This is a genomic window from Pseudomonas sp. StFLB209 (assembly GCF_000829415.1).
GTDB lineage: Bacteria > Pseudomonadota > Gammaproteobacteria > Pseudomonadales > Pseudomonadaceae > Aquipseudomonas.
On sequence record NZ_AP014637.1, the window covers coordinates 1,588,275 to 1,644,740 of the forward strand.

Annotated in this window: 54 protein-coding genes and 1 pseudogene (2 of these 55 running past the window's edge); 24 read left to right on the top strand and 31 right to left on the bottom strand. The window is 61.3% G+C overall.

The annotated features are described in order from the left end of the window. From PSCI_RS07385 to trxA, 5 genes are all read right to left on the bottom strand, one after another. Positions 1-207 carry the 5' end (the start) of a gamma-glutamylcyclotransferase gene (locus PSCI_RS07385; RefSeq protein ID WP_045484797.1) on the bottom strand. Its footprint begins 459 nt before the window's first position, so the window shows 207 of its 666 coding nt (coding positions 1-207); its start codon is at positions 205-207; the stop codon falls past the left edge of the window. A gap of 274 nt (positions 208-481) precedes the next feature. Beyond that, positions 482-1,447 (bottom strand): CDP-6-deoxy-delta-3,4-glucoseen reductase, encoded by a 966-nt coding sequence (locus tag PSCI_RS07390; protein ID WP_045484800.1) that lies wholly within the window; start codon positions 1,445-1,447, stop codon positions 482-484. Next, entirely contained in the window at positions 1,447-2,913 is a 1,467-nt protein-coding gene (gene ubiD / locus PSCI_RS07395) for a 4-hydroxy-3-polyprenylbenzoate decarboxylase (protein ID WP_045484803.1), read from the bottom strand. The genes PSCI_RS07390 and ubiD overlap by 1 nt, the downstream gene beginning before the upstream one ends. A gap of 114 nt (positions 2,914-3,027) precedes the next feature. Continuing rightward, positions 3,028-4,287 (bottom strand): transcription termination factor Rho, encoded by a 1,260-nt coding sequence (gene rho / locus PSCI_RS07400; RefSeq protein WP_045484805.1) that lies wholly within the window; start codon positions 4,285-4,287, stop codon positions 3,028-3,030. Between the two features lie 233 nt (positions 4,288-4,520). Next, complete coding sequence (trxA, locus tag PSCI_RS07405; RefSeq protein ID WP_045484807.1) at positions 4,521-4,847, bottom strand: thioredoxin TrxA; 327 nt, start codon at positions 4,845-4,847, stop codon at positions 4,521-4,523. Positions 4,848-5,168: 321 nt separating this feature from the next. Between trxA and ppx the strand changes: the two genes are divergently transcribed. Next, positions 5,169-6,671 carry an exopolyphosphatase gene (gene ppx / locus PSCI_RS07410; protein ID WP_045484809.1) on the top strand — a complete coding sequence of 501 codons (1,503 nt, stop codon included), beginning with the start codon at positions 5,169-5,171 and terminating at the stop codon, positions 6,669-6,671. Here the strand turns inward: ppx and ppk1 are convergent. Next, positions 6,658-8,868: a polyphosphate kinase 1 gene (gene ppk1, locus PSCI_RS07415; RefSeq protein WP_045484811.1), complete on the bottom strand. Its 2,211-nt coding sequence runs from the start codon at positions 8,866-8,868 to the stop codon at positions 6,658-6,660. The two genes, ppx and ppk1, sit on opposite strands and share 14 nt — an antisense overlap. A 20-nt stretch (positions 8,869-8,888) precedes the next feature. Continuing rightward, on the bottom strand, positions 8,889-9,899 hold the full coding sequence (hemB, locus tag PSCI_RS07420; RefSeq protein WP_045484813.1) for a porphobilinogen synthase: 1,011 nt from the start codon (positions 9,897-9,899) through the stop codon (positions 8,889-8,891). Between the two features lie 232 nt (positions 9,900-10,131). Here hemB and PSCI_RS07425 point away from each other — a divergent pair, with 232 nt between their 5' ends. Together PSCI_RS07425 and elbB are read left to right on the top strand one after the other, a co-directional pair. Further along, entirely contained in the window at positions 10,132-10,758 is a 627-nt protein-coding gene (locus PSCI_RS07425) for a DedA family protein (RefSeq protein ID WP_045484815.1), read from the top strand. 151 nt (positions 10,759-10,909) lie between these two features. Beyond that, entirely contained in the window at positions 10,910-11,584 is a 675-nt protein-coding gene (gene elbB, locus PSCI_RS07430) for an isoprenoid biosynthesis glyoxalase ElbB (RefSeq protein ID WP_045484817.1), read from the top strand. Between the two features lie 6 nt (positions 11,585-11,590). Here the strand turns inward: elbB and PSCI_RS07435 are convergent, their stop codons facing one another. Continuing rightward, positions 11,591-13,480 (bottom strand): cytochrome c/FTR1 family iron permease, encoded by a 1,890-nt coding sequence (locus PSCI_RS07435; protein ID WP_045484819.1) that lies wholly within the window; start codon positions 13,478-13,480, stop codon positions 11,591-11,593. 402 nt (positions 13,481-13,882) lie between these two features. On the opposite strand from PSCI_RS07435, the gene PSCI_RS07440 reads away from it, so the two are divergent. Genes PSCI_RS07440 through PSCI_RS07455 form a run of 4 tightly spaced genes read left to right on the top strand, consistent with a single transcriptional unit; the run spans position 13,883 to position 17,073 of the window. Further along, positions 13,883-15,283, top strand: coding sequence for a COG3014 family protein (locus PSCI_RS07440; protein ID WP_045484821.1), 1,401 nt, complete (start codon positions 13,883-13,885; stop codon positions 15,281-15,283). 21 nt (positions 15,284-15,304) lie between these two features. Then, the gene (locus tag PSCI_RS07445; protein WP_045484823.1) at positions 15,305-15,676 is read left to right on the top strand and encodes a YcfL family protein; all 372 of its coding nucleotides are present in this window, start codon (positions 15,305-15,307) and stop codon (positions 15,674-15,676) included. Positions 15,677-15,726: 50 nt separating this feature from the next. Beyond that, positions 15,727-16,317 carry a penicillin-binding protein activator LpoB gene (gene lpoB, locus PSCI_RS07450; RefSeq protein WP_045484825.1) on the top strand — a complete coding sequence of 197 codons (591 nt, stop codon included), beginning with the start codon at positions 15,727-15,729 and terminating at the stop codon, positions 16,315-16,317. 3 nt (positions 16,318-16,320) lie between these two features. Beyond that, positions 16,321-17,073, top strand: a complete 753-nt coding sequence (locus PSCI_RS07455; protein WP_045484827.1) for a hypothetical protein — start codon at positions 16,321-16,323, stop codon at positions 17,071-17,073. 408 nt (positions 17,074-17,481) lie between these two features. Here PSCI_RS07455 and PSCI_RS07460 read toward each other — a convergent pair whose 3' ends face one another. From PSCI_RS07460 to PSCI_RS07470, 3 genes are all read right to left on the bottom strand, one after another. Further along, a complete protein-coding gene (locus tag PSCI_RS07460; protein ID WP_045484829.1) occupies positions 17,482-18,114 on the bottom strand; it encodes a LysE family transporter in 633 nt (210 codons plus the stop codon). Between the two features lie 209 nt (positions 18,115-18,323). Further along, positions 18,324-19,775: a sulfatase-like hydrolase/transferase gene (locus tag PSCI_RS07465; RefSeq protein WP_045484831.1), complete on the bottom strand. Its 1,452-nt coding sequence runs from the start codon at positions 19,773-19,775 to the stop codon at positions 18,324-18,326. After that, positions 19,775-21,973, bottom strand: coding sequence for a TonB-dependent receptor (locus PSCI_RS07470; protein WP_045484833.1), 2,199 nt, complete (start codon positions 21,971-21,973; stop codon positions 19,775-19,777). Before PSCI_RS07470 ends, PSCI_RS07465 begins: the two co-directional genes overlap by 1 nt. A gap of 203 nt (positions 21,974-22,176) precedes the next feature. Between PSCI_RS07470 and PSCI_RS07475 the strand changes: the two genes are divergently transcribed. Beyond that, positions 22,177-23,124 carry a LysR family transcriptional regulator gene (locus tag PSCI_RS07475; RefSeq protein WP_052483362.1) on the top strand — a complete coding sequence of 316 codons (948 nt, stop codon included), beginning with the start codon at positions 22,177-22,179 and terminating at the stop codon, positions 23,122-23,124. Here the strand turns inward: PSCI_RS07475 and PSCI_RS07480 are convergent. The 4 genes from PSCI_RS07480 to PSCI_RS07495 form a co-directional block, all read right to left on the bottom strand. Beyond that, positions 23,094-24,158: an ABC transporter substrate-binding protein gene (locus PSCI_RS07480; RefSeq protein ID WP_045484835.1), complete on the bottom strand. Its 1,065-nt coding sequence runs from the start codon at positions 24,156-24,158 to the stop codon at positions 23,094-23,096. The genes PSCI_RS07475 and PSCI_RS07480 overlap by 31 nt on opposite strands. Continuing rightward, entirely contained in the window at positions 24,155-25,036 is an 882-nt protein-coding gene (locus PSCI_RS07485) for a TauD/TfdA family dioxygenase (RefSeq protein WP_045484837.1), read from the bottom strand. The genes PSCI_RS07480 and PSCI_RS07485 overlap by 4 nt, the downstream gene beginning before the upstream one ends. Positions 25,037-25,154: 118 nt before the next feature. Further along, positions 25,155-25,748, bottom strand: coding sequence for a mechanosensitive ion channel family protein (locus PSCI_RS07490; RefSeq protein ID WP_045484839.1), 594 nt, complete (start codon positions 25,746-25,748; stop codon positions 25,155-25,157). Between the two features lie 14 nt (positions 25,749-25,762). Then, a complete protein-coding gene (locus tag PSCI_RS07495; protein ID WP_045493984.1) occupies positions 25,763-27,673 on the bottom strand; it encodes an ATP-binding cassette domain-containing protein in 1,911 nt (636 codons plus the stop codon). 46 nt (positions 27,674-27,719) lie between these two features. On the opposite strand from PSCI_RS07495, the gene PSCI_RS07500 reads away from it, so the two are divergent. After that, entirely contained in the window at positions 27,720-28,214 is a 495-nt protein-coding gene (locus PSCI_RS07500; RefSeq protein ID WP_045484840.1) for a TIGR02444 family protein, read from the top strand. On the opposite strand, the gene PSCI_RS07505 is transcribed toward PSCI_RS07500, so the two are convergent. Continuing rightward, a complete protein-coding gene (locus PSCI_RS07505) occupies positions 28,192-29,178 on the bottom strand; it encodes an AlgP family protein (RefSeq protein WP_045484841.1) in 987 nt (328 codons plus the stop codon). The two genes, PSCI_RS07500 and PSCI_RS07505, sit on opposite strands and share 23 nt — an antisense overlap. A gap of 222 nt (positions 29,179-29,400) precedes the next feature. On the opposite strand from PSCI_RS07505, the gene PSCI_RS07515 reads away from it, so the two are divergent. Beyond that, positions 29,401-30,075, top strand: a complete 675-nt coding sequence (locus tag PSCI_RS07515) for an FKBP-type peptidyl-prolyl cis-trans isomerase (RefSeq protein ID WP_045484843.1) — start codon at positions 29,401-29,403, stop codon at positions 30,073-30,075. A gap of 96 nt (positions 30,076-30,171) precedes the next feature. Here PSCI_RS07515 and PSCI_RS28995 read toward each other — a convergent pair. Further along, positions 30,172-30,362, bottom strand: a pseudogene (locus PSCI_RS28995) (transposase); the annotation flags it as partial. Positions 30,363-30,396: 34 nt separating this feature from the next. Here PSCI_RS28995 and PSCI_RS07520 point away from each other — a divergent pair. Next, the gene (locus tag PSCI_RS07520; RefSeq protein ID WP_084709886.1) at positions 30,397-31,467 is read left to right on the top strand and encodes an RNA-guided endonuclease InsQ/TnpB family protein; all 1,071 of its coding nucleotides are present in this window, start codon (positions 30,397-30,399) and stop codon (positions 31,465-31,467) included. A gap of 43 nt (positions 31,468-31,510) precedes the next feature. Here the strand turns inward: PSCI_RS07520 and PSCI_RS07525 are convergent, their stop codons facing one another. The 8 genes from PSCI_RS07525 to PSCI_RS07560 all read right to left on the bottom strand — a co-directional run bounded on the left by PSCI_RS07525 (position 31,511) and on the right by PSCI_RS07560 (position 39,124). Continuing rightward, positions 31,511-31,972 (bottom strand): Rsd/AlgQ family anti-sigma factor, encoded by a 462-nt coding sequence (locus tag PSCI_RS07525; protein WP_045484844.1) that lies wholly within the window; start codon positions 31,970-31,972, stop codon positions 31,511-31,513. Positions 31,973-32,138: 166 nt separating this feature from the next. Then, positions 32,139-32,678, bottom strand: coding sequence for a disulfide bond formation protein B (locus tag PSCI_RS07530; protein WP_045484845.1), 540 nt, complete (start codon positions 32,676-32,678; stop codon positions 32,139-32,141). Positions 32,679-32,917: 239 nt separating this feature from the next. Further along, entirely contained in the window at positions 32,918-34,162 is a 1,245-nt protein-coding gene (locus tag PSCI_RS07535) for a heme biosynthesis protein HemY (protein ID WP_045484847.1), read from the bottom strand. Then, positions 34,159-35,271: a uroporphyrinogen-III C-methyltransferase gene (locus PSCI_RS29740; RefSeq protein ID WP_045484849.1), complete on the bottom strand. Its 1,113-nt coding sequence runs from the start codon at positions 35,269-35,271 to the stop codon at positions 34,159-34,161. The genes PSCI_RS07535 and PSCI_RS29740 overlap by 4 nt, the downstream gene beginning before the upstream one ends. 48 nt (positions 35,272-35,319) lie before the next feature. Then, complete coding sequence (locus PSCI_RS29745; RefSeq protein ID WP_045484852.1) at positions 35,320-36,099, bottom strand: uroporphyrinogen-III synthase; 780 nt, start codon at positions 36,097-36,099, stop codon at positions 35,320-35,322. Then, positions 36,099-37,037: a hydroxymethylbilane synthase gene (hemC, locus tag PSCI_RS07550; protein WP_045484855.1), complete on the bottom strand. Its 939-nt coding sequence runs from the start codon at positions 37,035-37,037 to the stop codon at positions 36,099-36,101. The genes PSCI_RS29745 and hemC overlap by 1 nt, the downstream gene beginning before the upstream one ends. Before the next feature lie 258 nt (positions 37,038-37,295). Further along, on the bottom strand, positions 37,296-38,042 hold the full coding sequence (locus PSCI_RS07555; protein ID WP_045484858.1) for a LytR/AlgR family response regulator transcription factor: 747 nt from the start codon (positions 38,040-38,042) through the stop codon (positions 37,296-37,298). Then, positions 38,039-39,124, bottom strand: a complete 1,086-nt coding sequence (locus PSCI_RS07560; protein ID WP_045493990.1) for a sensor histidine kinase — start codon at positions 39,122-39,124, stop codon at positions 38,039-38,041. The genes PSCI_RS07555 and PSCI_RS07560 overlap by 4 nt, the downstream gene beginning before the upstream one ends. Positions 39,125-39,238: 114 nt before the next feature. Between PSCI_RS07560 and argH the strand changes: the two genes are divergently transcribed. The 4 genes from argH (at position 39,239) to PSCI_RS07580 (ending at position 44,378) form a co-directional block, all read left to right on the top strand. Beyond that, entirely contained in the window at positions 39,239-40,633 is a 1,395-nt protein-coding gene (argH, locus tag PSCI_RS07565; protein WP_045484861.1) for an argininosuccinate lyase, read from the top strand. 80 nt (positions 40,634-40,713) lie between these two features. Further along, positions 40,714-41,004 carry a hypothetical protein gene (locus PSCI_RS07570; RefSeq protein WP_045484864.1) on the top strand — a complete coding sequence of 97 codons (291 nt, stop codon included), beginning with the start codon at positions 40,714-40,716 and terminating at the stop codon, positions 41,002-41,004. 104 nt (positions 41,005-41,108) lie between these two features. Beyond that, positions 41,109-41,357, top strand: coding sequence for a TIGR02647 family protein (locus PSCI_RS07575; RefSeq protein WP_045484866.1), 249 nt, complete (start codon positions 41,109-41,111; stop codon positions 41,355-41,357). Positions 41,358-41,537: 180 nt separating this feature from the next. Further along, entirely contained in the window at positions 41,538-44,378 is a 2,841-nt protein-coding gene (locus PSCI_RS07580) for a class I adenylate cyclase (RefSeq protein ID WP_045484868.1), read from the top strand. Here the strand turns inward: PSCI_RS07580 and PSCI_RS07585 are convergent. Both PSCI_RS07585 and cyaY read right to left on the bottom strand, forming a co-directional pair. Continuing rightward, positions 44,369-44,593 carry a DUF1289 domain-containing protein gene (locus PSCI_RS07585; RefSeq protein WP_045493993.1) on the bottom strand — a complete coding sequence of 75 codons (225 nt, stop codon included), beginning with the start codon at positions 44,591-44,593 and terminating at the stop codon, positions 44,369-44,371. The genes PSCI_RS07580 and PSCI_RS07585 overlap by 10 nt on opposite strands. Before the next feature lie 2 nt (positions 44,594-44,595). Further along, positions 44,596-44,928 (bottom strand): iron donor protein CyaY, encoded by a 333-nt coding sequence (gene cyaY / locus PSCI_RS07590; RefSeq protein ID WP_045484869.1) that lies wholly within the window; start codon positions 44,926-44,928, stop codon positions 44,596-44,598. A gap of 236 nt (positions 44,929-45,164) precedes the next feature. On the opposite strand from cyaY, the gene lptM reads away from it, so the two are divergent. The 6 genes from lptM to PSCI_RS07620 are packed head-to-tail and all read left to right on the top strand — an operon-like array spanning position 45,165 to position 49,734. Next, entirely contained in the window at positions 45,165-45,311 is a 147-nt protein-coding gene (gene lptM / locus PSCI_RS28480) for an LPS translocon maturation chaperone LptM (protein ID WP_045484871.1), read from the top strand. 9 nt (positions 45,312-45,320) lie between these two features. Beyond that, positions 45,321-46,568, top strand: coding sequence for a diaminopimelate decarboxylase (gene lysA / locus PSCI_RS07600; RefSeq protein WP_045484873.1), 1,248 nt, complete (start codon positions 45,321-45,323; stop codon positions 46,566-46,568). Between the two features lie 3 nt (positions 46,569-46,571). Continuing rightward, positions 46,572-47,402: a diaminopimelate epimerase gene (gene dapF, locus PSCI_RS07605; RefSeq protein WP_045484874.1), complete on the top strand. Its 831-nt coding sequence runs from the start codon at positions 46,572-46,574 to the stop codon at positions 47,400-47,402. 13 nt (positions 47,403-47,415) lie between these two features. After that, positions 47,416-48,147: a DUF484 family protein gene (locus PSCI_RS07610; protein ID WP_045484875.1), complete on the top strand. Its 732-nt coding sequence runs from the start codon at positions 47,416-47,418 to the stop codon at positions 48,145-48,147. Positions 48,148-48,149: 2 nt separating this feature from the next. Further along, the gene (xerC, locus tag PSCI_RS07615) at positions 48,150-49,049 is read left to right on the top strand and encodes a tyrosine recombinase XerC (protein ID WP_045484876.1); all 900 of its coding nucleotides are present in this window, start codon (positions 48,150-48,152) and stop codon (positions 49,047-49,049) included. Beyond that, the gene (locus tag PSCI_RS07620; protein ID WP_045484877.1) at positions 49,042-49,734 is read left to right on the top strand and encodes an HAD family hydrolase; all 693 of its coding nucleotides are present in this window, start codon (positions 49,042-49,044) and stop codon (positions 49,732-49,734) included. Before xerC ends, PSCI_RS07620 begins: the two co-directional genes overlap by 8 nt. Before the next feature lie 170 nt (positions 49,735-49,904). Here the strand turns inward: PSCI_RS07620 and sutA are convergent, their stop codons facing one another. The 4 genes from sutA to glnK form a co-directional block, all read right to left on the bottom strand. Further along, a complete protein-coding gene (gene sutA / locus PSCI_RS07625) occupies positions 49,905-50,237 on the bottom strand; it encodes a transcriptional regulator SutA (RefSeq protein WP_045484878.1) in 333 nt (110 codons plus the stop codon). Positions 50,238-50,332: 95 nt separating this feature from the next. Next, positions 50,333-50,758 carry a secondary thiamine-phosphate synthase enzyme YjbQ gene (locus PSCI_RS07630; RefSeq protein WP_045493996.1) on the bottom strand — a complete coding sequence of 142 codons (426 nt, stop codon included), beginning with the start codon at positions 50,756-50,758 and terminating at the stop codon, positions 50,333-50,335. 233 nt (positions 50,759-50,991) lie between these two features. After that, positions 50,992-52,329 carry an ammonium transporter gene (locus PSCI_RS07635; protein WP_045484880.1) on the bottom strand — a complete coding sequence of 446 codons (1,338 nt, stop codon included), beginning with the start codon at positions 52,327-52,329 and terminating at the stop codon, positions 50,992-50,994. A 35-nt stretch (positions 52,330-52,364) separates the two neighbouring features. Next, positions 52,365-52,703, bottom strand: coding sequence for a P-II family nitrogen regulator (glnK, locus tag PSCI_RS07640; protein WP_002555808.1), 339 nt, complete (start codon positions 52,701-52,703; stop codon positions 52,365-52,367). A gap of 421 nt (positions 52,704-53,124) precedes the next feature. Between glnK and PSCI_RS07645 the strand changes: the two genes are divergently transcribed. The 3 genes from PSCI_RS07645 to PSCI_RS07655 form a co-directional block, all read left to right on the top strand. After that, positions 53,125-53,388, top strand: coding sequence for an accessory factor UbiK family protein (locus tag PSCI_RS07645; protein ID WP_045493999.1), 264 nt, complete (start codon positions 53,125-53,127; stop codon positions 53,386-53,388). A gap of 494 nt (positions 53,389-53,882) precedes the next feature. Further along, positions 53,883-55,526: a malate dehydrogenase (quinone) gene (gene mqo, locus PSCI_RS07650; RefSeq protein WP_045484883.1), complete on the top strand. Its 1,644-nt coding sequence runs from the start codon at positions 53,883-53,885 to the stop codon at positions 55,524-55,526. Positions 55,527-56,120: 594 nt separating this feature from the next. Next, positions 56,121-56,466, top strand: the 5' end (the start) of a protein-coding gene (locus tag PSCI_RS07655; RefSeq protein WP_045484886.1) for a pectate lyase family protein. Its footprint extends 794 nt past the window's final position; only the first 346 of its 1,140 coding nucleotides appear in the window; the start codon lies at positions 56,121-56,123; its stop codon lies off the right edge, out of view.

Sequence of the window (56,466 nt, forward strand, 5' to 3'; positions counted from 1 at the left end):
CTCCACGGTAGAGCATTCCGGACGCCAGATCAGCGAGCCATAAGCGAACAGCCAGACCGGCCCGCCCTGGTGCTGTTGCAGCGTGGCGTGCATCGAGGCCAGCAGTTGCTCGTGGGTCAACTGCGGACCGAGGTCAATAACAGGAGGGTAAGTCAGCCCCAGACCGTCGTGTACGGCTGCGGCGAGATCGTTGATTGGATTGCCCATGTATCCCCCTGGCGGGGTCAGCGCCAGTCATGGCCGGCCTTGCAGTGCGATGAAACGCTTTCTCCAGGCCTGCCGATCGTGCAAAAGCGAGTACCAAACGAATAAGGCGGCCAGCGATGAAACGATTCTGGCCACCGCTTCATACTGGCACGAAGCAATTTTTAATCCAACCGCACGAAGCTGCAAAACAGGTCTAAATACACCGCAAACCAAGAACTTTTAGGAATAACAGATCCTGCACTCGTCATATGCCGCACGCCACAGCCTGGCGCCGTCAGCGTGGCGCGTAGGCAAACACATCGGCGCGCATGTGATGTGCATCCATGCCCGCTTCAACCAGCGCATCAAGGGTTGCATAAACCATTGCCGGTGAGCCGCTGGCATACACATAAACACCTGAGAGGTCGGCAATGTCTTCGCGAACAGCCTCGTGCAGCAGCCCGCAGCGCCCGTCCCAGCCACACAGGTCGCTAACCACCTTGTGCAGATGCAGGTTGGGCAGGCTCTGCCACTGCTCCCAATGCTCGATACCGTAGAAGTCCTCCGGACGGCGCACCCCCCAGTACAAATGCACCGGATGCTTGAAGCCGTTAGCCCGACAATGCTCGATCAGACTATGCATCTGCGCCATCCCGGTACCGGCGGCGATCAGCACCAGCGGGCCATCGGGCAGCTCGGCCAGATGGGTGTCACCCAATGGCAGCTCGACACGGGCGATGCCGTCACGCTGCAATTGCTCAAGCAATGCCCGGGCGCCCGCCTCACGGACCAGCACATGCAATTGCAGGTCGCGGCCGCTGTGCGGTGCACTGGCCAGCGAGAACGCCGACTTGCCGCCGCCGTCACGTTCGAGCATCAGGTACTGCCCGGCGTGATAGCGCGGCAGTTTGCCCGCCGGCGTGCGCAGGCCGATACGCCAGACATCGCCACCGACCGCCACGCACTCGCTGACCTGGCAGGCCAGCTTGCGCACCGGCAGTTCGCCCAAGGCCAGCACGCCGTCCCACAACACGATGCAGTCTTCCAGCGGCTCGGCCACACAGGTGTAGATCTCGCCGTGGTCGTGCTCCATGCCCGCCTGCGCGACCCGGCCTTCGACCAGCAGGGCTTCGCAGACATGACAGTTACCGTTGCGGCAACTGTTCGGGCATTCATAGCCCAGCCGCTGGGCCGCCGCCAGAATGGCCTCGCCGGGCAAGGTATCGAGAACGGCGCCCGAAGGCTGCAAGGTTACGCGCATCAATCTATTCCCAGCTGATTCCAGATCTCGTCCACACGGCGTGTGACCGCCTCATCCTTGACGATAACCCGGCCCCACTCGCGACTGGTTTCACCCGGCCATTTGTGCGTGGCATCCAGGCCCATCTTCGAGCCCAGGCCCGACACCGGCGAGGCGAAGTCCAGGTAATCGATCGGCGTGTTGTCGATCATCACCGTGTCGCGCTTGGGGTCCATGCGCGTTGTGATGGCCCAGATGACGTCGTTCCAGTCCCGCGCATTGATATCGTCGTCGGTCACGATAACGAACTTGGTGTACATGAACTGTCGCAGGAACGACCAGACACCCAGCATCACGCGCTTGGCATGGCCGGGGTACTGCTTCTTCATGGTCACCACCGCCATGCGGTAAGAGCAGCCTTCAGGCGGTAGATAGAAGTCAGTGATCTCCGGGAACTGCTTTTGCAAGATCGGCACGAATACTTCATTGAGCGCCACCCCGAGAATCGCCGGCTCATCCGGTGGCCGGCCAGTGTAGGTGCTGTGGTAGATCGGCTTTTGCCGATGGGTAATGCGCTCGACGGTGAACACCGGGAAACTGTCGACTTCGTTGTAGTAACCGGTGTGATCGCCATACGGGCCTTCGTCGGCCATCTCGCCGGGATGAATCACCCCTTCCAGAACGATTTCGGCAGTGGCCGGCACTTGCAGGTCGTTGCCCCGGCACTTGATCAGCTCAGTGCGACTGTCGCGCAGCAGACCGGCGAACGCGTACTCGGACAGGCTGTCCGGTACTGGCGTGACCGCGCCGAGAATGGTGGCCGGGTCTGCACCCAGAGCCACCGATACCGGGAACGGCTTGCCGGGGTTCTTCGCGCACCATTCCTTGAAGTCCAGCGCGCCGCCGCGATGGCTGAGCCAGCGCATGATGACCTTGTTGCGGCCGATCACCTGCTGGCGATAGATGCCCAGGTTCTGGCGCTCTTTGTTCGGCCCGCGAGTGACGGTCAGGCCCCAAGTGATCAGCGGCGCGACATCGCCCGGCCAGCAGGTCTGCACCGGCAGCATGCCAAGATCCACGTCATCACCTTCAATGACCACTTCCTGGCAAGGCGCATCCTTGACCACCTTGGGCGCCATGGCGATGACTTTCTTGAAGATCGGCAGCTTGGACCAGGCGTCCTTGAGACCCTTGGGCGGCTCGGGCTCTTTAAGGAAGGCCAGCAGTTTGCCGATCTCGCGCAGCTCGTCAGTGGACGATGCGCCCATGCCCATGGCGACCCGCTGCGGGGTGCCGAACAGGTTGCCCAATACCGGAATGTCGAACCCGGCGGGCTTTTCGAAGAGCAGGGCCGGGCCCTTGGCTCGCAGGGTGCGATCACAGATCTCGGTCATTTCCAGTACGGGGGAAATGGGCATCTGGATGCGTTTCAACTCTCCGCGCTGCTCAAGCTGCTGCACGAAGTCCCTTAGATCCTTGAATTTCATTGACCCGGCCACTTTTACAAAGAGGTGCACATCGTACCTGCTCTGTGCAGACGCGCCAGCGTGCAGGCAAAAAAAATGGCGCCGCGAGGGCGCCATTTTCGATGAGACTGTCCGTTACTTGCGTTTCATGGACAGGAAGAACTCATCGTTGGTCTTGGTCGTCTTGAGCTTGTCGGTCAAGAACTCGATGGCGGCGATTTCGTCCATCGGGTGCAGCAGCTTGCGCAGAATCCACATGCGTTGCAGTTCGTCGTCGGCGGTCAGCAACTCTTCACGGCGGGTGCCGGAACGGTTGATATTGATGGCCGGGAAGACGCGCTTCTCGGCGATCCGACGGTCCAGGGGCAGTTCCATGTTGCCAGTACCCTTGAACTCTTCGTAGATGACTTCGTCCATCTTCGAACCGGTTTCGATCAACGCAGTCGCGATGATGGTCAGCGAACCGCCTTCTTCGATGTTACGCGCAGCACCGAAGAAACGCTTCGGCTTCTCCAGGGCGTGAGCATCGACACCGCCGGTCAGGACCTTGCCGGAGCTCGGGATCACGGTGTTGTAGGCGCGCGCCAGACGGGTGATGGAGTCGAGCAGGATGACCACATCCTTTTTGTGCTCGACCAGCCGCTTGGCCTTCTCGATCACCATCTCGGCAACCTGCACGTGACGGGTCGGCGGCTCGTCGAAGGTCGAAGCGACGACTTCGCCGCGCACGGTGCGCTGCATTTCGGTCACTTCTTCCGGACGCTCGTCGATCAACAACACGATCAGGTGGCATTCAGGGTTGTTGCGGGTGATATTGGCCGCAATGTTCTGCAGCATGATGGTCTTGCCCGCTTTTGGCGGAGCGACGATCAGGCCACGCTGACCTTTACCGATGGGTGCGCACAGGTCGATGACCCGGCCGGTCAGGTCTTCGGTGGAACCGTTACCGGCTTCCATTTTCAGGCGCTTGTTCGGGAACAGGGGGGTCAGGTTCTCGAACAGGATCTTGTTCTTGGCGTTTTCCGGGCGGTCGAAGTTGATCGAGTCAACCTTGAGCAGGGCGAAATAACGCTCGCCTTCCTTTGGAGGGCGGATCTTGCCGACAATAGTGTCGCCGGTACGCAGGTTGAAGCGGCGAATCTGGCTTGGCGAGACGTAGATATCGTCCGGGCCGGCCAGATAGGAAGCATCTGCGGAACGCAGGAAACCGAAGCCGTCCTGGAGGATCTCCAGCACACCATCACCGGAGATTTCTTCGCCGCTCTTTGCGTGCTTCTTGAGCAGGGCGAAAATCACATCCTGCTTGCGCGAACGGGCCATATTTTCTATGCCCATCTGTTCGGCCATTTCGAGCAGATCGGTAATCGGCTTTTGCTTGAGTTCAGTCAGGTTCATATGGGAATGAAGTAATCGTATATGAGGGGAAATTAAGCCTCTGGCTTAATGAGACCGCGCCGCAGAGATGGCGAAAGGATCGCGTACTGAATCGAAAGGAGAGCGTCGGCGACGGCTTGCAGGGGGCAACGGAGAAACCGTTGCGGAGCCGAATGTAACATCTGGATTTTCAGGCGTCTAGTGCGCGCCCTGAAAAAAACCCCGCATTTAGCGGGGTCTTGAACAGCCCGGCCTTACAGGTGGGCGTCGAGGAAAGCCGCCAGTTGCGACTTCGACAGGGCGCCAACTTTAGTGGCTTCAACGTTGCCGTTCTTGAACAGCATCAGGGTCGGGATACCACGTACACCGTGCTTGCCAGGGGTATCGGCGTTTTCGTCGATGTTCAGCTTGGCGATGGTCAGCCGGCCTTCATAGGTCGAAGCGATGTCGTCCAGAACCGGAGCGATCATCTTGCAAGGGCCGCACCATTCTGCCCAGTAATCAACCAGCACGGGGCCCTGAGCCTGAAGAACTACTTCTTCGAAGGTGGCGTCAGTGACGTGTTTGATCAGGTCGCTCATGGAATTCTCCGGGTTGCTAGGCTAAAAACGTCGTTCATCATAGCGGGCCTGCTGGCATTCAGGAAGTAATCGATCATTGACTCTGTCTATGATGGCGCATCACTGTGGTTATAGCTCAGCACCTGAGCGCAAGCGCACTGAACGGATATCCGGCCACTCAGCCTTGTAAGGGCAACGATTCATGCGGCTTTTGCGGGCCTGACAATTGGACCGGTGACCGGCTTTTTCAGCACGCCATGACGCCGCACCGTACAGCTTCGCGTTGGCGTGCGCCATGGTTCGTGGCAGGATGTTGCGGTCATTGACCGGAATCTCCTGACCATGCCTCACACCAAAGCCAAGAATCTTTCTCTGATCGCTGCCATCGACCTGGGCTCAAACAGCTTCCATATGGTGGTGGCCAAGACCAATCAGGGCGATATCCGTATTCTTGAGCGGCTGGGCGAGAAGGTACAGCTGGCGGCCGGCATTAATGAAGAGCGGCAACTGACCGAAGAGTCGATGCAGCGCGGCCTGGACTGCCTCAAGCGCTTTGCGCAACTGATCAACGGTCTGCCACTGGGCGCGGTCCGGATTGTCGGCACCAACGCTCTGCGTGAAGCCCGCAACCGCAATGAATTCATTCATCGCGCCGAAGCCATTCTCGGCCACCCCGTAGAAGTGATTTCCGGCCGCGAAGAAGCGCGCCTCATTTATCTGGGCGTCTCGCACACCCTGGCCGACACTCCCGGCAAGCGCCTGGTGGCCGATATCGGCGGCGGCAGCACCGAATTCATCATTGGCCAGCGCTTCGAGCCATTGCTGCGCGAGAGCCTGCAGATGGGCTGCGTCAGCTTCACCCAGCGTTATTTCCGCGATGGCAAGATCACCCCGGCGCGCTATGCCCAAGCCTACACCGCAGCTCGTCTGGAGTTGATGAGCATCGAGCAGGGCCTGCACCGCCTGAAATGGGACGAGGCCATCGGCTCCTCAGGCACCATTCGCGCCATCGGCGCGGTACTGAAGGCCAATGGGCATGGTTCCGGCGAGGTCAACGCTGAAGGTCTGGCCTGGCTCAAGCGCCGCTTGTTCAAACTGGGCGATATCGAAAAAATCGACTTCGAAGGCATCAAGCCCGATCGTCTGGCGATCTTCCCCGCCGGGCTGTCCATTCTTGAGGCGATCTTCGATGCCCTGGAACTGCAGCGCATGGATCACTGCGAGGGCGCGCTGCGTGAAGGCGTGCTCTACGACCTGCTGGGCCGCCATCATCACGAAGACGTCCGCGAACGCACCCTCAATTCCCTGATGGAGCGCTATCACGTCGACATGGAGCAGGCTGCACGGGTCGAGCGCAAGGCACTGATGGCGCTGGAACAGGTCGCCGCAGCCTGGGACCTGGAAGACGAAAGCTACGCCGAGCTGCTGAGCTGGGGCGCCAAGGTGCATGAAGTGGGGCTGGATATCGCCCACTATCATTACCATAAGCATGGCGCCTACCTGATCGAGCACTCCGACCTGGCAGGTTTCTCCCATGAAGACCAACAGAAGCTGGCCCTGCTGGTACGCGGCCATCGCCGCAACATCCCCAAGGACAAGTTCGCTGAATTCGGTGATGAAGGCATCAAGCTGATTCGCCTGTGCGTGCTGCTGCGCTTCGCCATCCTGTTCCACCACATCCGTGGCACTCAGGAAATGCCGCAGGTGGTGCTGCGCGCCGACGGTCCGAACCTCGACGCGCAGTTCCCGGATGGCTGGCTGGAAAACAACCAGCTGACCCAGGCCGACTTCGCGCTGGAAGCGGAGTGGCTGACCCGGGTCGGGATCGTCTTCAGCTCACGCTGATGATCGGCTTGCTCAGGCGCTCCAGCAGGGTCGCCTGGGCACTGCGGGCATTCTGGTTGCCGGTCGGGCTGGTACGGATGTAACGGCCGTCGGACTGCAGAATCCAGCTATGGGTGTTATCGGTCAGATACAGCTCCAGCTCTTTCTTGACCCGCAGGATCAACTTCTTGCTGTCCACCGGGAAGCAGGTCTCGACGCGCTTGTCGAGGTTACGCTCCATCCAGTCGGCACTGGACAGGAACATCTGCTCATCACCGCCATTGAGGAAGTAATAGACCCGGGTGTGCTCCAGGAAGCGACCGATGATCGAGCGTACCTGAATATTGTGCGACACCCCCGCAATGCCCGGTCGCAGGCAGCACATGCCGCGCACCACCAGATCGATCTTCACCCCGGCCTGGCTGGCCTTGTACAACGCGCGGATGACTTTCGGGTCGGTCAGCGAGTTGAACTTGGCAATGATATGCGCCGGCTTGCCTTCCGCGGCAAACTGGGTTTCCCGGGCAATCATGTCCAGGATGCCCTTCTTGAGGGTGAACGGCGCATGCAGCAGCTTCTTCATGCGCAGGATCTTGCCCATGCCGATCAACTGGCTGAATAGCTTGGACACGTCTTCGCACAGCGCATCATCGGACGTCAGCATGCTGTAGTCGGTGTACAGCCGCGCGTTGCCGGCATGGTAGTTACCGGTGCCCATGTGCGCGTAACGCACGATGTCGCCGTTCTCGCGGCGCAGGATCAGCATCATCTTGGAGTGGGTCTTGAAGCCGACCACACCATAGATCACTACCGCACCTGCCGCTTGCAGGCGGCTGGCCAGTTGCAGGTTCGACTCTTCGTCAAAACGCGCCCGCAGCTCAATGACCGCCGTGACTTCCTTGCCGTTGCGCGCCGCATCCACCAGCGCATCGACGATCTCGGAGTTGGCACCACTGCGGTACAGGGTCTGGCGCACAGCCAGCACATGCGGGTCTTTGGCGGCCTGGCGCAGCAGGTCGACAACCGGCGTGAAGGACTCGAACGGGTGCAACAGCAGAATGTCCTGCTTGCGGATCACGCTGAACAGGTTTTCGCTGTTCTGCAGCAATTTGGGAATCGCCGGGGTGAACGGCGGGTATTGCAGCTCTGGATGACTGTCCAGACCGGTAATGCTGAACAGGCGCGTCAGGTTGACCGGGCCGTTGACCTGATACAGCTCCGACTCGTTCAGGCTGAACTGCTTGAGCAGGTAGTCTGACAGGTGTTTCGGGCAGGTATCGGCCACCTCCAGGCGTACCGCGTCACCGTAACGACGCGAGAACAGCTCGCCGCGCAGGGCACGGGCCAGGTCTTCGACGTCCTCGGAATCGAGCGCCAGGTCGGCGTTACGGGTCAACCGGAACTGATAGCAGCCCTTGACCTTCATGCCCTGGAACAGGTCATCGGCGTGCGCATGGATCATCGACGACAGGAACACGAAGTTGTCGCCAGGCCCACCGACCTCTTCCGGAACCTTGATGACCCGTGGCAACAAGCGCGGTGCCGGGATGATCGCCAGACCCGAATCGCGACCGAAGGCGTCGACGCCTTCAAGCTCAACGATGAAGTTCAGGCTCTTGTTGACCAGCAGCGGGAACGGGTGGGTCGGGTCCAGGCCGATCGGGGTGATGATCGGTGCGATTTCATCACGGAAATAGCGGCGCACCCAGGTCTTGAGCTTGACCGTCCAGTAACGGCGACGAATGAAGCGCACCTGATGTTTTTCAAGCTCCGGCAACAGGATGTCGTTGAGGATCGCGTACTGGCGATCCACCTGCTCGTGGACCTGCTCACTGATACGCGCCAGCGCCTGGTGCGGCTGCAAACCATCGGCGCCGGCCAGCTCACGGGCAAAATTGATCTGTTTCTTGAGGCCCGCCACGCGAATCTCGAAGAACTCATCCAGGTTGCTGGAAAAAATCAGCAGGAACTTCAGCCGCTCCAGCAGCGGATAGGACTCATCCAGCGCCTGCTCCAGCACCCGGATGTTGAACTGCAATTGGGCCAGTTCACGGTGGATGTACAGGCTGCTGTCGTCCAGGTTGGTAACGACAACTGCAGGGGCCGCGGTAACAGGGGTCTCGACGACCTGCTCAAGCTCAATGGCAGGCTCAACCACAGGTGTAGCCTCCTGAACACTGACTTCTACGGTGGCTTGGGTGAGTCCTTCGGTATTCATGAACGTTCCTGTGAGGGAGGCTATTGCCCTTTTAAAAGTTGAGCGGCACGCACGGCAAAGTAAGTCAGGATACCGTCGGCACCGGCACGTTTAAACGCGGTGAGCGATTCGAGAATCACGCCCTCGCTCAGCCAGCCATTCTGGATCGCAGCCATGTGCATCGCGTATTCGCCGCTGACCTGATAAACAAAAGTCGGAACCTTGAACTCGTCCTTGACCCGGTAAAGGATGTCCAGATACGGCATGCCCGGTTTGACCATCACCATGTCGGCACCTTCCGCCAGATCGGCAGCCACTTCATGCAGCGCCTCATGGCTGTTGGCCGGGTCCATCTGGTAAGAGGCCTTATTGGCCTTGCCCAGATTGGATGCCGAACCGACCGCATCGCGGAACGGACCATAATAGGCACTGGCGTACTTGGCCGAGTAAGCCATGATCCGCACATTGACATGCCCGGCCAGCTCCAGCGCTTCACGGATTGCCTGGATCCGGCCATCCATCATGTCGGACGGGGCAACCACCTGAGCGCCGGCAGCGGCATGCGACAGCGCCTGTTTCACCAGTGCATCAACGGTAATGTCGTTCTGCACATAGCCCTCGTCATCGAGGATGCCGTCCTGACCATGGGTGGTGAAAGGATCCAGTGCCACATCGGTGATGACGCCCAACTCCGGAAACCGGTCACGCAGGGCGCGGGTGGCGCGCTGGGCGATACCGTCGGGGTTCCACGCCTCGGCAGCGTCGAGGGACTTTTTCTCGGCCGGGGTAACCGGAAACAGAGCCAGCGCAGGAATACCCAGCTCCACCCAGTGTTCGGCTTGCTTGAGCAGCAGGTCAATCGACAACCGCTCGACACCCGGCATCGAAGCCACTGACTCACGACGGTTTTCACCGTCGAGGACAAACACCGGAAGAATCAGGTCGTCGACGGTCAGGACGTTTTCACGTACCAGCCGTCGGGAAAAATCGTCGCGCCGGTTACGACGCAGGCGAGTGAGGGGGAACAGGCGGTTTGCGGGGGTAAAACTCACGGCAATACTCCTGAGCCCGCATACGCGGGCAAGCGCGACAGTTATAAGCCGCCATTATGACCAAAGTGTGACAATTTAAGTGCAGTCTGCGACCCGAGGCCGCAGCAGAGCCTCTGGCGCGATTTTCAGCGCTGTGGTTGTAACATTCTTTAACGCTGCGACGCACATGGGTGCTTTCCAGTTTCTCCTGCGCGAGTTAGGCTGCGGTCCTCATTTCGCCAGCATCCAGACAATGCTCCAGAATTTTCTAAACGACTTCGGCTATCTGGCCCTGTTCATCGGCACCTTCTTTGAAGGCGAGACCATTCTGGTGCTTGCCGGATTCCTGGCGTTCCGTGGATACATGGACCTTAACATGGTCATGCTGGTCGCGTTTTGCGGCAGCTATGCAGGCGACCAGCTCTGGTACTTCATGGGGCGCCGGCACGGCCGCAAGCTGCTGGCCCGCAAACCGCGCTGGCAGGCGATGGGCGACCGGGCGTTGCGCCTGGTGCGCAAGCACCCCGACCTCTGGGTGCTGAGCTTCCGCTTCGTCTACGGCCTGCGCACCGTGATGCCGGTGGCTATCGGCCTGTCCGGCTATCCGCCGGCGCGCTACCTGATCCTCAACGGCATCGGGGCAGCAGTCTGGGCCGTGGCCCTGGCCTCGGCGTCCTACCACTTCGGCTCGGTCATGGAAGGCCTGCTGGGCAATATCAAGAAGTACGAGCTGTGGGTCCTCGGCGGTCTGCTGGTGATCGGTCTGGCACTCTGGGCGCGCCGCCGCTTCAAGAGCGCCCGCCTGGCCCGGGAAGAGAAACTCGCTGCCGTCTCCGCCAGCGAAGCGCCTCTGGATCCGGCCGACAAGAAAGCCGACTGACCCCGCACCCGGTCCGGGCACCCAGTGCCCGGACTGCATTGAACATCCCGCTCCTGCTACGATCCGATCTTTTGCATGCCCGCTGATTTTCAGCGCGGCAGGCACAGGCATACCCGGCGCCCGACCGGGTTCATGATGGAGAGTGTTCGACATGCACAAAAAAGTAGCCGTTATCCTGTCTGGCTGCGGCGTCTACGATGGCGCTGAGATCCATGAAAGCGTCCTGACCCTGCTGCGCCTGGATCAACGCGGCGTGCAGGTACAATGCTTCGCACCGGATATCGCGCAACTGCATGTCATCAACCACCTCACCGGTGAAGTCAGCGCAGAGTCGCGCAACGTACTGGTGGAGTCGGCACGCATCGCCCGCGGCGCCGTCCAGGACGTCCGCGAAGCCCGTGCCGAAGACTTTGACGCGATCATCGTGCCTGGCGGCTTCGGCTCGGCCAAGAACCTCTCGAACCTGGCCAGCGAAGGGGCCGCCTGCCAAGTGCAGGAAGACGTGCTGGCACTGCTCAAGGCCTTTGTCGAGGCAGGCAAGCCGGTCGGGCTGATCTGCATCACCCCCGCACTGGCCGCGAAAATCTACGGCCCGGGCGTCATCAGTACCATCGGCAACGACCCGGACACCGCCGCAGCGATCATCCAGATGGGCGGCGTGCACCAGGACAGCCATGTCGAGGACATCGTCGAAGACGCCGAGCGCAAACTGGTCAGCACCCCGGCCTACATGCTCGCCCGCAGCATCAGCGAGGCCGCTGCGGGGATCAACAAGCTGGTTGACCGGGTCATTGAGCTGACCCATGAGGACGATGCGGCCCGATAGCCGCGATCAGCCTGCGGCGCGGCGCTCCTGCAAACGGCTACGCCCGTACAGCAAGGCAATCGCCAGCAACGCCACTGCCTGAGCGCTCAGCGACCAGGCATCGGCATGCACACCCAGCCAGTCGAACTCGAAGAAGCTCACCGGATGGGTGCCGAAGATGCCGGCTTCCTGCAGCGCTTTGACACCATGTCCGGCGAACACCACCGACAGTGCGCACAGCAATGCAGCATTGATTGAGAAGAACAGCGCCAGCGGCAGTTTCGCCGAGCCGCGCAGGATGATCCAGGCCAGCCCCAGCAACAGCACCAGCGCGGTTCCCGCCCCCGCCAGGACGGCGTTATGCCCGGCGGGACCGGCCTGCAGCCACAGGGTCTCGTAGAACAGGATGACCTCGAACAACTCGCGATACACCGAGAAGAATGCCAGCACAGCAAAGCCGAAACGGCCGCCACCACTGACCAGGCTGCTCTTCACATAATCCTGCCAGGCAGCGGCGTGGCGACGATCATGCATCCAGACCCCGAGCCACAGCACCATGACACTGGCAAACAATGCCGTGGCGCCTTCGAGCAGTTCACGCTGGGCACCGCTGACATCAATCACATAAGCCGCCAGCGCCCAGGTCGCCAGCCCCGCCAGCAATGCCAGGCCCCAACCAACATTGACGCTGCGCACCGCCGATTCCTGACCCGTGTTGCGCAAGAACGCCAGGATCGCCGCCAGCACCAGAATCGCTTCCAGCCCTTCACGCAACAGAATCAGCAGGCCGGAAATGTAGCTCAGGGACACGCTCAGGCCATCACCGCCCAACGCCTCGGCAGACGCCTTGAGCTTGACCTTGGCCAGGTCCAGACGCTGAGCCACCTGTTCCTGGGGCAGGTTGTCCTGCACCGCTTGGCGATACGCCATCAACGACTTTTCGGTGTCCTTGCGCAGCGCGGTGTCGACGTTGTCCAACGAGCTTTCGACCAGTTCGAAACCTTCCAGATAGGCGGCAACCGACAGGTCATAGGCCTGGTCGCGGTCACCTGCCGCATAGGCGGCCAGGCTCTTGTCCAGGGTGCTGCGGGTGTAGTCGAGCAACTGCGCGGGCCCCCGCTGGGCCTGTGGCGGCTTGGCGCGCTGGGCCCGGAAGGCGGCGGCCGCTTGCGGCCCCTCAGCAGCCTCGACTTCTGCCGGAGTCAGGCGCGCCAGATCGGCCAGCTGCCAGGTCTTGTCCGAGCTGGCCCCAGGCTGGGCGGTAAAGCCTGCGATATAAACCGCCAGGTCCCAACGCTGACGCTCATCAAGCAGTTCACCGAAGGCTGGCATGTCGGTGCCCGCCACGCCAAGCCCGAGGGTGTTGTAGATGCCGTACAGGCTTAACCGATCGAGGCGCGCGGCATCGCGCAGATTGGCCGGTGGCGGCTCCAGGCCGATACCTGCCGGCCCGTCGCCGGCGCCGCTGGCGCCATGGCACACCGAGCAGACCTGCGCATACAGCGGTGCGCCACGGGCCGGGTCCGGGGTAATCAACGGCGCCTGGCTGACCTCGTACGCGGCGGCCAGGCTGGCGCCCAACTGGCGGGCCTGACGGGCCACGGCGCTGCCCTCATCGCGGCGCTGCACCGCGCTCAACAATTGCTCAACACCGTGCTCCAGGCTGTCGCGCCCGGCCCGCTGTGGCAAACCGACCACCAGGCCCTGTAACGCACCGAGGAATTCGACCTGCTCGCGGTACTCGCCATCATCAATGACCTTGCCGTCGGCCACCGTCGCCGGGTAGTCGACAGCAATGTAGTCGAGCAAGTGCAGCGCCTGGACGGCACCTTCGACAGGCTCGGCCAACAGCACAGAGCTGCACAGCAGCAGTACAGGCATGAGCAGCCAGCTCAAAACACGGGCAAGGGAAGGCATGAAACGATTCTCAACAGACCACAAAGCCGTGCATTGTTCCCTCACACCATCACAGGCTCAATACTCAAAGCGGAAATTTGTGACAAAAAATTACATTTTATTTTAGGAAGTAACACCTGCCTGACCTATCGCTGCAGCATCACCCTTCCACAGCCGATTGGCGCGACAAAGAGGTGCGCAAGTTGGCAATTTGCGTGACCCATTGCGCATGTGTGCTGGAACAACGGCAAATATCCGTTGTCATCGCCGCCTTCGGCCTTATAATTTCGCGCCCTCCGCACATACCGGGACATACTTTTCCCACCGGATGGACTCATTCAGGCAGCCCGCAGCGCCTGGCCATTGGACTGGCATAGCGGGTTATCCCTGAGACCCGAACAGACTTCAGGGAATGGAACGCACATGTCTTCTCGTGCCTTGACCGCGCTCACGCTGGTCGCTGCCGTACAACTGGCCGGCTGCTCCGCCTTTCGCAGCTACGACAACGAGCTCAAGGAAACCAACCAGCACATGACCTCCGGCAACATTGTCGGGGCGTTGGCCACGCTGGAAAAAAACAATACCAGTGCCGACAAGGACCTCCTCTACTACTTCGAGAAGGGCGAACTGCTGCGTGCCAGCGGTGACCTGGACGGCAGCCAGACCGCCTGGCGCTCGGCCGATAAAGTCATTTACACCTGGGAAGAGTCGGTCAAGCTCGATACCGACAAGTACCTGGCCCAGTTCGGCAGCTTCCTGGTCAACGACAAGGTGCGTCGCTACGAAGGCTACGACTACGAAAAAGTCATGCTGACCACCCAGATGGCCTTGAACCTGCTGGCGCGCAACGACTTCGACGGCGCCCGGACCGAAATCAAAAAGACCCATGAACGCGAAGCGGTCATTGCCGATCTGCGTGACAAGGAATACCTCAAGAGCGAGCAGGAAGCTCAGGAGAAAGGCGTCAAGACCCAGTTCAAAGACCTGCAAGGCTACCCGGTGGCCTCGCTGGATGCGCCCGAAGTGGTCGGCCTGAAAAACAGCTATCAGAGTGCTTTCAGTCACTATCTGTCTGGCTTCGTGTATGAAGCGCTGGGCGAGAAGGGTCTGGCCGCGCCGGGTTATCGCAAGGCGGTAGAGCTGCGTCCGAATACGCCGCTGCTTGAAGACGCACTGAAAAAACTCGATGGCGACGCCAGCAAAAGCGGCGAAAGCGAAGTGCTGCTGGTGATCCAGAGCGGCTTTGCGCCGGCCCGTGACTCGGTGCGCATTCCATTGCCACTGCCAATCAGCGGTAACCTGGTCATCACCCCGCTGTCGTTCCCGGTGATCCGCGCCGACACCAGCACCGCCTCGTTCAATCAGGTGACCCTGGACGGTAAAGCCGTCAACCTGACCCTGCTCAACAGCACCACTGACATGTCGCGTCGTGCACTGCGCGATGACATGCCCGGCATCATCCTGCGCACCACCGTGCGCGCCATTACCCGAGGCGTGGCGCAGAAGCAGCTCAACGACGTCAACCCGCTGGCCGGCCTGGCCGTCGGGATCGCTTCGGCGGTCACCGAAGGTGCTGACACCCGCACCTGGCGCACCTTGCCTGACCGCACCCTGGTTGCCCGCATTCGCCTGCCACAGGGTCAGCACTTGGTAAGCCTGCCCAACACCCTGGGTAGCTCGCAGGTGCAATTCAAGGTTGATAAGCCCTACCAGGTCGTGTCCGTACGCGCGCTGGGCAACCAGGTGTTCGCCGACGGCCAGATGGCCCAGGTCATTCCGACCGGTGTGCCCCAAGCGATTGCCACTTCTGCAACTGCCAAATGACCCTTTGACGGAGATTCTGTAATGCGTATCAAGATTCTCGGCGCCCTGGCCCTGGCCCTGCTCGCCGGCTGTGCCACCCCGCCGCCACCGGCTCCCGGCAGCGCAGCCAGCAAGATCGTGCAGATGGGCGATTTCAAGAACATCGAGGTCGGCGCCATTCGGGTCGCCCGCGAGAACGGTTTCCTGACCGTCAAGGCCCAGCTGAGCAACACCAGCAGCCGTAACAAGACCCTGTACTACCGCTTCGCCTGGCTGGGCAACGACGGTTTCCCGGTGGCCGATGAAGAAACCTGGAAAACCCTGCCCCTGTATGGCTCGCAGAGCACCGTGCTGTCAGGTATCGCGCCGGTCCCCAAGGCCACCGACTTCCGGATTGAAGTCAATACGCCCTGAGTGCAGCGTTGAGCCGTTTTCCTTTTTGCCAAGTTAAAGAGAACCCCTGTATGTCCTTTATCCGTCTTTGCTCCATCGCTGCCGTCGCTGTACTGGCCACCGGTTGCGCCAACAACTCGCCGACCCTGGGCAGCAAGAACATCAGCTACGGCGACACCAAGGCCGTGGAAACCGTGACCAACGAGTTCGGCTCCACCGACCTGCAGATGATCGCCGAGAGCATGACCCGCTCGCTGGCCCAGTCCGGCATCCTGCAAGGCCGCCCGGTGGTTCAGGTCTACGACGTGAAGAACAAGACCAGCGAGTACATCGATACCCGCGAAATCACCACCTCGATCAAGACCCAGCTGATGAAGAGCGGCACCGCCCGTTTCGCCAGCGACAATACCCAGATGCAAAGCCAGGTCGACCAGCTCAAGCTGCAAAACCAGAGCGGTCTGTACAAGAACTCCACCGTCGCCAAGACCGGCAACATGATCGCTGCCAAATACCGCCTGGAAGGCGCGATCAGCTCGATCGTCAAGCGCAGCAGCGACTACAAGGACGTCTACTACAAATTCAGCCTGCAACTGATCGACGTTGAAAGCGGTCTGGCCGAGTGGATGGACGAGAAAGAAATCCGCAAGACCACGGAGCGCTAAGCAATGCGTGCATGGATCGGCATCATCGGCCTGCTGTGCGCCTTCGGCGTGCAGGCCGCCCCCAAGGTGGCCGTAGCAGACATGGCGTTCCAGCAGCGCGTCGAGCAGTACATCCGTATTGTCTCGGCCCGCGCCAGCGAAAGCGCCCATGCCAATGCCTACAGCGCAGGCTATCAGGGCTCGGCCAGCTACGACTCCTATGAGTCGCGCAACAGCTACATCGAGCAGGGCGAGCTGCGCAAGTTCAGCGGCGACATCAAGGGCGAGATTCTCAAGTCCGGCATGTTCCAGCTGGTTCAGGGCACGCCCTACACCTCCAGCTCCAAGGAGGATGTCTACGACGTGATCCGCCGGATCAAGAATGGCAGCTTCAAGGGTGCTGACTACGTGTTGTTCGGTACGGTGTCGGATATCGACTTCCGCGAAGACATCAACGAGCTGGCCCATACCGATAGCTATTCGGCGGTCATGGGCATCACCCTGGTAGCCGACTTCAGCCTGATCAACACCCGTACCTTCGAGATCACCTCGGCGTTCACGGCGATGGGCGAAGGCCAGGACACCAAGCTGGTCAACAGCCGTGACATCAAGGTCTCGCTCAACCGCGGCCGGGTGGTGCGTGAAGTGTCCAAGTCGATCGGCGTGGATGTCAGCCGCCAGTTGCGCGAGCAACTGCGTGGCGAGGTGGAATGGGTTGAACAACCCGTGCAGCACAACAACCTGCCCCGCGACGAGGCCCCGCGCATCCTGCGTTGAGTCTTGGTTTGCACATGAAAGGGCCGGGCCGGACGTTGAATTTTAACGCTCGGTCCGGCCTTTTTTGTTGGTCTTGCCTGCCATGCGCCGTAGGAGATCGCCCGCCGCCTCGGCGCCGCGCTGTCGCGCAGCAAACATGGACCTCGTAGGACTAATGGCGATCAGAAGGACAAACGGGATTCGGTGGGAGTTGGCTTGCCGACGAATACTGCGGTACATCCGCAGCAGAATGTGCCGGCTTTACTGGCCCTTTCGCTGTGGTCCGGCACTCCGGCAAGCCAGACTCCCACCGAGACCGAATAAGATCCGAAATCGCTTAACTGATCGGCATTACCCCGTAGGAGCTGCTTCAGCAGCGAATCCCGTTCGCGGCTGAAGCCGCTCCTACGGCGGGCAAGCCAGCGGGAGTCAGGCGGTGCCGCGATGCAGGGTCGCAAGAAAGCCCGCAGCACCGACGAACAGGCTGGCAAAGGTGCGGTTCAGGCGCTTTTGCTGACGTGGGGTCTTGAGCGCGCGCAAGACGCGAGAGGCCAGCCCGGTGTAGCCGGCCATCACGGTCAGGTCCACCGCCACCATGGTCAGGGTGATAATCACGTATTGCGCCAGTAACGGCGCGCTCGGGTCGATGAACTGCGGCAGGATCGCCAGCATGAACACCAGCGACTTGGGGTTGCTCATGTTCACCAGAAAGCCACGCAGCACCAGGCTCAGCGGCTTGCCGATCGGGCGCATGGCCGGGTCTTCGCTCAGCTCAGTAGGCTGCGCACGCCATTGCTTGACGCCCAGGTAGATCAGGTACAACACACCGAACCATTTGATCACCGAGAACGCCAGGTCCGAGGTCGCCAGTACCGCACCGAGCCCCGCCGCAACGATGCCGATCTGCGCCACCAGTGCCAGTTGCAGGCCCAGAGCGTTCCAGTAGCCACGCCAGAAGCCGTATTGCAGGCCGCAGGACATCGAGGCGATCGCCCCGGCACCCGGTGACAGACTGATTACCCAGCACGCGGCAAAAAATGCCAGCCATGTTTCAAACGCCATCGCACACCTCGAATTGATTCAGCTATGCGTTACGGTATGCGTTATCTCCAAATGTGACCAGATGGGCACGTCTAAAAATTACCTACGCTGCCATCGCTGCGTTGAAAACCGGCTCAAAATGCTCATTTACAACTTGTAAATTGCGCTTTTTCGCCGGTTTTCGCCTTGCGCTGGCTGCCTCGCCTACGTTTTTTGAGATACCCAGATGTTTATCGAGGCATGGCCGGTCGGGGCAAATCCACCGCCGGAAAACGCTCCCAACTGCGGCGATCAATCACATCGGCGCTGTCCAGCAACCAGCGCAGCACCCGCTGGGTCAGGTGCTGCTCGACCGCAGCATGCTCGGTGCGCCCGGCCAGGTTGTGCTGCTCATGAGGGTCGCTGGAACGGTGATACAGCTCGGCGGGTTCGTACAGGCGCCAGATGTAGGTCCATTCACGGTTGCGCAGGGCGACGACCTTGCCCACCAGGTCAGTGCGTTCGTGTTGCAACTGGCTCTTGATGTCGTAAGGAAACGGCCCGCGCTCCAGCAGGTCGGCTTCTTCGAGGCGAAAGCCGCCCTCGCTGAACGCTTCGTCGCGATGCTGCGCCGTCGGGTCATACAGGCAGGCGGTGAAGCTGCGGCCGAAATGCGCATGCTCCACAGGCGCGTCGGCCAGCTCCAGCAAGGTCGGGAATACGTCGATCAGCTCTACCAGCGCATCACTGTGCCCGCCACCGGCCAGCCCCGGCCCGGAGACAATCAACGGGGTACGCACCAGACACTCATCGACGCCGGCCGGCCATTTTTCCAGCAGGCCGAAGTCGCCCAGGTATTCGCCATGGTCGGCAAAGAAGGTGACGTAGGTGTTGCCTGCACTGCCATTGGCTTGCAGGCCGTCGAGCAAGCGCCCGACCTGGCTGTCCAGCCGCGAGATCATGCCGTAATACACCGCGCGGATCTCGCGCCACTGCTCATCGCTCAACCGGTCCCAGCCATGCCGGCGAGCCAGTTCGCGGTAGTAACCGGCGCGTGGTCCCGTGAATTCACGCGGTGCCTGCACATCCGCACGCGGGTACATCGAGAACCAGGGTTGCTCGACGGCAAACGGCGGATGCGGGAACACCAGCGGGATGTAAAGCACCCAGGGTTTGTCCGGCGGCTGCCTGAGCCATTGTTCAGCGGTGCTGATGGTCGCCTCGTCAAAGTCGACCACGCCCTCGGCGCGCTCGCCGCGATAGTGCGCACGCGCCATCAGGTCGTCGGCCTGACCATGATTACGGCCGATGAAGTCCGCGAGGGTCGTGAGCGCCGGGTCGGCAAACCCGTGCTCATCCAGCGCCAGCTCGGCGGCACCGGCGGCGAAGGTATCGCCTCGGGCACCGGCATGGACCACGTGATAACCGTTGTCTTTGAAGCAGCGCAGAAAGTTGGGCTGCTGCGGGTCGAGCAGGTATTGCAAAAAGCGATGGCCATTTACGTGCGGGTAACGCCCGGACAGAAATGACACCCGCGACGGCGAGCACACACTGTGCTGGGTAAACGCCTCGCCAAAGCGCACCCCGCCCGCCGCCAGACGCTCCAGATGCGGCGTGCGCACCGGGCTGGCCGGGTTGAAGCCGGGCAGGCAATCGACCCGCAACTGGTCGGCAACGATCACCACGAAATTGGGCCGGCTCATCAGAAGTCCTTGCGCAATTGCACGCCGAAATAGCGCTGGTCATCACGCGGCACCATGCGATTGATGCCGTTGGTGCTGGACATCAGCAGCGGTGCATAGGAGCGGTCGGTGAGGTTGCGCGCCAGTAACGCGACCCGCCAGCCTTCGCTGTAATCGGCCAGGGCCACACTGGCATTCCAGATACCGTAGGCGCCCTGTTTGGTGTCGACGTTCTGGTCGAGGCTGTACTGCACTTCGCTCTGCCAGCTGTAATCGGTGCTCAGCTCGATATCCAGGCCGTTTTCCAACGGGATGCTGTAGTCGGCGCGCACGTAGCTTTTCCAGTCCGGGGAAAACGGCAGCGGCTTGCCATTGATGTTGCAACTGGCGGCCGCGCCCGGTGGGCATTGAAAATCCTCGACCCGTGCGCGGGTGTAGGCCAGCGCGGCACTGAGTATGAGTTGCCGGGTGGCCTGCAGGCTCAGGTCCAGCTCGGCACCTTCGCTGCGCACGGAACCTGCGTTGATCAGGCGGGTCACCGGCGAGCCGCCGACCTGATCGAAGAAGTTGGCCTGATAGTTGTCGTAATCGCTACGGAACAGCGCCAGGTTGGCGGTCAGTCGCTGGTCCAGCGCCGTGCTTTTGAGACCGACTTCCCAACTGTTGGAGGTTTCCGGGTCCAGTGCCTGAGTGTCCAGCTCATACATCTGGAAATACACGTTGTACGCCGGGCCTTTGTAGCCCCGCGAATAGGTCACGTAGCCGGTCAGGTGGTCATTGAAGTCGTGTTGCAGGCCCAGCCGGCCCGACACCCCGGTATCGCTGTGCGAGCCGCTGGAGGCAAAGGACGGGCGCATCGAGCGCAGGGTCAGCGGCGAGCTCGAAACCCGCTGGTGATCGTATTCCAGTTCATCGCGGGTAAAGCGCAGGCCGACGATACCGCGCCAGTCATCGGTGAAGTTCAGCGTGCTTTCACCGAACAGCGCATAGCTGTCGTTGGTGGCGCTGAATTTGCCACGCGCCGACTGGGCATCGCCGAGCGTTACCAGTTGGCGCTGATAAGCTTCTTTCGATTCGCCGTGATACAGGTAAGCGCCCACCACATACTCAAAAAACTGCCCGGTAGGGGACGCCAGCCGTACTTCCTGGCTGAACTGGTCGTAATCGACCTGGCCGGCATCGTGCAAGGCATCCACCGGCAGACCGGCCAGCCGGTCCTGATCCTGATACTGCTGGTTATCCCAGCCGCGCCAGGCGGTGATCGAGGTCAGGGTATGCCCGCCCAGGCGCCAGTCGGCCTGGGCCGACAGTCCTTTGTGGGTATCTTCGGCATAGGTGCGGTAGTCGTTTTCCACATCACGGTTGCTGGTGCCGGCCCGGTTCGGCGCAAAGGCGCTGGAAAACGCAGCGTTGGTTTTATACGGCACACCATTGGGGCTGGTGTTGCCTGATTCGCTGTAATCACCGATCAGGGTAATGCGCAGGTCTTCGTTGGGGTCGAACTGCAGCTTGCCGCGCAGGCCCTTGGTGTCGTAACCGTTGACCTTGTTGCCGTTGAAGGTGTTGCGCACATTGCCGTCGTAGTCGCCCCACAGGGTGCTGAGCGAGCCTTTGAGGTTGTCAGTCAGCGCGCCGCCGATGCCGAACCGCAGGCGCTGCTCGTTGCCCTTGCCGAAGAATGAGTAATCCGCGTAACCACGAGCCTGCTCCGGGATATCACGACTGACCACGTTGAGCACGCCAGCCGAAGCATTACGGCCGAACAGCGTGCCCTGCGGCCCGCGCAGCACCTCGACCCGCTCGACTTCCATCAAATCCAGGGTGGCCTGGCCTGGACGCCCATAGACCACACCGTCGATCACCGTCGAAACACTCGGCTCGACGCCCGGCGAGGTCGAGATCGTACCGACCCCGCGCACGAACAATGAGGTGTCCTTGCTCGATGCTGCGGTCCGAAAATTCAGGGTCGGCACCCGCTGGGCGATGCTGGCGACACCGTTGCGGTTCTCCCGCTCCAGTTGCTCGCCGTCGATCACCGACACGGCAACCGGTACTTTCTGCAGGCTCGCTTCACGGCGGGTGGCCGTAACGGTCACGGTCTTGAGCGCAGTGTCGGCCTGGGCCTCACGCGGCGGGCTGGAGACGTCAGCGTCGGCCTGGCAAACCAGCGGTAACAAACTCAGAGCAGCAAGGGGGAGTAACGAAAAGGGCGGTTTCATAGCGAAGGCTCGTGCAGTGCGTCGGCGAAACCTCCAGTGGTGGTGGTGGCGGAGCGTGTGGCCCGGACGCGGCTAAGGTTATTCGTTTTTGGTCTTTTGGCACTGACGGTTAGAACCGGATAATGCAGAGCCTTTGTAGCAATCGGCATCGGCAGCGGGAAATTCATTAATCGCATCACAGGCATGACTCAAAGGTCTGACCCATGGATTTACGCCAACTCCGGCATTTCCTGGCCTTGGCCAGGCACTTGAACTTCACCCGTGCCGCCGAAGCCGCCTGCATCACTCAATCGGCGTTCAGCCGCAGCATTCAGGGCCTGGAAAGCGAACTCGGCGGGCCATTGGTCGAGCGCGGCAGCCGTGGCGTGCTGCTGACCGCCAAGGGCGAAGCGCTGCGGGTGCGCGCCAGCCGCTTGCTCGATGAAGCCAGTAACCTGCGCGACGAGATGGCCGCCGAGCAACCGAGCGCCACCAGCAGCCGCCTCAGCTTTGGCGTCGGGCCGCTGGTCGCGGCGCGCTTGGTGCCTGAGGCGCTGGCCGTCTTCGTCGGGGATTTTGCGCATACCGCGCTGGACGTGCGGGTCGGCAAGCCTTCGGAACTGCTGGAGCTGCTCGATGAAGGCGAGATCAGCTTTCTGGTCGCCGATCTGCGGCACATGGACATTGGCACCCGCTATCTGGTCAAACCGCTGCGCTTTCGCCGCTTTGGTCTGGTCTGTCGCAGCGGCCACCCGTTGCTACAACAGACAAAGCCCCATTTCCGGCAATTGATGGATTACCCGCGAGTCAGCGCCATGCTGCCGCTGGAACTGCGCGGACTGCTGCAGGAACACTGGAGCGAGCGCGGGCCGGCACTGAATCTGGAGACCCAGCATAATGACCTGCTACCGACCCTGATGGCCGGTTCGGACAGCATCGGCGTATTGCAGCTCGAAGTCATTGACAGCCTGACCCGCAGCGGTGAATTCCAGCGCCTGCGCTGCTGCGACGAGCCCGCCCTGCTGCGTGATGGCGGCGCCTGCTTTGTGATTGTGCAACGCGCCGACCAGTTACTGAGCCCGCAAGCACGCAGCATGATCGAGACCCTGGAGCAGATCGACGAGCCGGCCCGCGCGCAGCCTCACGGCAACGCTTTGCCCTGTGCATCGTAAAGCGGCCAGGCTGATGCCCCATGGCGGCTGACCGCCTGCTCGACGAAACGCGGTTCCAGCCATTGTTCGACATCGAACGGCTTGCGAATCAGGCGCAGCTCGCTGGCCTGGCGCTGGCTCTCCTGCAGGCTTGAACTCAGGAACGGGTCCAGGCGCGGCGAGAAACGAAAACGCAGGTCCATGCCCTTGCTCTCTTCCCTGGCCAGGGCAACCGGGATGCCGCTGGCCTGCTCCTGCGCCACCAGGTACTGCTCGTAGCTGGCCGGGTCGATCAGGCTGGCGGAGTTGTCCACCAATGTGTCGACCAGCTTCTGCACGGCCTGCGGGTACTGATCAATGAACGCCTGGGTCGCCAGCAAGGTGCCTTGGGTGGTGGCCTGCAATGACAGGGTCTGGGTACTCAGGGCGATGCTCATGCCCTTGTCACGCAGGGTCAGCACGTTGTAGTTCGACCAGGTGGCATCAATCTGCCCGGCCAGCAGCGCCGAGGCTGCGGCGGTCCAGTCCAGGCTGATGACCTTCACATCCTGCTCACGCAATCCGGCACCCGCCAACAGCCGGCCGAACGACAGCTGGTCGGCGGTCCCACGGTACACCGCCACACGCTTGCCCTTGAGGTCTTCGACTTTGTGAATAGCCGCCTCAGGACGGCTGGCAAGGAACATGTTGGTGCCCCGCGAGCCCATCAGCACCCGGGTCTGCAAGCCGCTCGAGCGGCCGATGATTGCCGCCAGGTCACCCAGGCCGACCACGTCCAGTTGACCGTTGGCCAAGGCTTCGTTGATCGCCGGGCCCGCGCCCCGGAAGAAATGCCACTCGACCCGTGTACCGCTCTCGGCAAAAGCCTTTTCCAGTTGCTGCTGACGCTGAGCCACGCCCAGCGCACCGGGCGCATAAGGCTTGTTGCGGGTACTGAGGTCAGGCACCCCGATGCGGATGACCTGCGGGGCGGTTTCAGCCTGGGCGCTGCCGATCCCAAGCCAGACTGTCAGCGCCAGCAGTGTGGCACTCAAGGCTCGCGAGAATACAGTCATTGGGCGGCTTCCTTGTCAGGGTGAGCGGGTGTCGGGCGTTGTTCTTCCAGCACTGCAGCGCGGCGTACCCGGCGAATCGCCGGAAAGTAATCGGATACTGCCAGGTGCTGGGTGCTGCGATTATCCCAGATCGCCACATAACCGGCCTGCCAGCGCCAGCGCAACTGGAATGCCGGGTTTTCCAGATGCAGGAACAACAACTCCAGCAACGCTTTGGACTCGGCAGGTGTCAGGCCGACGATGTGTGCGGTAAAGGCCCGGTTGACGAACAGCGACGGCCGTCCCGACACCGGATGCCGACGCACCACCGGGTGACGGGTGGGGTCCGGCAGTTTAAGCAGGTTGTCGAGCAGACCGGGCTGTTCGAGCCGATTGACGTAGTCCAGCGCCGGGAACACGCTGTGCACCGCCTCCAGACCGTCGAGCAGCGCCCGCAGCGGCGCGGACAGCGCCTGATAGGCCGCCTCCGCGTCGACCCACAGGGTATCGCCACCGACCTCGGGAATCGTTTCGGCATGCAGCACACCGTACTTGAGCGGCCGCTCGGCGAAGGTTACGTCAGCATGCCAGGTGTCGTTGGCGCCCTTGCGGGTTTCGTCGTAGTTGAAGACCACCAGTTCCTGGGTATCGGCGTGCGCCTGAAAGGTGGGATGTACATGCAACTCGCCCAGCCGCGCAGCGAAATCACGTTGCTGCAGGGCAGTCCATTGCTGCTCGGGGAAGAACAGCACCTTGTGCCGGACCAGCTCGGCCTCAAGCTGCGCCAGTTGCGCGTCATCCAGGTCATGCAACTGAATGCCGTCGATTCGCCCGCCCAGCAACGGGCCGAGGCGCACGGTCTCGGGAAAAAGATAACGCTGAGTCAGCGCAGACTGCATGGGTAGCCCTCTCGAAGCAGAAACAGAGGGCTACGACTCTAGGCAGGCACAGGCTTGAGCGACCAATGCTTTGCAGGTCTGGCCGCCATGCAGCGGCCGACTGACGTTTACCAGGCTGTTACTTGCCTTCGCTGGCCGGCTTGTCGGCAATGATCTGGGGAAGCACATCAGTGCCGCGCCAGCGCCGCACGGCCTTCTGGAAGAACTGGCTGTTGGGCACCTGCACCAGCGCACCGCCCTGCTCGGGCAACTCGATCAAGGTGGTGAACATCAGGTTGATGGCCGTGACCCGGCCTTTGACCCCGGGTTTGTCGAGTGTATCGACCAGTTCCACCACATCACCGATGCGAAACGGCCCGATGGTGAAGATCATCACCGCGCACAAGAGGTTCGACAGCACACTCCACATGGCAAAGAACGCCACCGCGGCCACCGCCACGAAGCCTGACAGGGCCGTCCACAACACCGTGGCCGAGACGCCCAGGCGGCCCAGCACGATGACGAAGGCGCTGCCCATGATGAACCAGCGCAAACCGCCACGCACCGGCATCAACAGCTCTGGTGGCAACGGGTAACGCTCGCCCAGGCGGGTCAGAAAACGTCCTACCACACGCTGGATCAGGTAACCCGCCAGCAGGATCAACAGCACTTGCACGCCCAGCCAGATCGGTTCGATCCAGTGGGCCGCCAGTGTCACGCCTAATACGTCCATCAACCTTTGCACCTTTACGACAACGCTTCGAGCTCGGCCTGCATGGTTTCCAGCACCTCCAGTGCCTCCATCCAGCCCTCTTCGAGCTCACCCTCACGGGTTTTCAGCCTGGCCTGTTCAGACAACAGCTCACGCAGTTTGTCCTTGCTGGCGGCTTCGTAGATGGCGCTGTCAGCCAGACCGTGCTCGATTCTGGCGAGTTTTTCCTGCACCTCACCCAGTTCACGCTCAAGCTTTTCAGCCTGTTTCTTGTGCGGCGCCAGTTGCTGACGCAAGGCTGCGGCCTGCTGGCGCTGGGCCTTCTTGTCGGTCTTGTCGGCATTGACCGGGGTGTTGCTGACCGGCGCGTTGCGCTGACGATAGTCGGCCAGCCAGCGGGTGTAGTCGTCCAGGTCGCCATCAAACTCCTCGACCCGGCCGTCGGCCACCAGCATGAAGTTGTCGGTGGTGCTCTTGAGCAAATGCCGGTCGTGAGACACCACCAGCACCGCACCGCTGAACTCCTGCAAGGCCATGGTCAGCGCCAGGCGCATTTCCAGGTCCAGGTGGTTGGTCGGTTCGTCGAGCAGCAGCAGGTTGGGCTTTTCCCAGGCAATCAGGGCCAGGGCCAGGCGGGCCTTTTCGCCACCAGAGAAATTCACCACCGGTTCATCGAGGCGCGCGCCACGGAAGTCGAAACCGCCGAGGAAGTCGCGCAGGGTCTGCTCGCGTTCAGTGGGCGCCAGGCGCTGCAGATGCAGCAAGGGGTTGGCCTTGGCGTCCAGCGAATCGAGCTGATGCTGGGCAAAGTAGCCTACCGAGAGGTTTTCACCGCGTTGCAAGCGCCCGGCCAACGGTTGCAGCTCACCGGACAGGTTCTTGATCAGGGTCGACTTGCCCGCCCCGTTGGGGCCGAGCAGGCCGATGCGCGCGCCTGGGGTCAGTTGCAGCTTGACCTTTTCCAGGATGGTCTTGTCGCCATAACCCAGACGGGCATCAGACAGGTCCAGCAACGGGCTGGAGATCTTCTCCGACTCGCGGAAAGTGAAGTTGAACGGTGAGTCGACGTGGGCCGCCGACAGCTCCTCCATGCGCTCCAGGGCCTTGATCCGGCTCTGCGCCTGGCGAGCCTTGGTGGCCTGGGCCTTGAAGCGGGCGATGTACTTTTCCATGTGCGCGCGCTGCGCCTGCTGCTTTTCGTAGGCCTGTTGCTGCTGGGCCAGACGCTCGGCACGGGCGCGCTCGAAGGCACTGTAGCCACCGCGGTAGAGAATGATCTTGCGCTGCTCGACATGCGCCACATGATCGACCACGGCATCGAGAAAGTCGCGGTCGTGGGAAATCAGCAACAGGGTGCCCGGATAACCCTTGAGCCAGTCTTCGAGCCACAGGATCGCGTCGAGGTCCAGGTGGTTGGTCGGCTCGTCGAGCAACAGCAGGTCGGAAGGGCACATCAGCGCCTGGGCCAGGTTCAGGCGCATCCGCCAGCCACCGGAGAAACTGCCGACCTGACGCGCCATTTGCTCATTGCTGAAGCCAAGGCCGGCCAGCAGCTTGCGCGCCCGGGCATCGGCGGTGTAGCCATCGGCGCTGTCGAGTTCGGCGTGCAGGCGCGCCAGAGCGGTGCCATCGTGGGCCGTTTCAGCTTCAGCCAACTGACGCTGGACATCGCGCAAATGCACGTCGCCATCGAGCACATAGTCCACAGCCAGACGTTCGAGGGTATCGACTTCCTGGCGCATGTGCGCAATCCGCCAGTCGGCGGGCAGGCGGCAGTCACCGGAGTCCGGATGCAGCTCGCCGCGCAGCAACGCGAACAGGCTGGATTTGCCGGCGCCGTTGGCACCGATGAGGCCGGCTTTCTGGCCGGCGTGCAAGGTCAATTCAGCATCTTCTAGCAGACGCTGCGGACCACGCTGTAAGGTGAGGTTTTCAATTCGAATCATGATGGCGGCGGAGTCTACCAGCTTCGTCCCGGACAGGTGGACCACTATGCCTGCGGATCTATGGAGTTTCACCCTCGATTTCTATGCCCGACCCGGTATCGAGCAGGCCTGCCTGCGCCTGCAGGACCAGGGCGCGGATGTGTGCATGCTGCTATGCGGAGTCTGGCTGGGCGCGCGCGGGGTGGCTTGCCATCCGGCGCGGGTCGAAGCCATCAGCGCGCTGGCCCGGCCTTGGCAGGCAGACGTGGTCACTCCACTGCGTGCGCTACGCATTCAATGGCGTAGCAACGCAAAAGCAGATGCGGGGTTGGCGACGCTGCGCAATCAGCTCAAGAAACTGGAGCTGGATGCCGAACAGGCTCTGTTGCAACGCTTGCAGGCCCTGGTTCTGCAATGGCCTGAAGAGCAGGCAAACGAGACCGGACTATGGCTCAAGACGCTGGCCCCAGAAGTGGCGGGGCTGGACCGCGACGCACTGCAAGTGCTGTGCGACGCGGCCAGTGACGCCGGCAAGCAGCTTAGGAAGCGCTGCTCGGGTTGACGCTGTTGGCAACTGCTGGCGCTGTAGCCGGGGCGGCTGGCGCAGCAGGTGCCGACGTGCTTGCAGTTGCAGCCGGGGCGGCTTCAGGTTTGGCGGCGGCTGGTTTGGCTGGGGCCTTGGCAGCAGCAGGCTTGGCAGCGGCTGGTTTGGCCGGGGCCTTGGCAGCAGCAGGCTTGGCGGCGGCTGGTTTGGCTGGGGCCTTGGCGGCAGCGGGCTTGGCAGCGGCTGGTTTGGCCGGGGCCTTGGCAGCAGCAGGCTTGGCGGCGGCTGGTTTGGCCGGGGCCTTGGCGGCAGCGGGCTTGGCAGCGGCTGGTTTGGCCGGGGCCTTGGCGGCAACAGGTTTGGCGGCGGCTGGTTTGGCCGGGGCCTTGGCGGCAGCAGGCTTGGCGGCGGCTGGTTTAGCGGCGGCGGCCTTGGCTGGTGCTTTGGCAGCAGCAGGTTTGGCGGCTGGTGCCTTGCTGGCAGCGGGCTTGGCTGCGGCTGGCGCCTTGGCAGCAGCGGGTTTGGCAGCGGCGGTTTTCGCTGGCGCCTTGGCAGCGGCAGATTTGGCAGCCGGCTTGGCTTCGCGCGAGCTCAACACTTTACTGACAGCTTCGCCTACGCGGCCCACGCCTTGGGCCAGCTTGAGGCTTTCCTGCACATCACGCTTGAGTTGCTGAATGTAGTTGCGCGTCTCGGTCTGACGATCTTTGAGGGTGTCGAGCAGCGCTTCAAGTTCTTCGACAGCGGTCTTGGCCTTGGCCTGAGCCTTGGTTTTTCCGGAGGCAGCAGCGTCCTGAATGCGGGTGCGCGACTTGTGCAGTTTTTCCTGGGCCTTGACCCGTTGTTTTTCCAGCTTGGCGAGCAGTTTCTCGGCATCGGCCTGAGCTTGAGTGCAGGCGTCTTCCAGATGCTCGAGCAAGCTGCTCGACAGTTGTTGGAGCAAATGCAATGGGGTATTTACTGGCTTCTTTTTGGCCGACATGATTTACCTCCTGGCTGACGAAATTGCGGCCCATACTAGCCCTCTGCCCGAAGCGCCGCTAGCGCATCTTGACAGCATTGCAAGCCCGCTGTTGCATCATCACCCGCAAGATTGTGCAAGTTCATGGCCTGTCTGAAAAATTTCACCTGCGCAAGCTGCCCATCGAGCCTCCCGGCACTGGCATAATCTTCAGGCTTTTTCATTACTGGCCGGAGAGCAGCCATGTCGCGCTACCTGTTAATGTCGTTGGTTCTGGTTGTGCCGCTGGCCCAGGCCAGTGAGCCCCCGGCGTCCAGCGATACCCGTGATCTGGCCTACAGCCTGGGCGCCAGCCTGGGTGAACGGATGCGCCAGGAGGTCCCGGACCTTGATCTGGATGCGTTGGTCGAGGGTTTGAAGCAGTCCTATCAGGGCAAGCCGCTGGCACTCAAGCAAGCGCGCATCGACAAGATCCTTGCTGACCACGATGCGGCCATGACCCAGGCCGAAGCCGCCGGCACCGACTCGCAGACCGAAGCCGCACTGGCTGCGGAACGGCGTTTCATGGACGCGGAAAAAGCCAAGCCGGGCGTCAAGGTTCTGGCTGACGGTATCCTCATGAGCGAACTGGTGGCCGGCAGCGGCCCTCGACCTGACCCCAATGGCCGGGTCGAGGTGCGTTACACCGGGCGCCTGCCAGACGGCACGGTGTTCGATCAAAGCAACCAGCCCCAGTGGTTCCGCCTCGACAGCGTGATCAGCGGCTGGACAACCGCCCTGCAAGGCATGCCGGTCGGAGCCAAATGGCGTCTGGTGATTCCATCGGCACAGGCCTATGGCGCCGAAGGCGCAGGTGACCTGATTGACCCGTTCACGCCGCTGGTGTTCGAAATCGAGTTACTGGCTGTTTCGCACTGAACGAAAAAGGGTGCCGAAGCACCCTTTTTCACCATATGCGCGAGAAGCCTCGGGGTTTAGCCCGAGGTCGAGAGCGCGGACGCCGCAGGCGTCCTGGTTGGGAGTCTGCTGTTTTTCGATGTATTGGCGCAGGATTTCAATCGGCGCACCGCCGCAGCTAGAGGCGAAGCAGGATGGCGACCAGAGGACACCCCTTCGCTTGAGTCAGGGGTGGAAATCCCCGAACTGCTTACGCAGCAGTCTGGATGATACCCTCTGAGTGAAGCCACCCGATTCGACAACGCCACCCATAGCTTGAAAGACCAAACCATAATTCATGCCATGAACCACACCAGGACCCTCAAGCTCCGAATCAAAGACAAGCACGCGAAAACGCTGCTGGCGATGGCGCGCGAGGTCAATCTGGTGTGGAACTACTGCAATGAAACGAGTCATCGCGCCATCCGGGAACGCCACCAGTGGCTCTCCGGTTTTGACCTGCAAAAGCTGACCAATGGATTAAGCAAATGCGACGGCGTGCAGATCGGCTCGCCCACCGTGCAGCAGGTTTGCGAGGACTACGCCAAGGCCCGTAAGCAGTTCAAGCGTTCCAGGCTCAATTGGCGGGTGTCCAGCAGGAGCAGCCCCAAATACAGCCTGGGCTGGATTCCCTTCAAGGCGCGAGCCTTGCAATACAGGGACGGCCAGATTCAGTTCGCCGGGTTCAGGTTTGGCCTGTGGGACAGCTACGGTTTAAGCCAGTACGCCCTGCGGGCCGGAAGCTTCAGTGAAGATTCCAGGGGGCGCTGGTATCTCAATATCTGCGTGCAGATTGAGAGCAAGCCGTGCAGCGGCACTGCCGCAGTTGGCATCGACCTGGGCCTTAAAGCGGCGGCGACAACGTCTGAGGGCCAGGTGCTGATAGGGCGCCAATATCGCACCCTGGAGCAGAAGCTGGGCATCGCTCAGCGTGCTGGCAAGAGGGCACGTGTTCGCGCCCTCCATGCCAGGATCAGGAACCGGCGCAAGGATGCGCAACACAAGTTCTCAACCGTCCTGGTTGAGCGCTGCGCCGCCATTTTCGTTGGCGATGTAGCCAGCGCAAAACTCGTAAAGACTCAAATGGCCAAATCCACGCTTGATGCAGGATGGGGCCAACTCAAGACAATGCTGGAGCAGAAGTGCCAACGGGCAGGCGTTGTTTTTGAGGTTGTAGCCGAGCGTTATACCACCCAGACGTGCTCGTGCTGTGGAAGCATTTCCACCAGCAGTCCGAAAGGTAGAGCCGGTTTGCGAATAAGAGAATGGACTTGCGTGTGCTGCGGTACAGCCCACGACCGTGATGTAAACGCGGCCCGGAACATTCTCGCGGCGGGGCATCGCCGTCTAGCTGTAGGAATCCCCGCTCTTTAGGGCGGGGAGGATGTCAAAACGCTCTGAAAACTCTTTTAAACGCTCAGGCTTCAGCGCTGGCCTCTTCCTTGTGCGAGTTGTGCAGCACCTCGATCAGGCAGTCTTCGAGTTCGAAGCGCTCGTGCAGCAGCCCGCCAAGTTTCTTGAACTCAGTGGCACAATCTGAAGATTCATTCTTGTCGCAACGATCATTGAACGCCAGAGCAAACTGGGTGATGACCTCCAGACGCGGGAACAGTGTGTCGGCCAGCTCAAGACCCCGCTCGTCGTTAAATGCCCGGGCTTCATCGCTGAGCTGTTCATAGACTTCGAAGTGACCGGCAGAGACATAGTCGACCAGCAACTGGCAGAAGCGTTGCTTTGCCTTGCGCTCGCCGAGCGATTGCGGAGAACCGCCAAGGGCATCATAGGCCCGGATCAGTTCATGACGTTCGAGGAGCCAACGATCAATCAGCAGGTTGACCCCACCCCAACGCTCCTGAGCACTCTCGCAGCTTTCCAGCATGATGTTCTCTCTTCCCTTAAGGGCATGCGGTCCTGTAGCGGCCTCAAGGCACGAAACAGGCCAGGTGAACCGCGCCTGACGGCGTCATGAGAGCCGAGTTTCTCGACGCTTGCGAGCCAGATTATGCCCGCAGGATAAGCCCATCAAGTCAAGAAAACGAGAAAGTTCATACAAGTGTTTGATCCTGATCCTGACCAATGCCCCGGATCCTGCGGCCTATCTGGCCTGACAAGGGATACAGTGCCAATAGCATCAGTCCTGCAAAACCCAAAAGACTCCACTCCGGCAGGCTGATGCCGAACAGCGACCAGTTGATCTCGGCGCACAAGCGTGACTCGCCTTGCAGCAGGTCACCCCAGGCATCCAGCGCCAGATTATCGAGGCTACGCTCCAGCGCATTGGTGACCGCCAGAAATTGTTCGGGCGATGAGGTCTGCAACCAGACCTGAGCCCCGGCCACACCAGCCCCCGCAACAGCCGCAAGCAGAAGGCACCCCGCATAACGGCGCCAGCCGCGCACCGAAGGGCCGTGTAAAGCGGCTGTCAGGCAGATCAGACCGGCAAGCGCCAGCAAGACCCGTTGCCAGCGGCAGAGCAGGCATGGCTCGAGGTTAAAACCATGCTGCAGCCAGAGCGCCGCCCCCAGGGACAATGCGCATGCAATGAACGCCATGAGAAAGAGAACGCGCGTGCGGGCCAGATGCATGGCAAATCCGTAACAGAAAACGAAGGCAGCTACGGTAGAGGAAAGCGCCTCAAGCTTTCAAGGCGCAGACCTTCCGATGTTTCGCTGAAAACAAAAGGAAAAATACACACACAAATGCAGGATTCTTACCTTACAGCGTAGGAATATTCCCAGGCGCATTTCTGTCAACCACGCAACTCCGCTGAAAAATGCGGTCACTCGCCGCAGGAGCCCGCCATCGGCCCCTGCATGACGTATTTTCAGGCGCGACTCAACGCGGGCAGCGGCCGGGCCAGCAGGCGCTCATCGAGCATGCCCAGACCTTGCTGGAACAACTGGTTGCTACGCTCGGTTTCACCCAACTGAGCCAACAGCCGCGCCAGTTCAGCGCAGGTCTCCGGATTGGGCTCAAAGCGCAGGCTGCTTTCCAGATAATCCCGCGCCTTGCCCCATAGGCGCCCTTGCAGGCAAATGCGCCCCAGGGTCAGCAGCAGGCTGGGATCTTCGGGATGCTGTTTCAGCCAGCCTTCGGCTGCCTGCAACTGCTTGCCATTGTCAACGCCGCGCACCAGGCCATACAGACGGGCCAGATGGCTGTTGTAGTCGCGCTTGAGCGCGGTGCGCAATACATCTTCGGCCTGAGCCTCGGCATTCAGACGTCGCAACTGCTCGGCGTAGGCCAGCACCAGGGCCGGCTCCTGACGCTGCGCAGAACTGAGCGCCTTCCAGGCCTGTTCCAGCGACGCCAGGCCACTGGCGCTGGCGTTGTCGGTTTCACGCCAGGCTGCCAGGCTGAGGTTTTCGCCCCATGCACGGCGCTCCAGCTCGGCCAGCTCGGCCGCCGGCAGCACTTTGTCTTTGCGCAGCTCAGGCATCAGACGCACCAGTTCGGACCAGTCGCCGCGCAGCAGGTACAGACGTTGCAACTGACGCAGCACCTGCGGGTTATGCCGGTGACGCTCCTGCATCGCCTGCAGGGTCACCAGCGCACCATCGGTATCGCCACGGTCCTGCTGCAACTGGGCATGACTCAGGGCCACTGCCAGTTCGGCTTGCGGCTGACGCTGCAGGGCACGCTCGAGCAGGCTGTCGCATTCCTCGTAACGGCCTTGCTCATTGGCGGCGCGGGCAGCCCCGAGGTAATAGAGCAGCGGCTGCGGGTCAGCCTCTGCAGCGCGATGCAGATGACGCTGGGCGCTGGCCCAGCGACCTTCAGCCAGGTCCATCTGGCCTTGTTCGACCGCGATCTGCACCCGGCGGCTGCGGTTGTGTCGCGACCAGGGATTGACCAGCCCGCTGGAGGCGCTGACCAACCCGATCAGCAGACGCGCAACCAGCAGCACCAGCCAGAGCGCCAGCAACAGACCCAAGGCCGCCCAGAGGCTCGATTCGTAACGGAAGTTCTGATAGGAAATCAGTACATAGCCAGCGTGCTCGGCCATGGCGACGCCGATCAGGGCCGCGACCGCAATGGCAATAAACAGCAGGATGTAAAAGCGCTTCATGGGCTGGTCCCCCGCTGCGTTTCAGCCGGCTGTGGCGACATCTGGCGACGCTCCAGGTAAGCCTGTACCGCGCTGAGGCTTTGCGCCAGGTCCGGGGTCAGCACCGACACCTGCTGGCCGGCCAGGGCCGCCAGACGCTCGGCGATGACCTTGCTCTGCGGGTTGTCTTTGTTGAAGTTGGTATCCAGCACGCTGCGCGCCTCGCCAATCGACTTGGCGTAGACCTGCGGCTCGCCATTGAGCGCAGCCCACTGCGCCTGCTCCAACGCCAGGGTCAGGGCCAGACGCACCTGCGCCAGGCTCTGCCCGGCGAGCAGCGGGCGAATGTCCTTGTCGGCATTGAAGTCGATGCGGATGTAGTGGGAAATCTGCTTCCACCAGCGGCTCCAGTAGCTGTCTTCGCTCTGGCTGGAGGTCAGGCCGAACAGCGACTCGCCCTTGTCCTGGTACTCCGGCGCCAGCGCGTTGAGCTGCAAGGCCTGCTCACGCAGCGCCGACAGTTGCAGGAACAGGCCGGTACGGTCAGGTTGCTCGACACTGCGCAGCGCCGTCATGCTCCGCGCCAGCTGCTCGCGGGCAGCGAAAGCCCCCGGATCATCCTGCTCACGCAGGATTTCGTCGGCACCCTGGACCAGCGCGCGGGCACTGTAGATGTCCTGCAACGCCGACAGACGCAGGCTGGCCAGACGCAGCAGATGCTCGGCCTCAGCCAGACGCCAGTCTTTGCGGCTGGCACCGAGTACGGTTTCCAGGCGCTGGCTCAGGCGTTGCTGGTCACCCTGCAACTGCGCCACCAAGCGGCGGTTGTCTTCAAGCTGGGCGGCCGGCGGAAACTGCGCCAGACGCGCGTTCAGTTGCTGGTCAGTACGCGCCAGAGCCAGGGTCTGCTCGGCGATATCCTGCACCTGACTGCGCTGCTGCAGATGGCCCGCCTGGAGCATGCGTAATTGCCATACTCCCCAACCGGCTACACCGACACCGGCAATCCCCAGCAACAGGGCCAGAACCGCCAGACCACTGCCTCGGTTACCGCTGCGCTTGGGGGCGGGAGTTGCTGGCGAAGTCTTCGACAACGCTTCTTCGTCTTTGGGCAAGGCTGTTTCGCTCACGTGTCCATCCTTTGCAGTTAGGCGTCGTTTTCCACAACGCTTGATCGATCAGGGCGCCGCCACCGCGGGTTCAGGGGTTGCCTGTACGGCTTGTAACAAGGCCGCAGTACTGGCACCACGGCAATCGACGACAATACGGGCACCGGCATCACGTGCCAGCTCCGCGACCCGGGGGCTCGGTACGAATAACGGCAGACCCGCCAATTCAGGCCAGCAGTCTCCCGCCATCTGCAGCAAATGCTCAAGACCCTGCCCACTGCTGACCACCAGCCCGTTCAAGCGTTCCCCCGCCACGCGCTGTGGCAACGCAGCGACGGGGTAATCGGGCCTGAAGCGGCGGTACAACGGCAGGTAGTCGACCCGCACACCCGACTCGCGCAACCGCTCGGCCATCCACTCGCGTCCGTCTTCACCGCGCATGATTAACACACGACTTCCCGGTATGGCGATGGCCTGATGCAATTGCGGCAAATCGAGCAAGGCTTCGCTGTCGTCACCCTGCACTGGCCAGGTCACATCCAGCAGACCGTAATCAAGCAAGATCTGCCCGGTGCCGCGGCCTACGCAAAACCACGGCTGGATGGGCGGCTGCGGCCAGATTTCATCCAGCAGTTCGACGACCAGACGCGCTGCCGGCTTGCTGACCACGATCACCGCCTGGTAGTGCATCAATTCGAAGATCTTTGCGCGCTGCGCGTCATCGAGCACAAGCGGCTCGGTCTCCAGCAGCGGCAGGCTGCTGGAAAAGATCCCTGCTGCGGCCAGCTCATGCGCCACCTGCGCCGATTCTTCGGCAGGCCGGGTCAGCAACAGGCGCCAGGCGCTCATCACTCTGCGGCCTGACCATAAATGGCGTGCAGAATGCGCTCTGCGCCCTGCGCCAGCAGATCCTCGGCCACCTGCACACCCAACGCCTGGGCCGCGTCCCGGGAGGCACGTGCCTCAGCGCGCAGCAGCACACCGCCAGCCGGCTCGCCGACCAGGCCGCGCAACCACAACTGTTCGCCTTCAAGCACCGCATAACAGGCGATCGGCACCTGGCAGCCGCCGTTGAGGTGACGATTGAGCGCACGCTCAGCACTCACCCGCGCCGCCGTGTCGGCGTGGTGCAGCGGCGCCAGCAACGCATGGATTTGCGCATCGGCGCTGCGGCATTCAATGCCCACCGCGCCCTGGCCGCCGGCAGGCAGGCTGTTTTCGATACTCAGGTTGGCGGTGATACGCGCCTCGAAGCCCAGCCGTATCAAACCGGCAGCGGCGAGGATAATCGCGTCGTACTCACCCGCATCAAGCTTGGCCAGGCGCGTATTGACGTTGCCGCGCAAGAACTGAATTTTCAGGTCAGGACGCAAGGCCAGCAACTGGGCCTGACGGCGCAGGCTTGAAGTGCCCACCACACTGCCCGGCGGCAGCGCATCAAGACTGACAAAATGGTTGGAAACGAACGCATCACGCGGGTCTTCACGCTCACAGATGCAAAACAGGCCCAACCCCTCGGGGAAGTCCATGGGCACGTCTTTCATTGAGTGCACAGCGATATCGGCCTGATTTTCCAGCAGCGCCGTTTCCAGCTCTTTGACGAACAGGCCTTTGCCACCGATTTTCGACAGCGGTGAGTCGAGCAGTTTGTCGCCACGGCTGACCATCGGCACCAAGGTCACGATCAGCCCCGGATGGGCCTGTTCCAGGCGGGCTTTGACATACTCGGCCTGCCACAGGGCCAGTGCGCTTTTGCGGGTAGCGATGCGGATCTCGCGAATGGACATGGATCAATCCGTACAGGGTAAAGACCGCCGATGATAACAGTTCGGCCGCGTGCGCTTGGAGTGCTGCCGGTGAACTCCCGGCAGGTCACTGACACGAATCAACGAAAACACCGCCCATACCCGTCCGGGGCCGCGTTTTGGCGAGGCCAGTGACGATAGTCGTCCTGCGCACAGTCTGCTTTGTCGAAAACAGCGTCGAAATGTCCATTTACGCCAGACAGGTACGGACGAGCCGCGAATCGTCCGTCCTGAAGAACGTCAAAGCTGCTGCATCATCTTGCGCACGCCGGCCACATGCCGACGACTGACCACCAGGGCATCGCCGTTGAGACCCTTGAGGTACAACTGAAAATGCCCAAGGGGCGTTCGCTGCAGGCGCTCGATTCGCTCACGGGCCACCAGAGCATTGCGGTGGATGCGCACGAATCGGTCGCCGAACTCGTCCTCAAGCGCCTTGAGCGGCTCATCGAGCAAGACCTCTCCCCCCTCATGGCGCAGGGTGACGTACTTGTGGTCGGCGATGAAATAGATCACCTGCTCCAGGGGAATCAGCTCGATTCCCTTGCGGGTCCGGGCACTGATATGCGTGCGCGGACCGTTGCCACTCTCGGCGGCAGGGCGGGTCATCGCGGCCAGTTGCACGCGATTGGGTCGTTCGGCTTTTTTCAGCGCTTCGGCCAGGTGCTCGGGGCGCACCGGCTTGACCAGGTAGCCGACCGCGCTGACCTGAAACGCATCCAGGGCAAATTCACCGTGTGCGGTGCAGAATACAACGGCGGGCGGGGTTTCCCGCTCGCACAGTCTGGCAGCGACCTGCAGGCCATCTAGGCCTGGCATAAGGATGTCGAGCAGCACGATATCGGGCTTGTGGCTTTCAATCAGCGCCAGGGCTTCTTCGCCATTGGCAGCGCTGGGTTCAAGAACCCGGTAGCCTTCGATTTCACCGACCAGGCGGCTCAATCGTTCGCGGGCCAGGGGTTCGTCATCAACGATCAGGACATTCATATTGCTTTGGCTTCCTGCGTGAGTCTCGCACAAGGATAGCGTAGACAGGTGTAGTGACGACCGTCACGGCGCTCCACGCTCAGACTGGCATGAGGACCAAAAAGTGCCGTAATTCGCGCACCTATGTTCAACAAAGCCTGCTGGGTGCCGTTGGACGTCTGCCGCGGGGCAACTTCGTCATAAGGATTGCTGACACACAATATGAACTCTCCCCCTTCGTAATCTGCCTCGACCCTGACCACCCCTCCATCAACACGAGGAGCAATGCCATAGGTCAAAGCGTTTTCCAGCAACGGTTGCAAGGTTAGCTGGGGAATCGGCAAGTCATCCGCGATTGCACTTACCGCCCAATCCAACTGTAGACGCTCGCCAAGACGATATTGTTCGATCGACAAATATCTTCTCGCCAGTTCCAGTTCCTCACCCCAGGTCACCAGCGTGCCCGGCCGGGCCAGGCTGGCACGAAACAGGTCAGACAGATCCAGCACCGCCTGCTCAGCCTTGACCGGGTTGCTCACCACCAGGCTGGCGATACTGTTGAGCGTATTGAACAGAAAGTGCGGCCGGATACGCGCCTGGAGCGCCTCGATCCTGGCCAGAGACTCGGCCTGTTGCTGCTTGCGCCACTGACTCTGTAGATAAAAATAGCGCAACATCAGCGCCGACATGATCAAGGCAATCACCGAATAACGAATATAGCGCTCGACCATGCCCTCCAGGCTGATCCGCCCCGACAACTGACAGACATCGGTGATCACGGTACACAGCAGCGTCAACCCCACCACCATCAGGCACCCCGACAGCCCGGCCAGACCGCTTGGCAAGCGTGCCAGCCAGGGACGCAGGCCGCACAGCAGCGCCGCCGAGAGCAGCACGATCCACTGCACGAACAACGACATCAGGGCCAGCCGCACCCATGGAAAGCCGTCAGGGATCGGCTCGACCAGTATCAGTGCCAGCACCAGCAGCTCGGCCAGCAGTATCAGTACCAGCAGCGTCTGGGGCAGGCACAGTTCGGGTAAAAAGAAGTCCTGTTGCGCAGCGGATTGATCGTTTTCGGTTTTCATAGGGCCCTCACGCATGGCGTCCAGTCTCTGCCCGGCACATGACGGCAGCAAGCGCTGCAAGGATAAAAACACACCATCCTGCTATGATCGACGCACTTCGTAACCAAAAGCAGAGCAACGAGCGAAATCATGAGCACCGACAAGACCAACCAGTCCTGGGGCGGCCGTTTCAGTGAGCCCGTCGACGCGTTCGTCGCGCGATTCACCGCCTCCGTCAACTTTGACCAGCGCCTGTATCGTCATGACATCATGGGTTCTGTCGCCCATGCCACCATGCTGGCCAAGGTCGGCGTGTTGAGCGATGCCGAACGCGACACCATCATCGACGGCCTGACGACCATCCAGGGTGAAATCGAGGCTGGCCAGTTCGAATGGCGCGTCGACCTGGAAGACGTGCACATGAACATCGAAGCCCGCCTGACCGACCGCATCGGCATCACCGGCAAAAAGCTGCACACCGGGCGTAGCCGTAACGACCAGGTGGCCACTGACATCCGCCTGTGGCTGCGCGATGAAATCGACCTGATCCTCGGCGAAATCACCCGCCTGCAACAAGGCTTGCTGGAGCAGGCCGAGCGCGAAGCCGACACCATCATGCCCGGCTTCACGCACCTGCAGACCGCTCAGCCAGTGACCTTTGGCCACCATCTGCTGGCCTGGTTCGAGATGCTCAGCCGCGACCATGAGCGCCTGGTCGACTGCCGCAAGCGCACCAATCGCATGCCGCTGGGCAGCGCTGCGCTGGCGGGCACCACCTACCCGATCGACCGTGAGCTGACCTGCCAGTTGCTGGGTTTCGAAGCGGTCAGCGGCAACTCGCTGGACGGCGTGTCGGACCGCGATTTCGCTATCGAATTCTGCGCCGCCGCATCGCTGGCGATGATGCACCTGTCGCGCTTCTCGGAAGAGTTGGTGCTGTGGACCAGCGCCCAGTTCCAGTTCATTGACCTGCCGGATCGTTTCTGCACCGGCAGCTCGATCATGCCGCAGAAGAAAAACCCTGACGTACCTGAGCTGGTGCGCGGCAAGAGCGGCCGCGTGTTCGGCGCCCTGACCGGGCTGCTGACGTTGATGAAAGGCCAGCCACTGGCCTACAACAAGGACAACCAGGAAGACAAGGAACCGCTGTTCGACGCCGCCGACACCCTGCGCGACTCGCTGCGGGCGTTTGCCGACATGATCCCGGCGATCAAGCCGCGTCACGCCATCATGCGCGAAGCCGCGCTGCGCGGGTTCTCTACCGCCACCGACCTTGCCGACTATCTGGTGCGCCGCGGCCTGCCGTTTCGCGACTGCCACGAAATCGTCGGGCATGCCGTGAAGTACGGCGTCGAAACCGGCAAGGATCTGGCTGAAATGAGCCTGGACGAACTGCGCCAGTTCAGCGACCAGATCGAGCAGGACGTGTTCGCGGTACTGACCCTGGAAGGTTCGGTCAACGCCCGTAACCATATCGGCGGCACCGCACCGGCCCAGGTTCGCGCCGCCGTAGCCCGCGGCCAGGCGCTGCTGGCTGCACGCTGAGCTATCGCCACCCGGTCGCCGTGGGAGCGAGCTTGCTCCCACGAGCGCCTTCAGCCGCGATGCTTCACAGGAGAACCTCCATGAGCAACATCCCCGAACACGACATCGATGCCGATGACGAAGAGCAGTTCGCCGCTTCGACCCTGATCCAGGCCATCGAAAACCAGCTTGAGTCCGACAATCCGCCGGCCGCCAAGGCGGTGTACAACAAGCTGACCCTGGTGGGTTATGAACGTGACGACATTCTCGAAATGATGGCCCATGTACTGGCCGTCGAGATCGACGCCATGCTTGAAGCCGACCGACCCTTCGACAGCCAGTGGTACGAGACCGCCTTGCGCGCCTTGCCGGAGCTTCCTCCACAAGACTGATAGGCAAAGCTCCAGAACCGGGACTACACTGCCAAGGCCCCCTGCCACGGTCTGTTCGAGGGGCTACGCTTGAAGATACCCACTATAAAAAGTCTGGAGCGCCTATGTCTTATACCCCTGAGCTGGTTGCTGAACTGGAAATCCTTGCCCTGTTCAACCTGGACAACACCCTTGAAGGCCTCAAGATCCATCACGTTGCAGCCCCCAGCGCTATTGCCGCTGCACAGCGACTCAATGAAAAAGGCCTGACCACCCAGGTCGACGGTGGCTATCTGACCAGCCTGGGACTGGAAGCTGCACGCCACGCCCAGGCCCTGCTGACCATTCTCAACGTTTCCCGCAAGGCAGCCTGATTCGCGGCAGCCATCAGAGCCTGGCGATAAAAAAGCTTGCCGGGCTCTTCACCTGAACCACCCGAAGCGCTATAAAATTGGCGTCATTTTTCAATTACGCCGTTCAAGCCCAGCGCATCAGTCCGTTCGGGGTAACGGCATCAATACTTATAACAAAACCTGAACCGGGTTTGAGTGGCGATGACGCACCCATTTGAAATTCGCCCCGACCTTGATCAGGGCATTGACCGCAAAGTCCTCAGCCAACTCAAAGACCGCTTTCTGAGCCTCAACGAGCGCCGTCTGGCACGCGCCATGGAAGGGCTCTCCCCGCGCCAGCAAAGCGTCCTGACCCTGCTGCCGCTGCTGTTTCACGTCAATCACCCGCTGTTGCCCGGTTATGTATCCAGCAATACGCCTGCCGGTGTGTCGCATTACGAGCCGGCGGCCCCGGTCCTGGCCGAAGCACAACGGCTGACCCGGTCTTTCTCGCCCAAGCCACGCCATGGTCATGTGGTGCAGCCAATCCACGGCCTGTTCCTGATGGGCAGCCTGGGGACGCTGGCACAGGCCGAGCAAAGCGATATGGACGTCTGGGTCTGCCACGACAGCGAACTGACACCCGAAGCCATTGCCGAGCTGCGCAAGAAATGCCAGGCACTGGAAGCCTGGGCCGCCACCCAAGGCGCCGAAGCGCATTTCTTTCTGGTCGACCCGCAACGCTTCCGCGAGGGTGAGCGCGAGACGCAACTGAGTTCAGACGATTGCGGCACCACCCAGCACTACCTGTTGCTCGACGAGTTCTACCGCACCGCCATCTGGCTTGCCGGGCGCATTCCACTGTGGTGGCTGGTGCCAACCTACGAAGAAGCCCGTTACGAGCAGTATTCGCACACCCTGCTGTCCAAGCGCTTCATCCGCGCCGATGAAGTGCTCGACCTGGGCAACATGGCTCACATTCCGGCGGGTGAGTTCGTCGGTGCCGGGCTCTGGCAGTTGTACAAGGGCATCGAGTCACCTTACAAATCGGTGCTCAAGCTCTTGCTGATCGAGGTCTATGCCAGCGAGTACCCGCATGTTCAGTGCCTGAGCCTGCGCTACAAGCAAGAGGTGTTCGCCCACCGCCTCGACCCGGACGAACTCGACCCCTACATCGTGGCGTACCGACGCATCGAAGAGCACCTGCTGGCCCGCAACGAGCCCGAGCGCCTGGAACTGGTGCGGCATAGCCTGTATTTGAAGGTCAACAAAAAGCTGACCGGCCGGCAGCGCAGCAGCGGCTGGCAACGCCAGTTGCTGGAACAACTGACCCGGCAATGGGGTTGGAGTGAACAGCAACTGACCCTGCTCGACAACCGTAACCACTGGAAAGTCCGGCAAGTCAGTCACGAACGTCGCGCGCTGGTCAACGAACTCAATTACAGCTACCGCTTCCTGACCCAGTTTGCCCGCACCCGGCAGGTCGCCAACTCGATCAATACCAGGGACATGAGCGTGCTGGGCCGTCGCCTGTATGCCGCTTTCGAGCGTAAAGCGGGCAAGATCGAGTTCATCAACCCCGGTATCGCTCCGGATCTGGCCGAGGACACCCTGACCCTGATCCACCTGCCCAACCCGCGTGAGCCGGGCAAACACCAGTGGAGCCTGTACAACGGCAACCTCGGCGTGCAGGAGTATGAAAACCATGCGCCGATCAAACGCAGCCGCGAGCTGATCGAGCTGCTGACCTGGTGTCATCGTAACGGCGTCATCGACAGCACCACGCGCCTGGCACTGCATCCCGGCAGCAGCGATCTGAGCGAGATTGAGCTTTTCAACCTGATCGGCGCCTTGCAGCAGAGCATCCCGCTACCGTTGCCGAGCGTCAGCGACGAGCAACTGTTGCAACCCAGCGAGCCTGCGCAAATTCTCTTGCTGGTCAATGTCGGGGTCGACCCACTGCGCCATCACCGCGACCTGAACATCCTGATGACCACTGAGCGTACCGACTCGCTGAGCTATGCCGGGACGCGCGAAAACCTGGTGCTGACCCTCGACCAGGTGACCCTCAATAGCTGGAACGAGACGCTGGTCAGCCGCTATGAGGGGCCGCACGCGCTGCTCGACTGCCTGACCGAATTGCTCGGCAGCCTGCCCGACGGCGCCACGCAGCCGCGCATCCAGGTGCGCTGCTTCTGCCATAACCGCGCACCGGCCATTGCCCAACGAGTCGAGGAAATCATCGATACCGCCCGCTTGTTGCAGGCCCGTCGCCTGAACCACCGCTACCTGTTCCAGGTCCAGCAGCAGTACCACGTTCTGGCCTTGCTGCCCGACCAGACAACCCAGGTGGTGGTCAACAGTGTGGCGGGGCTGTTCACCTATCTGGGCGAAGAACTGCCTTGCTACAGCCCGCTGTATCTGGACCCGCATGCCCTGGACGATCAAGACCTGCCGTTGATCATGCCCTACGGTCAGCCAGAATGCCTGCAGGTGTTCTATCGGGTTATCGACCGTTACGCCGACCTTTATGTGCTCGACGAGCACAACGCACTCTGGCATCAGCGCCTGCCATGGCACGACGAGCAAAGCCTGTTAATGCCCTTGCAGCGTTTCTTCCACTCACTCATTTACCGGCGCGGCGCCTCGCTGCCCCTGGATAATCCGCACGAGCCGGTGTCGCTTGAGGTGCTGTATTACCAGATCCTGCCTTCAGGCAGCGGCCATGCCCGCAGCATCGAACCGCGTCAGGCGCCGACCACAGCGGACAAGCCGTTCTATGACGTGCAGGCGATTATCGAAGAGGCTTCACCGGGGCAGATGAACGTCTCGCTGTACTGCAATAACCGGGAGTTCACCGAACTGGAGCATGGCGACCAGCTGTACGCCGTGGTCGCCCGGCAGATCCTTGCCCAGCGTCAGGAACCGGAGCGCTACCGCTGCTACATCACCGACCTGGACTTGTCAGGGCTGCTCGATGACGGCCACGGCCAGAGCATCCTTTACCTGCGCCACAAGGCGCGGCTGGAAAAGCTGCTGAATGAGGCGATGGATCAGGCCTGAGCCTGCAGCCTGCGCTGCTCGGCGGCATGACGGATCTGCCTGCGCCGCTCGTCATCGGCCGAGCGCCACTCGCGAATGTCTTCCACATGCCGGAAACAGCCCAGGCAGACCTTGTCTTCATCCAGCCGGCAGAGGCTGACGCACGGCGAAGCAACAGCCGGGCTGACGTTGCTGTACAGCGGTTTGGGAGGTCGTGGAGCGGCGCCGGTGGTCATCATCAGATCTCGTCGAATTCCAGTTCGACGCCCGCCTGCTCAAGAGTGATGCGCGGCAGCATTTCGCTCAGCAGTTCATCACTGGTATCACAGACCCAGCGATTTTCTTCCTGGTCGTAGTCGAAGTGATAACCGCCTGAGCGCGCCGCCAGCCACAGCTGACGCAGGGGTTCCTGACGGCTGAAGATGAGTTGCGAGCCATTTTCGAACTTGACGGTCAGCACGCCGGCCGAATTTTCCAGATCAAGGTCCAGATCGCTCTCGTCGAAGATGTCCTCCAGGGCCTGCTGGGTGGCATCGACCAGATCGTGAAAACGCGCTTCGGTCAAACTCATGGGGGAACCTCGCAAAAGTGGTCAGGCATCACATGCCGCGCACGATACGGGCGCAGCCGGGCAAATGCAAAGCCTGGCCGCCTGCTTGTTCGTCAGGCGTCGATAATCCGCCATTTTTCTGGCCCGGCCAGTCATTGCCGCGCTAACCCCGCCAGACGGAAAGCCCGCTGCATAGGCAAGCCGTCAGGTGGCCGGTATACTCGGGCCCAATCAAAGCTTATACAAAGGATTTCGCCATGAAGCGCCTGATCTCTTCGCTTGCTGCGCTCGTCGCGGTTGCCTGTCTTGTCACCGCCTGCGGCCAGAAAGGCCCGCTGTACCTGCCTGACGACACCAAGTCTGCCGACGAACAAGCCAAGTCGCACTCGCACAAGCACAACTAAGGGACCTCAATGGACGCTTTCAACTACCGCGACGGCGAGCTGTTCGCGGAAGGCGTGGCGCTGTCTGCCATCGCCGAACGTTTCGGCACACCGACCTACGTTTATTCGCGCGCGCACATCGAGGCGCAGTACAACGCCTATGCCGACGCCCTGAACGGCATGCCGCACCTGGTCTGCTTTGCAGTCAAAGCCAACTCCAACCTGGGCGTGCTCAACGTGCTGGCCCGCCTGGGCGCCGGCTTCGACATCGTTTCGCGCGGTGAACTCGAACGCGTTCTGGCGGCTGGCGGGCGGGCTGACAAGATCGTCTTCTCCGGCGTGGGCAAGAGCCGCGACGACATGCGCCGGGCGCTGGAAGTCGGCGTGCACTGCTTCAACGTCGAGTCCACTGAAGAGCTGGAGCGCCTCCAACTGGTGGCCGCCGAGCTGGGCGTACGCGCGCCGGTATCGCTGCGGGTCAACCCGGACGTCGACGCGGGCACCCACCCTTACATTTCCACGGGCCTGAAAGAGAACAAGTTCGGCATTGATATTGTTCAGGCCGAAGACGTCTACGTCCGCGCCTCGCAGTTGCCGAACCTGGAAGTGGTCGGCGTCGACTGCCATATCGGCTCGCAGCTGACCACCCTGGAACCGTTCATCGACGCACTGGACCGCCTGCTGGATCTGGTCGACCGGCTGGGTGATTGCGGTATCCACTTGCGCCATATCGACCTGGGCGGTGGCCTGGGCGTGCGTTATCGCGATGAAGAACCGCCGCTGGCCCAGGATTATATCCAGGCGGTGCGCAAGCGCCTTGAAGGCCGTGACCTGGGCCTGGTATTCGAGCCAGGCCGTTTCATTGTCGCCAACGCCGGCGCCTTGCTGACCCGTGTCGAGTACCTCAAGCACACCGAGCACAAGGACTTTGCCATTGTCGATGCGGCAATGAACGACTTGATCCGCCCGGCCCTGTATCAGGCCTGGATGGACGTTTCGGCGGTGCAGCCGCGTGACAGCGCGACCCGTCCTTACGACATCGTCGGCCCGATCTGCGAAACCGGCGATTTCCTCGCCAAAGACCGCGAGCTGGCCCTGGCTGAAGGCGACCTGCTGGCCGTACGCTCGGCAGGCGCCTATGGTTTTGTCATGAGTTCGAACTACAACACCCGTGGCCGCGCCGCCGAGGTGCTGGTCGATGGCAATCAGGCGCATGAAGTGCGCCGCCGCGAAACCCTGACCGAGTTGTTCGCCGGCGAAAGCCTGCTGCCGGAGTAACCCATGCTGCTGCGTTTTACCAAAATGCACGGGCTGGGCAATGACTTCATGGTTCTGGACCTGGTCAGTCAGCACGCGCACATCCAGCCCAAGCACGCCAAGCAATGGGGTGACCGGCATACCGGCATCGGCTTCGATCAACTGCTGATCGTCGAGGCACCGAGCAACCCGGACGTGGACTTTCGTTACCGGATCTTCAACTCCGATGGTTCCGAGGTCGAGCAGTGCGGCAACGGTGCGCGCTGCTTCGCGCGCTTCGTGCTGGACAAGCGCCTGACCGCCAAACGCAGGATCCGCGTCGAGACCAAGAGCGGGGTCATCGAGCTGGACGTCCGCAATGACGGCCAGATCAGCGTCGACATGGGCCCGCCACGGCTGGTTCCCGAGCAGATCCCGTTCCAGGCGCCGCAACAGGCCAGCAGTTATGATCTGCAGGTCGACGGCCAGACCGTGCAACTGGCGGCCATATCAATGGGCAACCCGCACGCGGTACTTCGCGTTGAAGACATCAACAAGGCCCCGGTGCATGAGCTGGGACCGAAGATCGAACACCACCCGCGCTTCCCGGCCAGGGTCAATGTTGGTTTCCTGCATGTCGTAGACCGCCAGCGCGCGCAGTTGCGCGTCTGGGAGCGTGGCGCCGGGGAAACCCAGGCCTGCGGTACCGGTGCCTGTGCAGCCGCCGTCGCAGCCATCAGTCAGGGCTGGATGGATTCGCCGGTCATGATTGATCTGCCCGGTGGCCGCCTGAGTATCGAATGGGCCGGGCCGGGCCAACCGGTGTTGATGACCGGGCCGGCGGTACGGGTCTACGAGGGTCAGGTTCGTCTATGAGTGAGCAAATGCGATGACCGATCAGCCTCCAGCTTCAACCCTAGTCGAGCAGCCATCCACTGCGGATGCGCGGCTCAATCCTGAAGCGGAGGCGGTCATCGCCTACCTGCTTCAGCACCCGGAGTTTTTCTCCGAGCACGACGAACTGCTGGTAAGCATGCGCATCCCGCACCAGCGCGGCGACAGCGTGTCGCTGGTCGAACGCCAGCTCAAGCTGCTGCGCGAACGCAACATCGAGATGCGTCACCGGCTGTCACAGTTGATGGATGTCGCCCGCGACAACGACCGGCTATTTGAAAAGACCCGACGCCTGAACCTGACGCTGATGGACGCCGGCAGCCTCGAAGAGCTGATCATGGCCGTCGAAGACAGCCTGCGCCACGACTTTCAGGTGCCCTTTGTCAGCCTGATCCTGTTTGGCGACAACGGCATGCCAGTCGGCCGCTGGATCAGCAGCAGCGAAGCGCAGAAGGCCATCGGCGGGCTGATGGGCGACAAGGCTGTGTGCGGCGCACTGCGCGATCACGAGCTGGCATTTCTGTTCGGTGCCGAACCCGCCAAAGAAGTCGGCTCTACCGCGCTGGTGACCCTCAATCATCAGGGCCTGCATGGCGTGCTGGCCATCGGCAGCCGTGACCCGCAGCATTACAAGAGTTCCGTGGGCACGCTGTTTCTAGGCTATATCGGCGAAGTGCTGAGCCGTCTGTTGCCGCGCTTCACTCATGCCTTGCGCTCGGTGCGCTGAGATTGGAACAGCAACTGCAAGCCTACTGCGAGCATCTGCGCAGTGAGCGTCAGGTGTCACCGCTCACCCTGCTGGCTTATCGCCGCGACCTGGACAAGGTCCTGGCCTTCTGCCAGAAACAGGCGCTCGGCGACTGGAGCGCTCTGGACATTGCGTTGCTGCGCAGCTTTATCGCCCGCCAGCATCAGCAAGGCCAGTCTTCACGCAGCCTGGCGCGCCTGTTGTCGGCCGTGCGCGGGCTGTATCAGTATCTGAACCGTGAAGGCCTGTGCCAGCACGACCCGGCGGGCGGCCTGGCGCCCCCCAAAGGCGAACGGCGACTGCCCAAGGCCCTTGACACCGACCGTACAGCGCAACTGCTCGATGGCGCGGTGGAAGACGATTTTCTGGCCCGTCGCGATCAGGCCATCATGGAGTTGTTCTACTCCTCAGGCCTACGCCTCTCGGAGTTGACCGGCCTGGACACCGACCAGTTGGACCTTGCCGATGGCCTGGTACAAGTGCTGGGCAAAGGCAGCAAGACCCGGGTTCTGCCAATCGGCAGCAAGGCGCGTCAGGCGCTGGACGAGTGGCTCAAGCTGCGCGCCCTGGCCAACCCGCGCGACAACGCGGTGTTCATCAGCCAACAGGGCAAACGCCTGGGCCAGCGCGCGGTGCAGGTGCGCCTCAAGGCCGCCGGCGAGCGCGAACTGGGCCAGAATTTGCACCCGCACATGCTGCGCCACTCCTTCGCCAGCCACGTGCTGGAGTCCTCCCAGGACCTGCGTGCGGTGCAGGAGCTGCTCGGCCATGCCGACATCAGCACCACGCAAATCTACACTCATCTGGACTTCCAGCACCTGGCCACCGTGTACGACAGCGCCCATCCACGGGCCAAACGCAAAGGCAATGCCCATGATTAAGCTGATCACCTTCGACCTGGACGACACGCTCTGGGATAACGCCCCGGCCATTGCCGGCGCCGAAACCCTGCTGCGCGACTGGCTGATTGAACACGCACCGCGCCTTGGGCCAGTACCGGTCGAGCACCTGTGGGAAATCCGCACCCGGCTGATCAACGCCGAGCCCGGCCTCAAGCACCGGATCAGCGCCCTGCGCCGCAAAGTGCTGTTTCATGCCCTGCGCGACGTGGGTTACGACGAAGACCAGGCACTGGACCTGGCCGAGCGCAGCTTCGAAGCGTTTCTCCATGGCCGCCATCAGGTGCAGGTGTTCCCGGAGGTCCAGCCGACCCTGGAAATCCTTGCCAAGACCTATGCACTGGGCGTGATCACCAACGGCAACGCCGATGTGCGGCGCCTGGGCCTGGCCGACTACTTCAGGTTTGTGCTGTGCGCCGAGGACCTGGGCATCGGCAAACCCGACCCCGCACCGTTTCGCGAGGCGCTGCGCCGCGCCAACTGCGAGGCAGACCACGCGGTGCATATCGGTGACCACCCGGACGATGACATTGGCGGCGCCCAGCGCGCCGGGCTCAAAACCATCTGGTTCAACCCGCAGGGCAAGGTCTGGGAAGCCACCCATCGTCCGGATGCAGAGATCCATAACCTGTCGCAATTGCCCGAGGTGCTGGCTCGCTGGGGCTGACGAATTAGCGCCGCCGCGTCACAACTGCGATTGCACGAGGGGCCGGCGACGCTGCGCTTTAGCGGCGAAAAGCTTCGCAGCTAAAGCTGCTCCTGCGAGGGCCATGCGCGGATCACAGGCAAGAAAAAGCCCGCAGCGACAGCGGGCTTTTTCTTTACGCTCAAGACGCCTCAGATAGGGCGGCTGCCGTACTTGTTGTCCGGCTTCTTGGGCGGGTCGGCCACCACATTGGCCTCGACTTCCTGCACTTTGCCGCCACGAGAGAGAAACTCTTCCATGGCGCGTGCCAGAGCGTCGCGATCCTTTTGTTTGGCCTCGATGCTGGGCAGTTCATCGACCGATACTGCAGCCTTGGACTTGCCTTTGGCAGGCGCGGCCGTAACTTCGCCGCCATCATCAGCATCAGGAGCGTCGTCTTCAGGCGCTGCGCTGAGCTCCTCGCCTTCGTCCTCGCCTTCCAGGTCGTCTACCAGATCATCGTTATCGTTGTCGTCGTCGCTCATGTTCTACCTCATGACTTGCGAAAGCAGATTAGTTATAGCTCAGCAACCCGGAAAATCGAGCCGCCGTGAGAACCAGCAGCCGCTCAAACCAGCGGCTATTCCCGCTCACCCTGAAGGGTGGCCAGGACCCGGCGAGCACCACCGCGATCACGATGCTCACCGAGATAAACACCTTGCCATGTACCCAGCGCCAAACGTCCGGCCGTCACCGGCAAAATCAACTGGCAGCCTAGCAAACTGGCCTTGAAGTGCGCCGGCAGGTCATCAGGACCTTCATCGTTGTGTTCGAAGCCCGCCACACCCTGAGGCACCAGGCGGTTGAAAAATCGCTCGAAGTCACGACGCACAGCCGGGTCGGCGTTTTCGTTGACGGTCAACGACGCCGAGGTATGTTGCAACCACAGATGCAGCAATCCGACCCGACACTCCCGTAGCCCGGACACGCCGGCAACGATCTCATCGGTGACCAGGTGAAACCCGCGCGACCGCTCTCGCAGGGTGACCACTGATTGCTGCCACATACCGTTCTCCACACGTTCGGCGCGCATTCTAACTCGCCTGAGAAAAAAGCAAAGCGCCATAAACCTACATTACTGTCAGCAATAGCCGTTGCTGGCAAAAGTGCCGTCGAGACCGGCGCAAACGATCTATAACACTGCGTGATGCACAATCAATGACAGCATCGCAGCGCGGGTGATCCATAAATTTCAGACAAAAAAAATGCCCGGCTAGCCGGGCATTTTTCGCAGAAGGCTTACAGGTTGTAGCCGCGCTCGTTGTGTTGCGCAAGGTCCAGACCAACGACTTCTTCTTCTTCGTTGACCCGCAGCCCCATGACCACGTCCAGCACCTTGAGGATCACGTAGGTCACGATTGCGGTGTACACCACGGTGAAGGCGACACCCTTGAACTGCACCCAGACCTGGGTGCCGATGTCAGTCACGGTGCCGAAGCCGCCCAGAGCAGGGGCTGCAAACACGCCAGTGAGGATCGCACCGACGATACCGCCGACACCGTGCACGCCGAAGGCATCCAGCGAGTCGTCATAACCCAGTTTGCGCTTGAGGCTGGTGGCGCAGAAGAAACACACCACACCCGAGACCAGGCCGATCACCAGAGCGCCCATCGGGCCTGCGGTACCGGCGGCCGGGGTGATTGCCACCAGGCCTGCCACCACACCCGAGGCGATGCCCAGAGCACTTGGCTTGCCGTGGGTCAGCCACTCGGCGAACATCCAGCCCAACGCTGCAGCCGCGGTTGCGATCTGGGTGACCAGCATCGCCATGCCAGCGGTGCCGTTGGCGGCGGCAGCGGAGCCGGCGTTGAAGCCGAACCAGCCGATCCACAGCATGGCCGCGCCGATCAGGGTGTAACCCAGGTTGTGCGGAGCCATTGGCGTGGTCGGGTAGCCTTTACGTTTGCCCAGTACCAGGCAAGCCACCAGGCCCGCGATACCGGCATTGATGTGGACCACGGTGCCACCGGCAAAGTCCAGTACGCCCCAGTCCCACATCAGGCCACCAACACCGCCCCAGACCATGTGAGCGATCGGTGCGTAGACCAGGGTGAACCAGATGGCCATGAACACCAGCATCGCGGAGAACTTCATGCGCTCGGCGAAGGCACCGACGATCAACGCCGGCGTGATGATCGCGAAGGTCATCTGGAAGGTAATGAATACCGCCTCAGGGAACAGCGCAGCAGCGCCAGTCAGGCTCGAAGGGGTCAGGCCCGCCAGGAAGGCTTTCTCGAAGCCGCCGACAAACGAACTGAAGTTGACCACGCCTTCTTCCATGCCGGTCGTGTCGAACGCCAGGCTATAGCCGTAGACCACCCACAGGATGCTGATAAGACCGGTAATGGCAAAACACTGCATCATCACCGAGAGAACGTTTTTCGAGCGAACCATGCCGCTGTAGAACAGTGCCAGGCCCGGAATGGTCATGAACAGGACCAGCGCGGTGGCGGTCAGCATCCATGCGGTGTCACCGGAATTGAGTACAGGTTCTGCAGCAGGCTCAGCCGCCAGGGCCAGACCAGGTAAAGCGAGGGACAACAGGGCTCCAAGCCCTGCGAATTGACGCAGAGTCATAGTGTTTCTCCTGGGGCTTTAGGGGGGTTGGCGGCTTAGATCGCGTCGGTATCGGTTTCGCCGGTACGGATGCGGATCGCCTGTTCCAGATTCACGACGAAAATCTTGCCGTCGCCAATCTTGCCGGTGTTGGCAGCCTTGGTAATGGCTTCGATAACCCGGTCCAGATCCTTGTCGTCAATGGCGACATCGATCTTCACCTTGGGAAGGAAGTCGACAACGTATTCAGCACCGCGATACAGCTCAGTGTGACCTTTCTGACGTCCGAAGCCTTTGACCTCAGTGACAGTGATGCCCTGCACGCCGATCTCGGACAACGATTCGCGTACGTCATCGAGTTTGAACGGCTTGATGATTGCAGTGACTAGTTTCATGAAACTCTCTCCCGAATTGGTGGACTTGCCCCAGGAAAACAAACCCGTCTCAAGTCTAAGCTCAGTGCCTGGCTTTGTAACGTGTCGGTCGCCTGTTCAGGTCGACACCGACGCCAGATAAACGCATCTGACGATCTACTTCTCCGTTGTGCCTGCCGCACTGCATTTGTCACGTCGACTGCATCAGTGCAGGAGTCACGAAGGTCTATTGCAGAAAGCTTGCCATGTCGGAAAAAGTCACTGGATTCAGGTGGTTGTTGCCTTACAGGCCTGCAACACCTGGCATAGGCGGCCGCCGCCCGCACAATAACGGTGCATCCGTGCACACCCTTGTGCGCAATAAACGTGCATCTGACCGAGGGAAAATGCCCCACAGCAGCTCGTGCTACACTGCCAGCCCTCTTGAGTCCGGGAATTGATCATGCTCGCCCCCAAAGCCCTCCTCGATGCCCTGAGCGACCACGCTTCGCGCCTGTTCAATGGCGAGACGCCGCTGCCGCGCAGCGAGTTCGAAAGCCAGTTCAAGATTGTGCTGCAAAGTGCTTTCAGCAAACTCGATCTGGTCAGCCGGGAAGAGTTCGACAGCCAGATGGCCGTCCTCGCCCGCACACGTGCGCGCCTTGAAGCACTGGAAGCCAAAGTTGCGCAACTGGAAAGCAAAATCAGCCCGACCACGCCGGACTGATCGGGGTCATGGTGCCCTTTGGCGCATGCCGGATAACGGCATGTTCGCCATCATCAACATGCCATCAACACACTAATTGCCAAGACCCTATCTATTAGAGGTCTTTATTACGGGCGTTTTCGTCTAAAATGCCCGGCTGAATCGTTCAGGCCTTGTTTCTGACGCCTCTAAAGCGCGCAGCACAGACTGCGACAGCCTGACGAAAGGGACTCGTGATCCACTGATGGGTGTGAGTTAAACAGGCTTGCCCTGGCGCCACGACGCCAGCCAGACCTGAGCAGACAAGTGTCATCGAAGTCGCTGAAGCCAACAACTTATAAGAAGTCAGCACGGGAGGGACATAACAATGAGGTCGATCGTTATCGATCTGGTGAGTCGCCCTTCCAGTCTTGTTGAGAACGGGTCCGGCCCCAATGGCATCTGATATGCCTGCGGCCAGGCCAGTCTCAGCCCAAGAATGGTGGGAGGACGGCATTAATCCTAGGAACTACAACATGTTTAAGAAAGTGAACACGGCCTTGCTGGGCTTGGCACTCTCGGCGGGTTTCATGTCTGCCCATGCTGCCGAAGCCAAAAAAGTGGATGTACTGCTGGTCGGCGGCGGCATCATGAGTTCGACCCTGGGTATCTGGCTTAACGAGCTGGAGCCAGGCTGGTCGATCGAAATGGTCGAGCGCCTCGACGCGGTAGCCGAAGAAAGCTCCAACGGCTGGAACAACGCCGGTACCGGCCACTCCGCCCTGGCCGAGCTGAACTACACGCCAGAAGGCAAAGACGGCAAGATCGACATCTCCAAGGCGATCGAGATCAACGAGTCGTTCCAGATCTCCCGTCAGTTCTGGGCCTGGCAGGTCAAGAGCGGCGTGCTCAAGGACCCTCGCTCGTTCATCAACTACACACCGCACATGAGCTTCGTGTGGGGCGACGAGAACATCGCGTTCCTGAAAAAGCGCTATGAAGCGCTCAAAGCCAGCCCGCTGTTCAGCGGCATGGAATACTCCGAAGATCCGGCGCAAATCAAACAGTGGGTTCCACTGATGATGGAAGGCCGCGACCCGAGCCAGAAGATCGCTGCCACCTGGAGCCCGATCGGTACGGACATGAACTTCGGCGAGATCACTCGCCAGTTCGTCGGCCACCTGAAAACCAAGCCTAACTTCGACCTCAAGCTGTCCAGCGAAGTCGAAGAGATCAAGCGCAATGCCGACGGCACCTGGCGCGTGACCTACAAGAACCTCAAAGACGGCACCGAGAACTCGACCGACGCCAAGTTCCTGTTCATCGGCGCCGGCGGTGGTGCCCTGCACCTGCTGCAGGCATCCGGTATTCCTGAAGCCCAGGAATACGCCGGCTTCCCGGTGGGTGGCTCGTTCCTGGTGACCGAAAATACCGAAATCGCCGCAGCCCACCTGGCCAAGGCCTACGGCAAGGCTTCGGTCGGTGCACCACCGATGTCGGTTCCGCACCTGGACACCCGCGTGCTCGATGGCAAGCGCGTCATCCTGTTTGGCCCATTCGCGACCTTCTCGACCAAGTTCCTGAAGAACGGCTCGTACCTGGACCTGCTGACCAGCACCAACACCCACAACATCTGGCCAATGACCAAGGTCGGCATCAAAGAGTACCCGCTGATCGAGTACCTCGCCGGCCAGGTCATGCTGTCTGACGAAGATCGCCTGGAAGCCCTGCGCGAATACTTCCCGAACGCCAAGCAAGAAGACTGGCGTCTGTGGCAAGCCGGCCAGCGCGTACAGATCATCAAGCGTGATGAAGAAAAAGGCGGCGTGCTGAAACTCGGCACCGAGATCGTTGCATCCAAAGACGGCAGCATCGCCGGCCTGCTGGGCGCATCGCCAGGTGCTTCGACTGCAGCGCCAATCATGCTGAGCGTGCTGGAGAAGGTCTTCAAAGACAAAGTCGCCACCCCGGCCTGGCAGGAAAAGCTGCACCAGATCGTGCCTAGCTATGGCACCAAGCTCAACAGCAGCCCTGAAGCAGTTGCCAAAGAGTGGGCCTACACCGCTGAAGTGCTGCAACTGCCGACCCCGCCGGCAGTGAACGGCAACACTGCAGTTGCCCCGGCAGCAACACCGGCCAAGCCACGTGAGAGCAACGCAGCGACCGATATGGCGCTGTAAGGCGGCACATTGTTGCGACTGCTACATCCCGAGCCCCGTCAGGCCTTGCCTGGCGGGGCTTGTTTTTTTGCCGTAAACGCTGCCAGGGCCGGGCGACGGAAAAATGTTACAGCCGTCGTTACCCGGTAACAGTCGCGCAATGTCCAGCCAACGCCAATCACGATGACACGCTCGAACTAGAGCGACCAAAGCCCAACTAAGAAAACCTCATCACACAACAAAAGAAAAGTTACCATTCTACTCACGCACTAACCCGCCACGATTCAGTCCCTCGCCAATAAAACCTTTAAAGCCAACCAACAGACTCATTAACCCACTGAGTTAACTGGATTTATTATAAAACCTGACTATCTATTGGCGCTCTTTCAAGCTCTTTTGTGCGCGCACTTAGGCACTATCAACCATGAACGGGATAGCGTGAAAGAGTGCTCACTTTTGCCAAAAAAGTCATACGACAACACACCAATAAACTGCTAGGCTGCTTCTCGCAGCGGACGTTATTCGCTGCTAGAAGGCGATAAGGACGTCCGCTCGAGCAACGTGCCGGTTACCCGGTGCGTTAAATACTCAAGTTAATCAAGGATCCGATTACTTATGACCAAGCCTGCAACTTTCACTGCCAGCAAATTGGCGAGCGCTGTTGTCGCCTCGCTGTTGTTCACCAGCCTGGCTGCCCAGGCCGATATCGCAACCGACGTCGCCACCACCGGCTGGGCCACCCAGAACGGCGGCACCAAAGGCGGCTCGCGTGCTGCGGCCAACAACATCTACACCGTCAAGAACGCCGCCGAGCTAAAAAGTGCGCTGAGCGCGTCAGTTGGCAGCAATGGCCGGATCATCAAGATCAGCGGCATCATTGATATCAGCGAAGGCAAGGCCTACACCACCACCGCAGACATGAAAAAACGCGGCCGCCTGGACATTCCGGGCAAGACCACCA

Excerpts from the sequence above, each read along its gene's own strand:
- PSCI_RS07390 (WP_045484800.1), bottom strand. The coding sequence starts at position 1,447 with ATGCGCGTAACCTTGCAGCCTTCGGGCGCCGTTCTCGATACCTTGCCC.
- PSCI_RS07520 (WP_084709886.1), top strand. The coding sequence starts at position 30,397 with ATGAACCACACCAGGACCCTCAAGCTCCGAATCAAAGACAAGCACGCG.
- PSCI_RS07525 (WP_045484844.1), bottom strand. The coding sequence starts at position 31,972 with ATGCTGGAAAGCTGCGAGAGTGCTCAGGAGCGTTGGGGTGGGGTCAAC.
- PSCI_RS07435 (WP_045484819.1), bottom strand. The coding sequence starts at position 13,480 with ATGCCTTCCCTTGCCCGTGTTTTGAGCTGGCTGCTCATGCCTGTACTG.
- PSCI_RS07445 (WP_045484823.1), top strand. The coding sequence starts at position 15,305 with ATGCGTATCAAGATTCTCGGCGCCCTGGCCCTGGCCCTGCTCGCCGGC.
- PSCI_RS07480 (WP_045484835.1), bottom strand. The coding sequence starts at position 24,158 with ATGACTGTATTCTCGCGAGCCTTGAGTGCCACACTGCTGGCGCTGACA.
- PSCI_RS07530 (WP_045484845.1), bottom strand. The coding sequence starts at position 32,678 with ATGCATCTGGCCCGCACGCGCGTTCTCTTTCTCATGGCGTTCATTGCA.
- lpoB (WP_045484825.1), top strand. The coding sequence starts at position 15,727 with ATGTCCTTTATCCGTCTTTGCTCCATCGCTGCCGTCGCTGTACTGGCC.
- hemC (WP_045484855.1), bottom strand. The coding sequence starts at position 37,037 with ATGTCCATTCGCGAGATCCGCATCGCTACCCGCAAAAGCGCACTGGCC.
- PSCI_RS07500 (WP_045484840.1), top strand. The coding sequence starts at position 27,720 with ATGCCTGCGGATCTATGGAGTTTCACCCTCGATTTCTATGCCCGACCC.
- PSCI_RS07580 (WP_045484868.1), top strand. The coding sequence starts at position 41,538 with ATGACGCACCCATTTGAAATTCGCCCCGACCTTGATCAGGGCATTGAC.
- rho (WP_045484805.1), bottom strand. The coding sequence starts at position 4,287 with ATGAACCTGACTGAACTCAAGCAAAAGCCGATTACCGATCTGCTCGAA.
- PSCI_RS07620 (WP_045484877.1), top strand. The coding sequence starts at position 49,042 with ATGATTAAGCTGATCACCTTCGACCTGGACGACACGCTCTGGGATAAC.
- lysA (WP_045484873.1), top strand. The coding sequence starts at position 45,321 with ATGGACGCTTTCAACTACCGCGACGGCGAGCTGTTCGCGGAAGGCGTG.
- PSCI_RS07570 (WP_045484864.1), top strand. The coding sequence starts at position 40,714 with ATGAGCAACATCCCCGAACACGACATCGATGCCGATGACGAAGAGCAG.
- PSCI_RS07475 (WP_052483362.1), top strand. The coding sequence starts at position 22,177 with ATGGATTTACGCCAACTCCGGCATTTCCTGGCCTTGGCCAGGCACTTG.
- PSCI_RS07555 (WP_045484858.1), bottom strand. The coding sequence starts at position 38,042 with ATGAATGTCCTGATCGTTGATGACGAACCCCTGGCCCGCGAACGATTG.
- PSCI_RS07610 (WP_045484875.1), top strand. The coding sequence starts at position 47,416 with ATGACCGATCAGCCTCCAGCTTCAACCCTAGTCGAGCAGCCATCCACT.
- cyaY (WP_045484869.1), bottom strand. The coding sequence starts at position 44,928 with ATGAGTTTGACCGAAGCGCGTTTTCACGATCTGGTCGATGCCACCCAG.
- ppk1 (WP_045484811.1), bottom strand. The coding sequence starts at position 8,868 with ATGAATACCGAAGGACTCACCCAAGCCACCGTAGAAGTCAGTGTTCAG.
- PSCI_RS07505 (WP_045484841.1), bottom strand. The coding sequence starts at position 29,178 with ATGTCGGCCAAAAAGAAGCCAGTAAATACCCCATTGCATTTGCTCCAA.
- PSCI_RS07645 (WP_045493999.1), top strand. The coding sequence starts at position 53,125 with ATGCTCGCCCCCAAAGCCCTCCTCGATGCCCTGAGCGACCACGCTTCG.
- PSCI_RS07495 (WP_045493984.1), bottom strand. The coding sequence starts at position 27,673 with ATGATTCGAATTGAAAACCTCACCTTACAGCGTGGTCCGCAGCGTCTG.
- lptM (WP_045484871.1), top strand. The coding sequence starts at position 45,165 with ATGAAGCGCCTGATCTCTTCGCTTGCTGCGCTCGTCGCGGTTGCCTGT.
- dapF (WP_045484874.1), top strand. The coding sequence starts at position 46,572 with ATGCTGCTGCGTTTTACCAAAATGCACGGGCTGGGCAATGACTTCATG.
- PSCI_RS07460 (WP_045484829.1), bottom strand. The coding sequence starts at position 18,114 with ATGGCGTTTGAAACATGGCTGGCATTTTTTGCCGCGTGCTGGGTAATC.
- elbB (WP_045484817.1), top strand. The coding sequence starts at position 10,910 with ATGCACAAAAAAGTAGCCGTTATCCTGTCTGGCTGCGGCGTCTACGAT.
- PSCI_RS07470 (WP_045484833.1), bottom strand. The coding sequence starts at position 21,973 with ATGAAACCGCCCTTTTCGTTACTCCCCCTTGCTGCTCTGAGTTTGTTA.
- glnK (WP_002555808.1), bottom strand. The coding sequence starts at position 52,703 with ATGAAACTAGTCACTGCAATCATCAAGCCGTTCAAACTCGATGACGTA.
- PSCI_RS07515 (WP_045484843.1), top strand. The coding sequence starts at position 29,401 with ATGTCGCGCTACCTGTTAATGTCGTTGGTTCTGGTTGTGCCGCTGGCC.
- PSCI_RS07440 (WP_045484821.1), top strand. The coding sequence starts at position 13,883 with ATGTCTTCTCGTGCCTTGACCGCGCTCACGCTGGTCGCTGCCGTACAA.
- sutA (WP_045484878.1), bottom strand. The coding sequence starts at position 50,237 with ATGAGCGACGACGACAACGATAACGATGATCTGGTAGACGACCTGGAA.
- PSCI_RS07485 (WP_045484837.1), bottom strand. The coding sequence starts at position 25,036 with ATGCAGTCTGCGCTGACTCAGCGTTATCTTTTTCCCGAGACCGTGCGC.
- PSCI_RS07455 (WP_045484827.1), top strand. The coding sequence starts at position 16,321 with ATGCGTGCATGGATCGGCATCATCGGCCTGCTGTGCGCCTTCGGCGTG.
- argH (WP_045484861.1), top strand. The coding sequence starts at position 39,239 with ATGAGCACCGACAAGACCAACCAGTCCTGGGGCGGCCGTTTCAGTGAG.
- PSCI_RS07465 (WP_045484831.1), bottom strand. The coding sequence starts at position 19,775 with ATGAGCCGGCCCAATTTCGTGGTGATCGTTGCCGACCAGTTGCGGGTC.
- PSCI_RS07585 (WP_045493993.1), bottom strand. The coding sequence starts at position 44,593 with ATGACCACCGGCGCCGCTCCACGACCTCCCAAACCGCTGTACAGCAAC.
- PSCI_RS07560 (WP_045493990.1), bottom strand. The coding sequence starts at position 39,124 with ATGCGTGAGGGCCCTATGAAAACCGAAAACGATCAATCCGCTGCGCAA.
- PSCI_RS07535 (WP_045484847.1), bottom strand. The coding sequence starts at position 34,162 with ATGAAGCGCTTTTACATCCTGCTGTTTATTGCCATTGCGGTCGCGGCC.
- mqo (WP_045484883.1), top strand. The coding sequence starts at position 53,883 with ATGTTTAAGAAAGTGAACACGGCCTTGCTGGGCTTGGCACTCTCGGCG.
- PSCI_RS29745 (WP_045484852.1), bottom strand. The coding sequence starts at position 36,099 with ATGAGCGCCTGGCGCCTGTTGCTGACCCGGCCTGCCGAAGAATCGGCG.
- PSCI_RS07575 (WP_045484866.1), top strand. The coding sequence starts at position 41,109 with ATGTCTTATACCCCTGAGCTGGTTGCTGAACTGGAAATCCTTGCCCTG.
- PSCI_RS07630 (WP_045493996.1), bottom strand. The coding sequence starts at position 50,758 with ATGTGGCAGCAATCAGTGGTCACCCTGCGAGAGCGGTCGCGCGGGTTT.
- ubiD (WP_045484803.1), bottom strand. The coding sequence starts at position 2,913 with ATGAAATTCAAGGATCTAAGGGACTTCGTGCAGCAGCTTGAGCAGCGC.
- PSCI_RS07635 (WP_045484880.1), bottom strand. The coding sequence starts at position 52,329 with ATGACTCTGCGTCAATTCGCAGGGCTTGGAGCCCTGTTGTCCCTCGCT.
- PSCI_RS07425 (WP_045484815.1), top strand. The coding sequence starts at position 10,132 with ATGCTCCAGAATTTTCTAAACGACTTCGGCTATCTGGCCCTGTTCATC.
- ppx (WP_045484809.1), top strand. The coding sequence starts at position 5,169 with ATGCCTCACACCAAAGCCAAGAATCTTTCTCTGATCGCTGCCATCGAC.
- trxA (WP_045484807.1), bottom strand. The coding sequence starts at position 4,847 with ATGAGCGACCTGATCAAACACGTCACTGACGCCACCTTCGAAGAAGTA.
- PSCI_RS07490 (WP_045484839.1), bottom strand. The coding sequence starts at position 25,748 with ATGGACGTATTAGGCGTGACACTGGCGGCCCACTGGATCGAACCGATC.